The organism is Prosthecomicrobium pneumaticum (assembly GCF_014199915.1).
Lineage (GTDB): Bacteria > Pseudomonadota > Alphaproteobacteria > Rhizobiales > Kaistiaceae > Prosthecomicrobium > Prosthecomicrobium pneumaticum.
Genome location: NZ_JACHOO010000003.1, coordinates 111,704 through 167,181, shown reverse-complemented (window position 1 = coordinate 167,181; position 55,478 = coordinate 111,704). Strand labels below are relative to the sequence as shown.

Below are 55,478 nucleotides of genomic sequence, written 5' to 3'. Positions count from 1 at the left end.
CTATTACGTCGTCTGGTCGGTGACGCCGGCGCTGCACACGCCGCTGATGAGCGTGACCAACGCGATCTCCTCGGTGATCGTCGTCGGCGCCCTGCTCGCGGTCGGCGTCGAGGCGGTCGACACGATCTCCGGCTCCTCCGGCCATCTCTGGGCCCAGGGCTTCGGCTTCGTCGCGCTCGTGCTCGCGAGCGTCAACATCTTCGGCGGCTTCCTCGTGACCAACCGCATGTTGGCCATGTACAAGAAGAAGTCGGGCTAGGGTGGGGTGGCGATGTCGTTCTTATCCTCAAACTTGCCAAACGCCGCAAAGAATCCGCGACAAATATTTGTCGCGTACCCCTATAAGTTGTACGACAAAAAGGACTATCGTAAAGCATACCAAGAGGCAGAGAAGGCTTTCTCAGTACACTTTGTATTTGCCGATGAAAAGATAACAGACCTGCATATTCTACAGAAGATTCAAAATTATATTAGAGAGTCGCGGTTCTCGATATTCGATATCACCGGATGGAACGCAAACGTTACCCTTGAGCTCGGCCTGGCTCTTGGACTCACTGAAAGAACCTTCATAATTTTCAATCCGTCAAAGATTGATGTTAATGAAGTGCCTTCCGATCTAAGAGGAGTGGATCGGATGCATTACTCATCATTCACTGATCTGGGAGAGAACCTATCGAGGTTACTTGAGCAAGAGTTTCCCATCGTCCGAGAGCACCCGATGGAGTCTCAGATAGAACTCTTGGGATCGGAGATGGTAAAAATACTTGAAGCCCAAGAAGGCCTACGAATAGGCGACATTGCCCGTGGTCTTGGTATTTCCGTCGAGTTGGCAAAATTGGTTATCAAGCCTCTTGTGAACAGGCGGGTGGAGATGCGGGGCGTTAAAAAGGGTGCTAAATACTACCTTTTAGAGCAGAAGGGCTAGGGGCCGTCAGATGCTGTCTCCCAACGTCACGGCCGTCCTCTATCTGATCTCGGGCGTCCTCTTCATCATGGCGCTGCGCGGGCTGTCGAGCCCGGCGACCTCGCGCCGCGGCAATCTGCTCGGCATGGTCGGCATGGCGATCGCCATCCTGACCACGCTCGCCTATGCCGCGCCGCGCGCCGGCGCCGCCTGGACGCTGATCATCCTCGGCCTCGCCATCGGCGGCATCGTCGGCGCGGTGATCGCCCGGCGCATCGCCATGACGGCGATGCCGCAGCTCGTCGCCGCCTTCCACTCGCTCGTCGGCCTCGCCGCGGTGATGGTGGCGGCCGCCGCGCTCTATGCGCCGGAGGCCTTCGGCATCGGCGCGGTCGGCCTCATCCACGGCCAGGCGCTCGTCGAGATGAGCCTCGGCGTGGCGATCGGCGCGATCACCTTCACCGGCTCGGTCATCGCCTTTGCGAAGCTCAACGGCAACATGTCGGGCCGGCCGATCCTCCTGCCGGGCCGGCACTTCATCAATGCCGGCCTCGCCATCCTGCTCGTCGTGCTGATCATCGCGCTCGTCCGCACCGAGAGCCACGCCGTGTTCTGGCTGATTGTGCTCGTCAGCCTCGTGCTCGGCGGCCTGATCATCGTGCCGATCGGCGGCGCCGACATGCCGGTCGTCGTCTCGATGCTGAACTCCTATTCCGGCTGGGCGGCGGCGGGCATCGGCTTCACGCTCGGCAACACCGCGCTGATCATCACCGGCGCGCTGGTCGGCTCGTCGGGCGCCATCCTCTCCTACATCATGTGCAAGGGGATGAACCGCTCCTTCATCTCGGTCATTCTCGGCGGCTTCGGCGGCGAGACGGCCGGGCCTTCGGGCGGCGCGGTCGAGCAGCGGCCGGTCAAGCAGGGCTCGGCCGAGGACGCCGCCTTCATCATGAAGAACGCCTCGAAGGTCATCATCGTGCCGGGCTACGGCATGGCGGTCGCCCAGGCGCAGCATGCGCTGCGTGAAATGGCCGACAAGCTGAAGGCCGAGGGCGTCGAGGTGAAATATGCGATCCACCCCGTCGCGGGCCGCATGCCGGGCCACATGAACGTTCTCCTCGCCGAGGCGAACGTGCCCTATGACGAGGTGTTCGAGCTCGAGGACATCAATTCCGAGTTCGCGCAGGCCGATGTCGCCTTCGTCATCGGCGCCAACGACGTCACCAATCCGGCGGCGAAGACCGACCCGAAATCGCCGATCTTCGGCATGCCGATCCTCGACGTCGAGAAGGCCGGCACCGTGCTCTTCGTCAAGCGCGGCATGGGTTCGGGCTATGCCGGCGTCGAGAACGAGCTGTTCTTCAAGGACAACACCATGATGCTCTTCGCCGACGCGAAGAAGATGGTCGAGAGCATCGTCAAGTCGCTCGGCTGAGCGCGACGAAGCTCTGAACGGAAAGGCCGGGCCGACGCCCGGCCTTTTTCTTTGGCCGAACATCCCGCGCGATCGGCAGCCTGCCCCGGCCTCCCTCGGCCGATCCGCGGCCGCGGCGCCCGCCGCAGCCCGCGAGGGGCATCATCGGACGGGTCCCTACTTCCGAATCCGCCCTCGTTCGATCGAGGCCGTCGCGCCCGCCGCACAGGGCCGGCCCCCCGTCCGATCACCGGCCGGACCGCGCCCGCGATCTCCCCCGGGGCCTCCGAACGGGCCGTAGCGCCGCAGTGCCGCCGGGCTCACTCCACCGCGGGCGCGGCGACCGCCGCCGTGGGTGCGGGCAGCAGCACGATGCCGTCGAGCCGCACCCGGTTCGCCGGGTCCCCCTCGTCCTTCGGCGCCGGCCGCCAGGTGAAATCGTCGACCCGGCCCGCCGGCGGCGGCGGCGGCGCGCCTTCGACGACGAGCTTGTATTGGGCGCTGTCGGCCGGCGGCGGGGCGGCGGGCACGGCGCCGGCGAGCGGACTATCGGCGGCGCCGGGCGGCGGGTCGGTCAGCGAGACGACGGGGCCCAGACGGCGCTCCTTGCCGTCCGGGCCGATCTCGATCACCTCGTTCGGATTGACCGCGCTGATCAGGCTCGAGCCCGGCGTCAGAACGCCGCCGTCGCGGCGGATCTCGGTCTCGACATAGAAGGCGAGCTTGCGCCGGCCGGGCCGGGTGAAGCCGATCCCGTCGGAGGTGCGCAGCGCCTTCACCTGCCCGTCCATGTCCGGCCCGCGGGCGACGAACTTGCCGTCCTCGTCGGAGAAGCCGTCCCAGACATCGATGAAGGAGCCGCCGACCGCCTTCACCCGCGCCTCGAACAGCGAATTGAGGAAGGTCATGTCGGCCGAGGCGTCCTCGGGCCCGAGCGGCGGCGCGCCGATCCAGTAGAAGGGCCGGCCATAGGCCTGCAGGCCGAGCAGCAGGGAATCGAGCCGCTGCTCGTAGACCTTCTGCCATTCCGGCGTGCGGGGCGCGAGCCGGTCCTCGCCGGCGCGGATCACCTGCCGGTCATTGGCGCCGATCAGCACGACGACCATGTCCGGCTTCTGCGCGTCGAGGATCGCCGGCAGTTCGGCGTTCCAGTCGTAATAGTCGCTGCGCACGAAGCCCGACGCCCCGTTCGAGGCGTCGACGATGCGGATCCGCGGCTCGGCGGCGAAGGCCTGGTCGAGGCCCCAGGCGAGCGCCCCGGCGACGAAATCGCCGATCACCAGAACCTTGCGGGCATCCTCCGCCTTCGGCTCGATCGCCGCGACCGCATAGTCCGGCTCGGCGGGCGCCGCGGCCGGCCTCTTCTTGCGCGGCTGCTGCGCCTGCTGGGGTGCCGGCCGCTCGTCGATCGCCGGCGGCGCCTGCCGGCGGCGGCCGAAGATCGCGCCGAGGCCGCGCCGCGGCGGCTCGTCGTCATAGATCGGCGCGTCGGGCGGCAACGGCGCGCCGCGGCGGCGGCGGAGCGGCTCCCCGGCGGGCGCGCCGACATCGCCCGGCGGCGCCGCGACCTCGCGGCCGCCGAACAACCGTTCGAGAAAGGCGACCTGCCGGGTACCGGGACCCGTCTGCGGAGCGGGGCTCTCCTGGGCGTGGACAGGCGACAACCCGCCGGCCGCAACGACCAGCGCGACGCAGAGCGCCATCGGCCCGAAGGCCGCCATCACGAACCGCCGCATCATTGAACGAGAGTCCTTCGGGGCCCCGTGGACCCCCAGCCCTCGCCATTCTACCGTGTGGCGCGGATTTCGCCAGCCGCAGCGCGCGCCCCGGTCAGCTTTCGCCCCGCATCCGGGCGAGCAGCGCCGCCGAGGCCCAGCCGTCCGGCACGAGACCGGCGCGCGCCTGATAGGCGCGGATCGCCGCGCGGGTGCCCGGCCCGATCTTGCCGTCGATCGCGCCGCTATAATGACCTCGGCGCGCCAGCGCCCGCTGCAGATCGCCGCGCTCGTCGGGCGTCAGCGGCCGGTCGCCCTGCGGCCAGCCGGCGACGAAGGCGCCATAGCCGGCGAGCCGGTCGGCGAGATGGCCGACGGCGAGCGCATAGGCGTCGGCATTGTTGTAGCGCTTGATCGCCTGGAAATTGCGGATCAGCAGGAAGACAGGCCCGTGTGCGCCGGCCGGCGCATAGAGCCGCGCCGGCTCGTCGGCGCGGGAGAAGGCACGGCCGGCCACCCGCCTTATGCCGAGCTTCGCCCAGGCCGAGACCGGCCGTGTCTCGTCGCGGTCGGCGTGGCGCCAGTCGAAGCCCGCCGGAATCTCGACCTCATAGCCCCAGCTCTCGCCGGCCCGCCAGCCGGAGACGCGCAGATAGTTCGCGGTCGAGGCGAGCGCGTCGAGCGGGTTGGTCCAGATGTCGCGCTTGCCGTCGCCGTCGAAATCCGCCGCATAGGCCCGATAGGTGGTCGGGATGAACTGGGTGTGGCCCATCGCGCCGGCCCAGGAGCCGACCATCCGGCCGGGCGTGATGTCGCCGTGCTCGAGGATCTTCAGCGCCGCGATGAGCTGGGTGCGACCGTATCTGGCGCGCCGCCCACCCTTATAGGCGAGGGTCGCGAGCGACCGGATGGTGTTCTTGACGATCTGGTCGTTCTCGAGCACCTGGCCGTAGGACGATTCCATGCCCCAGATCGCCACCACGGCATAGCGGCTGACGCCATAGCGCCGCTCGATCTCGTCGAGGCCGCGCTCGTAGCGGCGCAGCGCCGCCCGCCCGTCGGCGATGCGCCGCTCGGAGACGGCGCTGTCGAGATACTCCCAGAGCGGCTTGACGAATTCGGCCTGCGCGCTCGCCCGCCGCAGCACGTCGGGGTCGGGCGTGAAGCGGCCGAGCGCGGCGTCATAGGTGCGCCGCGAGACGCCGGCGGCCCGCGCCTCGCGCCAGAAGCGCTCCACCCAGGCCTTGGCGGCGGCATCGGCCTGCGCCTGCGGGGGCGGAAGGGAAACGCCGAAGACGAGCAGTGCGAGCGTCAGCCCCGCGAGCCTTCGTGCGGCCGCACATGCGACCCTCCTCGTCCGTTCGAGCAGCAACAAGCCGGCCTCCTTCCCGTTTCTTCGCAGCGCCCCCAGCCGATTCCCTTCAGCCTCGCCCGCTCAGGCGACGAAATTGCGTCGCGTCAGATGATCCTCCCAGGCGAGCGCGCTGTCGACGATGCCATCGAGATCGTCGCGCCGCGGCCGCCAGCCGAGCACCGCCATCGCACGGGCCGGATCGGCGACGATCGCCTCGGCATCGCCCGGCCGGCGCGGCCCGTCGACGACCGGAAAATCCCGGCCCGACACCCGCCGCACCGCCTCGATCACCTGCCGCACCGAATAGCCGTGGCCATAGCCGCAATTGGCGACGAGGCTGTCGCCGCCGCGGCGCAGATGGAGAAGCGCGTCGTAATGCGCGTCGACCAGATCGGAGACGTGGATGTAGTCGCGCAGGCAGGTGCCGTCCGGCGTCGCGTAGTCGCTGCCGTGCACGGTGAGCGCCGCGCGCTTGCCGAGCGCGGCCTCGGCCGCGACCTTGATGAGATGCGTCGCGCCGCGGGTCGACTGCCCGGTGCGGCCGGCCGGATCGGCGCCGGCGACATTGAAATAGCGCAGCGCCGCATAGCGGAACTCATGCGCCGCCGCGGTGTCGGCGAGCATCATCTCGGTCATCAGCTTGGAACGGCCATAGGGCGAGGCGGGGGCGAGCGGCGCATCCTCGCGGATCGGCTCCGCGCCGCCGCTGCCATAGACCGCGGCGGTCGACGAGAAGATGAAATGCGATACGCCGGCGGCGACGGCCGCGGCGATCACGCTGCGCGATTTGACGGTGTTGTTGAGATAATAGCCGAGCGGATCGGCGACCGAGTCGGGCACCACCACCGAGCCGGCGAAGTGGATCACGGCGTCGACCCCCTGCGCCTCGATCGTCGAGCGGACGAGATCCTCGTCCCCGACATCGCCGAACACGGCCGCCGCCTCGGGCGCGATCGCGAACCGGAAGCCGGTGGCGAGGCTGTCGATCACCACGACCCGCTCGCCCGCGTCGAGCAGGCGCCAGACCATGTGACTGCCGATATAGCCGGCGCCGCCGGTGACCAGGACCGTCATGGGGGAACCTCTCGCCTCGCCGTGGTTAAGAAAGCATGAAGAGCGCAGGCTTTCGACCCCGTTCACCCTGTCGCCACGCCGGCCGGCGCGCCGCCTTGCTTCGCATGGCGATCGCGCTATCGTGCGGCGCTCCCCCGCAAAGGTTCAGTCCGGTGAGGTCCCTATGAACCGTCCGATCCGCAAGGCCGTGTTTCCCGTCGCCGGCCTCGGCACACGCTTCCTTCCCGCAACCAAGGCGATGCCGAAGGAGATGCTGCCGGTCGTCGACCGGCCCGTCATCCAGCATGCGGTCGACGAGGCGCGCGAGGCGGGCATCGAGCACTTCATCTTCGTGACGGGCCGCAACAAGGGCGTCATCGAGGATCATTTCGACATCCAGTACGAGCTCGAGGCGACGCTCGCCGGCCGCGGCAAGGACAAGGTGCTCGACCAGCTGCGCAGCGAGCTGCCGAAGCCCGGCACGACGAGCTTCACCCGCCAGCAGGAGCCGCTCGGTCTCGGCCATGCGATCTGGTGCGCGCGCGAGCTGGTCGGCGACGAGCCCTTCGCCGTGCTCCTCCCGGACATGGTGACGAAGGGCCAGCCGAGCTGCCTCGCCCAGATGGTCGACGTCTATCGCGAGACCGGCGGTAATGTGATCTCGGTCGAGGAATGCGACCCGAAGATGACCGACCAGTACGGCATCGTCGGCATCGGCTCGACGCTGAGCGAGCGCGCCTTCCGCATCGACCGCATGGTCGAGAAGCCGAAGCCGGACATCGCCCCGTCCAACCTCTACATCAACGGCCGCTACATCCTGCAGCCGCAGATCTTCGAGTTCCTGTCGCGCCAGCAGCGCGGCGCGGGCAATGAGATCCAGCTGACCGACGCCATGCTGGCGCTGATGCAGCGGCAGTATTTCTATGGCTGCCGCTTCGACGGGCGCACCTTCGACTGCGGCCACAAGGTCGGCTTCCTGATCGCCAATGTCGCCTTCGCGCTCGACCGGCCGGACCTCTCGGGCGAATTCCGCCGCGAGCTCGAGGCCCTCATCGCGACCCTGCCGGAGGCGGAGCGCCAGGCGATCGCTAGCGCTGCAGCCTGAGCCCGACGAGCACGCGGCTGTCCCGATAGTCGGCGGCCGCGGCCGCCGACTCGAACCAGGTCTGCGTGAACCGGCCGGTCACCCAGAGCGAGCGGTTGAGCTTCCAGCGCGCCCCGACCCCGGCCGTCCAGGTGGTGGTGTCGGCGCCCGCGCCGCCGAACTCCTCCGCGCGCCAGCCGCCGAACAGCTCCGCCGTCAGATTGCGGCGGAGCGCGCGCTCGATCGACAGCGTCGTGTCGTAGACGACCGCCCCCGACGTCCCCGGATCGGTCGAGGGTTCGATCGCGGTCGAGCCGGCGAGACGGACCGTGGTCAGCCGCGTCGGCGACCAGACGATCGAGCCGTCGATGGTGAACGCCTCGAGCGAGGACAGCGCGTCGTCGTCGAAATCCTCCCGCCGCCAGCCGAGCGCGATCTCGGCCGTCGTCACCGGCGCGGCGTCATAGGCGAGACCGGCGCGCAGCGCGACGCCGCGCGAGGCCCGCGCGATGCCGTCCGCATCGCGCCGCTCGGCATAGATCCGGCGCGACGCCTCCGCCTCGACGAAGGGAACGAGGCCGGGGACGACCGCATAGCCGAGCCGCAGCGTGCCGGAGACGGCGGCGTTGTCGCGGTCCTTCTGCGAGACCGCGACGCCGCCGATCTCGGCATCCTCATAGAGCCGCCCGTCGACCGCGCTGCGCAGGCCGAGCACGACGCGGCCGATCCGCCCGTCGAGCGCCGCCCCGGCGGCGAGGCGGTGCACGCCCGGCGGCCGGTCGGCACCGTCCGGATAATCCGCGCTCGACAGGTCCTCGCGCGCATAGTCGTAGCCGGCGCGCAGCGCCAGCGTCCATTCCGCCGGCAGGTCGATCCTGCCTCCCGCCTCGATCGAGACGGTCGGCCGGTCCCCGGTCCCGCCGTCGAGCGCATGCAGAACCCCACCGCGCAGCGAAAGCGTCGCCGCGTGGCGCGCCCATTGCGAGCGGAACACCACCTCCGGCGCGACCTCGAGAAGGCCGGACGCGCCGCCCCCCGCCGCACCGGCGGCGTTGCTCGCATAGCCGCCGCGCAGTTCGACCGCCGGGAACATCAGGAAGGATCCGACCCGGAGGCCGAGCGGATCATAGGCCGTCTCGTCCGCCGCCCGCCGGCCGCCTCGCCCGATCGCCGCGGCAGGCCCTTCGGGCGCCACCGCACCGGCCCGTCCGGCCGGCCCCTCGGCCCTCCCGAGCGGCCCGTCGTCCGCCTCGGCCGGCGGCGGCGCGGGATCCTCCGCCTCCGCCGCGACCGTCGCGTCGGACGGCGCAGTGTCGCCCGTAGCCGACGCGAGCGCAGCCGCGTCGTCCGTCACCGCACCGCGCAGCGGCCAGGCGGGCACGGCCGTTTCCGCCCGCAGGCCGGCGGCCGGCGCGGCGGCGAGAAGAAGGGCGAGCGCGGTCATTCGGAAGGGGACGGCCATCGCGCCCGGCGGTCTCTCACGCGAAACTATGCTTTCCGAATCGTAAAGCGGCTTGGTTAACCTTGCGTTTCGGTGCCGGCAGGTGCGCGCCGCGGGGAAGCCGTGCTAGAAGCGGCACGTCGAACAGCGTGAGGTGAACATGGCCATCGTCGCGATCCGCCCCGCCGATGACGGTGCCGTCGCGTCGGCGCTGCGCACCATCGAACGCGAACGTGCCGGGCTCGACGCCATCGCCGAGGCGCTCGCCGGGCCGCTCGGCCGCGCGCTCGCCGAAGCCGTCGGCCTGATCCGGGCGGCGACCGGCCGCGTCGTCGTCACCGGCATCGGCAAGAGCGGCCATATCGGCGCGAAGGTCGCCGCCACCCTCGCCTCGACCGGGACGCCCGCCTTCTTCCTCCATGCCGCCGAGGCGAGCCATGGCGATCTCGGCATGGTCGCCGCCGGCGATGTCGTGCTCGCCCTCTCCTTCTCCGGCGAATCGGCGGAGCTGCGCGCCGTCGTCGAATATGCCCGCCGCTTCCGCCTGCCGCTCGTCGCGATGACGAGCGCGCCGGGAAGCGCGCTCGGCCGGGCCGCCGATCTGGTGCTCGCCCTGCCGCAAGCCGCCGAGGCCTGTCCGCACGGCCTCGCGCCGACCACATCCACCGTCATGCAGCTCGCGCTCGGCGACGCGCTCGCCGTCGCCCTGCTCGAGAGCCGCGGCTTCACGGCGCAGGAATTCCGCGTCTTCCACCCCGGCGGCAAGCTCGGCGCGAACCTCAACTATGTCCGCGACATCATGCATGCCGGCGAGGCCGTGCCGCTGCTGCCGCTCGCCGCTTCGGTGAGCGAGGCGATCCTCGTGATGACCGCGAAGGGCTTCGGCTGCGTCGGCATCGTCGATGGCGAGGGCGCGCTCGCCGGCATCATCACCGATGGCGATCTGCGCCGCCATCTCGGGCCCGCCCTGCTCGAGGCGCCGGTCGAGCGGGTGATGACCCGCGCGCCGCGCACCATCGCGCCCGACACGCTCGTCGCCGCCGCGGTCGAGCAGTTGAACCGCGCCGCGATCACCGCACTTTTCGTCGTCGAGGAGCGGCGGCCGGTCGGCATCGTCCACATGCACGACCTGCTGCGCATCGGCGTCGCCTGAGCGACGCCGCGCATCGGGACATGGTCGGCGGAGGCGGGCGGACGCCCTGCCCGCCCTTCCCTATTGCGCCGGCGCGCCGAAATCGGGCGGCGGGATCTCGCCCGGCGCGGCGGGCGCTGCGCCGCCCCCCGGGGCCTCGCCGCCGAACGGATTGCCCGGATCGCCGAACGGGTTGCCCGGGTCTCCGAACGGGTTGCCGCCCTCGTCGCCCGGCATCGGCACGTTGATGTCGATCGTCGACGGGTCGACCTCGACGCGCCCGGCCTTGTAATGCGTCACGAGGCTCGGAAAGCCGAGCACGATGCCGACCATGATGATCTGGATGATCACATAGGGGATCGCGCCGAGATAGATCTGGCCCGAAGTCACGGGCGCGATCGTCCTCCCCGTCACCTTGTCGGCATAGGCCCGGGTGGGCGCCACCGAGCGCAGGAAGAACAGCGAGAAGCCGAAGGGCGGGTGCATGAACGAGGTCTGCATGTTGACCGCGAGCAGCACGCCGAACCAGACGAGATCGATGCCGAGCGCATCCGCCGCCGGCGCGAGCAGCGGCACGATGATGAAGGCGAGCTCGAAGAAGTCGAGGAAGAAGGCGAGCAGGAAGACGAGGATGTTGACGACGATCAGGAAGCCGAGCTCGCCGCCGGGCACGCTCGTCAGCAGATGCTCGACCCAGACATGGCCGTCGACACCATAGAAGGTGAGCGAGAAGACACGCGCCCCGAGCAGGATGAACAGCACGAAGGCGGAGAGCTTGACGGTCGAATCGAGCGCCTGAACGATCATCCGGAAGGTCAGCTTGCGGTTGATCGCGGCGAGCACGAGCGCGCCGACGGCGCCCATCGCGCCGCCCTCGGTCGGCGTGGCGAGGCCGATGAAGATCGTGCCGAGCACGAGGAAGATCAGCACGAGCGGCGGCACGAGGCTCGTCACGACGCGGGACGCGAGCGCGAAGCCGCGCAGCGTGCGCGCCTCCGGCGGCAGGGCCGGCGCCCAGTCGGGACGGAAGAGGGTGACGAGCAGCACGAAGCCGGCATACATCGCCGTCAGCACGAGGCCAGGCAGCAGCGCGCCCTCATACATGTCGCCGACCGAGCGGCCGAGCTGGTCGGCGAGCACGATCAGCACCAGCGAGGGCGGGATGATCTGGGCGAGCGTGCCCGAGGCGGCGATCGTGCCGCTGGCGAGCCGCCGGTCATAGCCGTAGCGCAGCATGATCGGCAGCGAGATCAGGCCCATCGAGATGACGGAGGCCGCGACGACGCCGGTGGTCGCGGCGAGCAGCGCGCCGACGAAGATCACGGCATAGGCGAGCCCGCCGCGGATCGGCCCGAACAGCTGGCCGATCGTGTCGAGCAGGTCCTCCGCCATGCCGGATCGTTCGAGGATCAGGCCCATGAAGGTGAAGAACGGGATCGCCAAGAGCGTCTCGTTCGACATGGTGCCGAAGATGCGGTCGGGGATCGCCTGGAAGAGGTTCGGCGACAGAAGCCCGAACTCGATGCCCACCACGCCGTAGAAGAGGCCGATCGCGGCGAGCGCGAAGGCGACCGGATAGCCGAGCAGCAGCACGACCACCAGCGAGGCGAACATGATCGGGGCGAGGTTCTCGGCGATGAACGCGGCCATGGCGAGCCCTCCCTCAATGCGCCGTGGCGATGTCGGCAGTCGCCTCGTCGGCTTCGGCGCCCGGATCGGGACCGGCGCCGGCCAGGAAGGCGAGCCGCTTGACGAGTTCGGAGAGGCCCTGGAGGCCGAGCAGGATGAAGCCGATCGGGATCAGGATCCAGACGGGCCACATCAGCAGGCCGCCCGGATTGGGCGAGTGCTCACCCGACAGGATCTTCGATTCGACCACCGGCCAGACGAGCAGGATGGTGACGAGGCAATAGGGAAGCAGGAAGACGAGCGTGCCGAACACTTCGATCCAGACCTGCGTGCGGCGGGTGAAGCGGCCGTAGACGAGGTCGATCTTGACGTGCTCGCCCTTGAAGAGCGTGTAGGCCGCGGCGAGCAGGAAGCCGCCCGAGAACAGATACCACTGCAGTTCGAGCCAGGCGTTCGACGTATAGGCCGGCGCGATCTTGCGGATGATCGCATTGCCGGCGCTGACGAAGATCGCGGCGAGCAGAAGCCAGGACACCGCCCGGCCGACGAAGACGTTGACGCGGTCGACGAGCCGGCAAAGGCCGAGCAGCGGCTTCATGTCCGATCCCCCTGGTTCCTCGCAGCGCCGGCTCTTCTTCGGCCGGTCGCCCGCTGGTCCAATGCGCACGCAAGCGGCGGTTTTGCGCGCTTCCGGGCTCTCTCTCCTTAGCCGGAACGGGGCGGCGAGGCCACCGGCAAGCGCTTAAGACGAAAGTCGGGGGCGGCGCGGCGCCGCCCCCGGAAAACGGACGATCAACGCAGCACGAGCCGGCCCTCGACCGCCGGCGCGACCGTCTTCTTCGCCTCGACATAGGCGATCACCTGGCTGGCGAGGAGCTGCGCGTCGACCGGGCTGATCAGCCGCGCCGCATCGGCGAGCACGGTGTAGCCGTCGCCGCCATCGGCGACGAAGTCGTTGGTGGCGAGCGTGTAGGTCTTCGCCGGATCGAGCGGCGCGCCGTCGACCGTGATGCTCTCGACGCGCGATCCGGGCAGCTTCGACAGATCGGCCGTGACGACCATGCCGGACACCTGCGGGAAGCGGCCGGCCTTCGCCTCGACGAGGCTCAGGCCGTTCTCGATCGCCGCCTTGAGCTTCTCGCCCGTCACGGCGATCTTCACCGTCTTGTTGCCGAAGGGCAGTTCCGCGAAGACGTCGGCGCGGGTGAGCGTGGTGCCGGGCGCGTATTCGCGGTCGGCCCGGATGCCGCCGCCATTCATCAGCCCGACATCGGCGCCGACCGTCTCGCGCATCGCATCGGCGATCAGATTGCCGATCGCCGCCTCCGTCGCGCGGACGGTGGCGCGGCGACTGTCGAGCGCCGTCTGCGTGGTGCCGATCGCCACCTTCAGCTCCTTGTCGAGCTTGCCGAGATAGCCGTCGACCTTCGCCTTGATCGCCGGGTCGGGCTCGACGCTCGCGCTGTCGACGATCTCGAAATCGGGCCGGAAGGTGACGGTGGTCTTGCCGTCCTTGGTCTCCTTGTCGACCGTCAGGCGCGTGACGACGACGCTGTCGGCCTGCGAGCCCGACTCGGTGAGCGCCGTCGCGCCGTCGAAGAAGACGAGCAGGTGCTCGTCATGGCCGGAGAAGATGAGATCCGCCGCCTTGTCGCGGACGAGCGCCATGTCGACCGAGAGGGGCGTGTGGACGACGGCGACGACGATGTCGGCGCCGGCCGCACGCAGCGCCGCGGCCTTCTTCTTCGCCGTCTCCACCGAGGGCGCGAAGCTCATGTCGCCGGGCGATGCGACCTGCGGCGTGTCTTCCGTGGTCAGGCCGTAGAAGGCGAAGCGCACGCCCTCGACCTCGACGATCCGGTCGTCGACCGCGTTCGGCACCGAGGCGCCGTCCTTTTCGCGGACGTTCGAGGTGATCACCGGGAATTTCGCCTCGCGCATCCGCTCGCGGAACACGTCGGGGCCGAAATCGAACTCGTGATTGCCGGGCGTGAAGGCGTCAACGCCCATGGCGTTCAGGATATCGATGATGTGCGCGCCGTGATCGATGCCGGACAGCAGCGAGGGCGACAGCGTGTCGCCGGCATGGACGAAGAAGGTCGGTCCCTCGGCGCGCACCTCGTCGAGCACGCCGGCGAGCCGGGCGAAGCCGCCGCGGCCGTGATGCTCCTCCATCCGGTCGATGTCGTTGGTCTGGACGAAATTGACGGTGACGGTCTCCGCGGCGAGCGGCAGGGCGGTACCGAAGAGAAGCGCAGCGGCGAGGGAGACGGCGGATAATCGCATCATGTCGTGCCTCCGGTCTGATGGGTCCCGCGGGCGGCTGCCCGCGGGCCGATCCTCGCCGCCGATCTTCACAGCGCGACGACGGCCTGTCACGCGGCAATCGCCCTCGGCGGGCGGGGGAAGCCCCTGTGGCCGAAAGGCGCGATGGACTCGGGCGTCCGCGCCCCTATCTTCGCGGCGGACCGATGCGGCACGAGAGGGGCGAACGATGAGCGGGACGGGCGAGTATCGGGCGATCCGGCTGCCGGCCGGGCACCCGCCGGTGAAGGCCGGCCGGATCGGCGTGCTGCTCGTCAATCTCGGCACGCCGGACGGGACCGACTATTGGTCGATGCGCCGCTATCTGAAGGAGTTCCTCTCCGATCGCCGGGTCATCGAGGTCAACCGGCTGATCTGGTGGCCCCTCCTCAACCTCGTCATCCTGTCGACACGGCCACAGCGTTCCGGCGAGGCCTACCGGTCGATCTGGAACGAGGAACGCAACGAATCGCCGCTGCGCACCATCACCCGCGCGCAGGCCGAGAAGCTCGCGGCGCGATTCGGCGGGGAGACGTCCGTCGTCGTCGACTGGGCGATGCGCTACGGCAATCCCTCGATCGCCAGCCGCCTCGCCGCGCTGAAGGCCGAGGGCTGCGAGCGCATCCTGATCGTCCCGCTCTATCCGCAATACTCGGCCGCGACGACGGCGACGGTGAACGACAAGGCCTTCGAGGCGCTGATGGCGATGCGCTGGCAGCCGGCGGTCCGTACCCTGCCGCCCTATCACGACGATCCCGCCTATATCGATGCGCTCGCCCGCGAGACCGAGGCGGCGCTCGGCCGGCTCGATTTCGAACCGGAGGTCATCCTCGCCTCGTTCCATGGCCTGCCGCGGGAATATCTCGACAAGGGCGATCCCTATCACTGCCAGTGCCACAAGACGGTGCGGCTCCTGAAGGCGCGGCTCGGGCCGCTCGGCGACAAGGTGCGTCTCACCTTCCAGTCGCGCTTCGGCCGCGCGGAATGGCTGCAGCCCTATACCGACGAGACGGTGAAGACGCTCGCCGACCAGGGCATCAAGCGGCTCGCTGTGATCACGCCCGGCTTCGCGGCCGACTGCGTCGAGACGCTCGAGGAGATCGCGGGGCAGAACGCCGAGTTCTTCCACGAGCATGGCGGCGAGAAGTTCGCGGCCCTGCCCTGCCTCAATGACGGCGCGCCGGGCATGGCGATGCTCGAATCCCTCGTCCGGCGGGAGCTCGCCGGCTGGCTGTGAGGGCGGCGCCGGGTGATGCCGGTCGATTGCCGCGGCGGATGCGAGCGCTTACTTTGCGGAACGGGTCCGGAATCGGACGGCCACGGGAGACGGGATGATGGGCTTGTTCGGTTTCGACATCGTCGTTCTGATCATCGTCGTGCTGGCGATCCTCGTTCTGGTCGCCGGCGTGAAGACCATTCCGCAGGGCTTCAACTATACCGTCGAGCGCTTCGGCCGCTACACCAAGACCCTCTCGCCCGGCCTCAACCTGATCGTCCCGTTCATCGACCGCATCGGCGCGAAGATGAACATGATGGAACAGGTGCTCGACGTGCCGACGCAGGAGGTGATCACCCGCGACAACGCCACCGTCTCGGTCGACGGCGTCACCTTCTACCAGGTGGTCGACGCGGCGCGCGCCGCCTATGAGGTGCGCGGGCTCGAGAACGCCCTCCTCAATCTCACCATGACGAACATCCGCACCGTCATGGGCTCGATGGATCTCGACCAGCTGCTGTCGCACCGCGACGACATCAATGAGCGCCTGTTGCGCGTCGTCGATGCGGCGGCCGCGCCCTGGGGCCTCAAGATCACCCGCATCGAGATCAAGGACATCGTGCCGCCGGCCGATCTCGTCGATTCGATGGCCCGCCAGATGAAGGCGGAGCGCGAGAAGCGCGCCCAGGTGCTGGAGGCCGAGGGCCAGCGCCAGGCGCAGATCCTGCGCGCCGAAGGCCAGAAGCAGGCGCAGATTCTGGAGGCCGAGGGCCGCCGCGAGGCCGCCTTCCGCGACGCCGAGGCACGCGAGCGCTCCGCCGAGGCGGAGGCGAAGGCGACGCAGATGGTGTCGGAGGCGATCGCCGCCGGCGACGTGCAGGCGATCAACTATTTCATCGCGCAGGGCTATACCCGGGCGATCGAGCGGCTGGCGAGCGCCCCGAACCAGAAGGTGCTGATGCTGCCGGTCGAGGCGACCGCGCTGATCGGCTCGCTCGGCGGCATCGCCGAGATCGCCCGCGAGGCCTTCGGCGGCGCGCCGGCGGAGTCCGCCCGGCGCCACGGCCGCAGCGCCGTGCCCCCGGCCGGCAGCCCGGACCGCACGCCGTGATCCTTCAGGCGATCGCCGCGCTCGGTGCCTGGAGCTGGGTGGTTCTCGGCCTCGTCCTGCTCGGCCTCGAGATCCTGGTGCCGGGCACCTTCTTCCTGTGGTTCGGCGTCGCCGCGGCGCTCGTCGGCGTCGCCGCCCTGCTCGTCGATTTCGCCTGGCAGGCGCAGGCGATCGCCTTCGTCGTGCTCGCCGTCGCGCTCGTTCTCCTCGGCCGGCGCTTCTTCGCGGGAGCCGGCCAGCGCGGGGCGCAGCCGCTCCTCAACGACCGGCCGACCCGGCTGATCGGGCGCACCTATCCCCTCGCCGAGGCGATCGAGAACGGCACCGGGCGGGTCCGGATCGACGATTCGGTCTGGCGTGTACGCGGTCCGGACCTGCCGGCGGGCACCCGCGTGCGGATCACTGGCCATGACGGCGCGGTGCTCACGGTCGAGCCGGCGCCGTAGCGGGGGGCGCGGCGGCTGGCGTCCGGCCGGACGCGCGGGAAGAGAGAGGCCGGCGGACCGGCCTCTCGATCGTGCAGCGCCTCGGCCGTTCGCCGGCCGTCAGCCCTTCGCCTGCATGGTGTAGCCGAAGGAGTCGAAGGTGTATTCCGCGACGCGGAACCACTGATAGGCCTCCTCGCGGTATTTCTTCCAGGGCTCGTAGACCTTCTTCCAGTTGGCGTTCTCGGCGGCGAGTTCGTCATAGAGCTCGAAGGTCGCCTTGTAGGCCGCCTCGAGCACGTCGTTCGGATAGCGCCGGAGCTGCACGCCGCTGCCGACCAGGCTGCGGATCGCGGTGACGTTCTTCACGTCGTACTTGGCCATCATCACGTCGTTGGCGAGTGCGGACGCCGCCTTCAGCGCCGCCTTGTAGGAGTCCGGCAGCGCCTCGTATTTCGCCTTGTTGACGAACAGGTGGATCGCCGGGCCGCCCTCCCAGAAGCCGGGATAATAGTAATATTTGGCGACCTGGGCGAAGCCGAGCTTCTCGTCGTCATAGGGACCGACCCATTCCGCCGCGTCGATCGTGCCCTTTTCGAGCGCCGGATAGATGTCCGAGCCCGGGATCTGCTGCGGCGCCGCGCCGAGCTTCGCCATCACCCGGCCGCCGAGGCCGGCGATGCGGAACTTGACGCCCGACAGGTCGGCGACCGACTTGATCTCCTTGCGCCACCAGCCGCCCATCTGCGTGCCGGTATTGCCGGCGACGAAGGAGACGACGCCGTACTGGCCGTAGAATTCGTCGAGCAGCTGCTGCCCGCCGCCCTCGGTGATCCAGGCGTTCTGCTGCCGGGCGTTGAGCCCGAAGGGGATCGCCGTGCCGATCGCGAAGGTCGGATCCTTGCCGACATAGTAGTACGAGCAGGTGTGCGTCGCCTCGACGGTGTCGTTCTGCACCGCGTCGAGTGCCTGCGGCGTCGGGATCAGCTCACCCGACGGGAAGACCTGGATCTGGAACTTGCCGTCGGTGATGTCCGACACGGCCTTCGAGATCGTCTCGGCGCCGCCATAGATCGTGTCGAGCGACTTCGGGAAACCCGAGGTCAGGCGCCATTTGATCTCCGGCGCGGATTGCGCGATTGCCGGCGCGGCGAGCGCCGCCGTGCCGACGCCGGCGAGGCCGGCCGATTTGATGAAAGAACGACGGTCCATCATGTCCTCCCCTGAGCGGATGCTTCTCGTCATCCGGATGCTCGAACACCGGCTGCAGCCGACGATATGGCCCCTGCCTTGTCAATCCGCCTTTCGGCCATAGGCATGCCCGATTTCGCGCCAACGGTCGGCGCTTCGCAACCGGTCGGGCCGGGCCTATATAGCTCCCGACCGATCCCCTCCTCGCCGGATGCCCGTCCGATGATCCACGCGCCCTTCGTCCCCCTCGTCGCCGTCACCGCGGATGTCCGCCCGGCCGACGGCTATGACTGGCACGCCGCCGCCGAGAGCTATCTGCGCGGTGTCACGGCGGGCCTCGGCGGCGTGCCGGTGATCGTCCCCTCGCTCGGCGACGCGATCGATCTCGACGCGCTGCTCGCCCGGGTCGACGGCGTGCTCGTCACCGGCAGCCGCTCGAACGTCCATCCCGCGCTCTACGGCGCCGAACCCGAGCCGCGCGCCGAGCCCTACGATCCGGCGCGCGACGCCACCACGCTGCCGCTGATCCGCAAGGCGCTCGCCCGCGGCGTGCCGCTGCTCGCCATCTGCCGCGGTTTCCAGGAACTGAACGTGGCGCTCGGCGGCTCGCTCGAGCCCGAGGTGCATCTCGTCGAGGGTCGCATCGACCATCGCGCGCCGGCGAGCGCGAGCCAGGACGAGCGCTTCGCCATCCGCCAGGACGTCGTCGTCGTCGAGGGCGGCTGTCTCGGCCGGATCGTCGCGGCGGACCGCATCCGCGTCAACTCGCTGCACCGCCAGGCGGTCGCCCGGCTCGCCGACGGCCTCGTCGTCGAGGCGACCGCCGAGGACGGCACGATCGAGGCGGTCAGCGTCGCCGGCAGCCCCGGCTTCGCCGTCGCCGTGCAATGGCATCCGGAATATTGGGTGACGAGCGACGCGCCCTCGCACCGCCTCTTCGCCGCCTTCGGCGCGGCGATGCGCGAGCGGGCCGCCCGGCCGGCGCTCGCCGCCGAATAGGCCTCAGGCGGACAGCGCCCCGCCGAGCATGGCGAGGCCGAACAGGAGGATCGCCGCGGCGGCCGCGATCTCGAGGCCGCGCAGCGCCGCGACGCCGGCACCGCCGCCGCTCGAAAAGCGCAGCGCCAGATCGCGCGCCTTGACCGCGAGCGCGGCGAGCGCCGAGACGGTGATCGCCGTGCCGAGCGCCATCACAAGGACGGAGAGGAGCCCCGCCCACCAGAGTCGCTGCGACAGGGCAAAGACGAGCACGATGATCGCGCCGGTGCAGGGCCGCACGCCGACCGCGAGGACCGCCGCCCAGGCCCGGCCGATCGTCAGCGGCCGGTCGAGCAGCGCCGGATCGGGCGCATGGGCGTGGCCGCAATCCGGCCCGTGCACATGGCCGGCCGAGGCGTCGTCGCAGGCGAAAGCGCGCGTGCCGGCCGGCCGAAGCGGCATCGGCGCGATCGCCGGTGCGGTGGCGGGCGCCGCTGCCGCCACGGGACCGGCGCGCCGGCCGAAGCCGGTGAGCTTGGTGACGAGGAGCACCGCCCCGCACAGCGCGATCAGCGCATAGCTCGTCGCCTCGAGCGCGTCGGTCGCCCGCGTCATGGTGAAGGCGGTGACGCCGAGCAACACCGTACCGAAACCGACCACCGCGATCGCCGTGACGGCCTGCGCGATCGCCGCGAGAAAGGCGATCGCCACGCCGCGGCGCAGCCGCTCGCCCGACACGAACAGCCAGCTCGCCACCACCGCCTTGCCATGGCCCGGCCCGGCGGCGTGGAAAACCCCATAGGCGAAGGAGAGCGCGACCAGCAACGCCGCGGCATGGCCGCTTTCGCCGAGCGCGGAGAGCGCCCGCGTCAACTCCCGGTAGAAGGCCGCCTGCTCGACGGCGATCCAGCCGAACAGCGGCGCCAGCGGGCCGGCCCAGGAGGCCGCGCCGCCGCCGTCCGGCGTGCCGACGCCGAAGGGCGAAGGCGCCGCCGCCGCGGGAAGCGCGGCGAGGCACAAGGCGGCGAGGGCGAGGCGCGGCGTCCTGATCATCACCGTCCGCAGCTGATCGTCACCACATTGGCGAGGCCATTGGTCAACTGCGCGAGGTCGGGCGGCAGATCGCGCTGGTCGGCCGGGATCGCGGCGAGCATCGCCGCCGACGAGGCGTCGAGCTCGCGCGGCGGATGATAGACGGCGGCGCAGCCGCGCGGCGCATGGTCGAGCGCGATCGGCCGGTCCTCGACGAAACTGAACGCGACGAAATATTCCGGATCATAGACTTCGAGCCGCGTCTCGCCCTTCACCGGCGCCGGATCGGCGACCGGCAGCGTGAAGAACAGCGTCAGCCTGCCACCGTGGAACTGCAGAAAATATTCGTCCGGCGGCTTCAGCTTGACCTCGACCCCGTCGATCGTCAGCCAGGTGAAATAGTCGTATTCCTTGAGGGAATCGACATTCACCTTGGCGAGCGGGGCGAGTTCGGAATCGTCGAGCTTGCCGTCATTGTTGGCGTCGAGCCCTTGCACGGCGAAGGCGGTGAAGGCTTCGTCGAACTGCCAGATCGCCCGCACGGAGGCGATGCGGCCATATTCGTCGAAGACGATCTCCGACTTCGCATCGACGAAGACGTGCGGGTGCGCGAGCGCGGCGCCGGGAAGGAGCATTCCCCCGAGCGCGAGGCCGGCGAGCCCGAGGCGGCGCGCGGTCGACGGCATTGCGGCTCCCGATCTGTTTCGTGTCGTCTCGATGCCGCGGCATCGCGGCCCAATTGGGGCGATCAGCACTGCCCGTCGGTGTTCTTGAAGAACTCGACCATGTGATCGACGAAGGCCCGCACCTTGCCGGAGAGGTGGCGGCGGTGCGGATAGACGGCATAGATGCCGACGCCGGCCGGCTCGAACGGCGTCAGCACCTCGATGAGCCGGCCGGCGGCGATGTCGTCGCGCACGACGAGACGGGGGACGACCGCGAAGCCGATGCCGAGCAGCGCCGCCCGCCGGGCGACGCTCGGGCTGTCGACCTCCAGCCGGCCCTTGACCGGCACAGAGAAGCGCCGGCCCTCCTCCTCGAACGGCCAGTTGGTTCGGTAGGAGACATTGGTGTCGATGATGCAGGGGATCTCGGCGAGGGCCTCCGGCCGGTTCGGCTCGCCATACTGCGCGATCATCTGCGGCGAGGCGACGATGACGACCCGGAAGGAAGCGAGCCGGCGGGCGATCAGGCTCGAATCGGGCAGCGCCGAGATGCGGATCGCGACGTCGAAGCCTTCCTCGACCAGATCGACGAAGCGGTCCTCGAGATGCAGGTCGAGCGTGATGGCGGGCTCGGCGGCGAGGAATTCGACGATCGCCTCGCCGAGTTCGCCATCGCCGAAGGTGCGCGGCGCGGAGACCTTCAGCCGGCCGCGCGGCGCGGCATGGGCGTCGCTCACCGAGGCCTGCAGATCGTCGATCCGCTGCAGGATCTCGATCGCCTCGCGGACATAGGACTGGCCGACCTCGGTCAGCGAGAGGGTCCGCGTCGTGCGGTTGAGCAGGCGGACGCCGAGCTCGTCCTCGAGCTCGCGGACATATTTGGAGATCAGCGCCTTGGACCGGCCGAGCTTGCGGGCGGCCGCCGAGAAGCCGCCGGCCTCGACCACCTCGACGAAGCTCCGCATCCGCGTCAGCGTGTCCATGCCGCTCCGTCCCTTGCCGCTCCGTCCGGGTTAAGCCGGTTCGCCGCGCCGGGCAAGGGGCGCCCCTCCCCTCGCGCGGCGGCGCGACAGGGCGGGCGTCCGTCGCGCCGTCTCTCTCGCAGCGGAGCGCTTCACCCGATCACGCCCCCAAGGAAGGCGCTCGAGGCCCGGCTACCCCATCACCCGTTCGGCGATCGCGATGAGCGCACGGTCGCGGCCGGGCGGACCGATCAGCGACACGCCGAGCGGCAGGCCGGCGACCTCGGCGAGCGGCATGGAGAGCTGCGGCAGACCGGCGAGGCCGGCGCCGCAGAGCATCGACAGGCAACGGTTGCGATAGGATTCGAGCGCCTCGCCCTGCATGCCGAGTTCCGGCGCCGGGCCGGGCACGGTCGGCACGACGAGCACGCCATCCTCGCCGAGCAGGCCGCGCATGCGGGTCCGGATCGCCGAGCGGCGCTCCCTTGCGGCGGCGATGTCGTCCTCGGTGACCCGGCTCGCCCATTCGAAGCGCTCGCGCACGCCGGGGCCGAGCAGCGGCTGGCGATCGCGGATCCAGGCGCCGTGCGCCTGCCAGGCCTCATAGGCCTGGATGGTGCGGAAGGTCATGAACCAGGAGAACAGCCCCTCCTCCGACAGCGTGACGGCGCCCTGCGGATCGAGATGCTCGGCGACGCGCGAGACGGCGGTGCGCACCACCGCATCCTCGTCGTCGCCGGAGAGGAGCGCGTGCACGTCGTCGGCCGTCATCATCCGGCGGAGCGGCGGTCCGTCGGCATCCGCGCCGAGAAGCACGTCGCCGACCTTCGCGAAGAGGTCGATCTCGCGGGTGAACCAGCCGACGGTGTCGAGCGAGGCGGCGAGCGGCTGGACGCGGGAAATGTCGATCCGGCCATGCGTCGGCCGGAGCCCGATCACGCCGCAGAACGAGGCGGGCGTGCGCACCGAGCCGCCGGTGTCGCTGCCGAGCGCGATATCGGCGAGACCGGCCGCGACGGCCGCCGCCGAGCCGGAGGACGAGCCGCCGGTGATCCGGCCGGGCGCCTTGGGATTGGTCGGCGAGCCGTAGTGAAAATTCTCGCCGGTCAGCGAATAGGCCATCTCGTCGGTATGGGTCTTGCCCACGAAACGGGCACCGGCATCGAGCAGCGCCTGGACGGCCGGCGCGTTCGCGCTCTTCACGCCGCTTTCGGCGCGGACGAGCGGATGGCCGCCGCCGGTCGGATAGCCGGCGACGTCGTAGAGGTCCTTGACGGCGAGCGTCGCCCCGGAGAGCGGACCGGAGGGGGCATTCGGCACTTCGACGGCGGGATAGTCGACGAAGGCATGGACGGGATCGTCTCTGAGCAGCATGGCGTCCACGGTTGCCGCCGATAGGCCGGCGGATAGCGACGGTCTGCCGGGAATCGAGCAGATTGCCGCGGGAAAGTGCAGGAGATCGCCTCTTTTTGCAATGCGACGCTGCGTTCCGCCGTTCAGCCGGCGACGGCCGCCCCGTCCGAGCGCGGATCGGAGGCGCCGAACAGCCGGCCGTCGGCCCGCCGCACGATCGCGCCGGCATGGCCCATCAGATCGGCATAGGGCTCGGCGAGCACCTCGACGCGATGGCCGGCCCGCTCGAGATCGCGCACCAGATCGGCGTCGAGCCGGGATTCGACCCTGAGCCCCGCGGCGTCCGCCCCCCAGGTCTTGCCCCACAGCCAGCGCGGTGCGGCGATCGCTTCCGCGAGGTCCATGCCGAAGCGGACATGGCGGGTGAACAGCGCCGCCTGGAATTGCGGCTGCCCGTCGCCGCCCATCGTGCCGTAGCTCATCACCCGCCCGTCGTCGAAGCGGGCGAGCGGCGGGTTGAGCGTGTGGAAGGGCTTGCGGCCCGGTTCGAGCGGATTGAGCGCGCGGGGATCGAGCGAGAAGCTCGCGCCGCGGTTCTGCCAGACGATGCCGGTCCGCGGCAAGGTGAGGCCGGAGCCGAACTCCCAAAAGATCGACTGGATATAGGAGACGGCGAGGCCCGAGGCGTCGATCGCGCCGAGCCAGACCGTATCGCCCTTCGCCCCGCCTCCGCCGAGCGCGGCGGCCCGGCGCATGTCGATCTGCGCCGCCTCGCGCTCGAGCGCCCGGTCGGAAAGATAGGGCGCGAGATCGCCGGCGAAGACCGGATCGGTGATCCGCGCGTCGCGGAACTGGAAGGCGCGCTTGGTCGCCTCGACGAGGCCGTGGACATGCTCGAACCCCTCGCCGCGCGCCACGCCGAGCCGCTCGAACAGGCCGAGGATCATCAGCGAGGCCGCCCCTTGGGTCGGCGGCGGGGCGTTGTAGAGCGTCGCGCCGGCTATTCTGAGCGACAGCGGCTCGCGGAAGCGCGCCTCCTGCCGTTCGAGATCGGCGCGCGTCACCGGGGCGCCCGCCTCTGCGAGATCGGCGGCGATCGTCGCGCCGACATCGCCGCGGTAGAAATCCTCGAAGCCCTCGTGCGCGAGCTGGTCGAGCGTGTCGGCGAGCCGCTCGAAGCGCATCGCGTCGCCGGTCGCCGGCGCCTTGCCGCCCGGCATGAACTGCGCGGCGAAGCCCGGCACGGGCGCGAGCTCGGCCTCGTGCTCGGCGGTCATGCGGGCCTGCGAGCGCGACACCGCGACGCCCGCCCGGGCATGGCCGATCGCCGCCTCGACGAGCGTGCGACGATCGAAGCGGCCGCCGAGGCTCGCGGCGAACTGATGGGCGAGCGCCCAGCCGGACACCGCGCCGGCGACCGTCAGCGCGGCGTCGGGTCCGCGGGTCGGCACCCGGTCATGGCCCTTCTCGCGATAGGCGCCGATCGTCGCGCCCGAGCCCGCCGCGCCGCAGGCCTCGATATAGCGCGGCGTGCGGCCGGGCTCGCGGATCAGCCAGAAGCCGTCGCCGCCGATGCCGTTCATGTGCGGATAGACGACGGCGATCGTCGCCGCCGCGGCGAGCATCGCCTCGACGGCATTGCCGCCCTCGCGCAGGATCGCCGCGCCGGCCTCGGCCGCCGCCCGGTGCGGCGCCACCACCATGCCCTTTTCGCCGACCACCGTCTCGCTCATGCGCGCTCTCCTCGAACCCCGGCCTTTTGCATAGAGGAAAGGGGCGGACGGTCCAATCCGCTAGAGCCGGGCCATCGCCTTCGCGACCTTGGCGAGATAGGCCGCTCTGCTCTTTTTCGTCGATGTGTCCATCTTGTAATGGGCGAGATAACGGGTGGAACAACGGGGGTGGCAGAGCAATCTTATGCCGCGCAGGATGATCTTGCGGCCCGGCTCGCCGACGAATTTCGACATCAGCCAGGACGCCCCGCAGGTCGTCACCACGGCGAGCCGGCGGACGTGCTGCATGTTCGGCCGGATGCCGGTCGTCTCGGTCGGCATGATGAAGGTGACGTGCGGCACCCAGACCCGTTCGAGCCAGCCCTTCAGCATGGCCGGCGGCCCGTACCACCAGGTCGGGTACACGAACACCATCGCCTCCGCCCACTGAATGAGCGCGACGTGCTCGGCGACCGGCCGGACATTGACGTCCCGCTCGTGATAGAGCCGCCGTTCCTCCGCGCTCATCACCGGATCGAAGCCCGAGGCGTAGAGATCGAGGAGCCGCACCTCGTGGCCGGCACCCGACAGGCTCTCCACCACCGTGTCGCGAACGGCGGCGTTGAAGCTCTCCGGCACAGGATGGGCGTAAACGACGAGGGTCCGCATCAGAAGGCTTCCATCCGCCGCCGGACATCGTCGAGAAAGGCGGCCCGCTCGGCGTCGCTGCGGCGGTTCATGTCGTAGAGCGCCAGATAGGAAAGCGGCGCGCCGGGCTTGATCTGGACGCGCAGCACCCGCGTGACGATCTTGCGCGGCGGGTCGCCGATCGCCAGGGCCCGCCAGCGCGTGCCGCCATAGGTGACGACGGCGGCGAGCTTGCGGATATGGCGCAGCGTCGGCTTCACCTTGCCGTTCTCGATGCGGAACGACACGCCGGGCAGGAAGACCCGGTCGAAGAAGCCCTTGAGGATGGCCGGCCAGCCGAAATTCCACACCGGCGTGACGAGCACCAGCGCCTCGGCGGCCTTCAGCTTCTCGATATAGGGCGCGACCGCCGATCGATCGGCATCGACGTCGTGATAGGCGAGCCGCTCCGCCCGCGACAGGCGCGGGTCGAAATCCTCGGCATAGAGGTCGACATCGTCCACCATGTGCCCGGCCTTTTCGAGCGCCGCGACGACGGTCCGATGCAGCGCCGCGCCGAAGGATGTCTCGACCGGATGGGCGAAGAGAACGAGCACGCGCATGGGGTTAGCGGACCCTGAAGCCCTCCCCCCTCGTGGGGGAGGGTTGGGAGGGGGGCGTGCCGGGCGCACCGCCTCGCATCATCACAGCTGCCGGAACAGCGCCGCCCCGCCGCGCGGGCCGGCCCCCCTCTCCAGCTCTCCCCCACAAGGGGGGAGAGAGCCTCGGCGTTTCTGCGCTCATCCCGCCGCCTGCAGGCCGGGGAAGAGAAACGTCTTCTTCGCGCGGTAGTCGAAGTTCGGGTCCTCCCAGGCGATCATCTTGCCCGGGTTGAGCAGGCCGTCCGGATCCGCCTCGCGCTTGAAGGCGAGCTGGACGTCGTCGGTCTGCTTCATGCCGCCTTCCTCGAGCGTATAGCGGTGGGGGTTGAAGATCGGGCAGCCCTCTTCCTCGTGGATGCGGATGATCTCGTCGAGCCGCTCCTCGGTCGAGAAGCGCACCATCGGCAGGCCCATCGGGATGACCTTGCCGTCGAAGCGGACGAATTCGAGATGGCCGGGCACCTCGTCTCCCAGCAATTCGGTCATCCGGGCGACCTTCTTCTGGTGATCCGGGAAGGGATACATGACCTGGAGATAGGTGATCGACGGGTCGACGCGCAGCGCCCGCAGCGTCGTGTGATTCCAGGCGAGCTCGAAGGCGGGCGGCAGGCCCTTCAGATCCTGCGCCGTATCGGCGCGGAAGACGATCTCGCCCTTCTCCCGGCCGGTGAAGGCGAGGAAGGCGTCGAGCGAATGCGGCGCCACCATCACGATGACGACCGACTGCTCGCGCTTCAGGAATTTCTGGTGGCGGAGGAAGTAATCGAACGGCGCCGGCGCCGCCACGGTGGCGATCTCCTTGGTCAGGATGCCGTCCTCATTGCCGAGCGCATCGGCATAGCGCACCGCATCCATCCAGTCGTCGAAGCCGACCAGCACGTCGACCCAGTCATAGGCCGGAGCGAGCGGCATCTCGACCTCGGTGATGATGCCGTTGGTGCCATAGGCGTGGCTGACCTTGTGCAGGTCGAACCGGCTCAGTTCGAGCGTGCGCGGGCTCGCCTCCATGGTGACGATGCGCAGGCGGATGACATTGCCGAGATCGCGCAGGCCCCCCCAGCGGATCGAGCCGACGCCGCCCGAGCCGCCGGCGACGAAGCCGCCGACGGAGGCGGTGTTGGCGGTCGAGGGATGCAGCCGCAATTCCTGGCCCGAATGGGCGCGCGTCTCGGCGTCGAGCTTCGCCATGATGACGCCGGGCTCGGCGACGACGCGGCCGGGCGCGATCGCGGTGACCTTGTTCATCTCGGCGAGGTTGAGCACGATGCCGCCGGCGAGCGGCATGGCCTGGCCGTAATTGCCGGTGCCGGCGCCACGCGGCGTGACGGCGACGCCGTGCGCATGAGCGGCGGCGAGGACGCGGATCACCTCCGCCTCGTCCTTCGGCGTGACGACGAGATCGCCGACGACATGGTCGAGCTGGCGCTTCAGGACCGGCGAATACCAGAAGAAATCGCGGCTCTTCTGCTTCACGATCGCCGGATTGTCCTCGATGGCGATGCCGGCGAGGTCGGCCTTGAGCTTGGCGAGATCAGCCATCGAGGTCTCCAAAGAGGTCGTCGAGTTCGCGGTGATCCGGCAGGGTGCGGTCGATCGCCCGTCCGGCCCGGATCACCGTGCGGTCGGCCTGCGGCCGGGCGAGCAGCTCGGTCCAGCGCCGGGCGCGGAAGAGAACGAGATCGGCCGGATCGCCGGCCCGGATGAGGCCGAGATCGGGCCGCCGCGCCGCGTTCGCCGCATTGCGCGTGACGAGCGCCGGCGCGGCGTCGATCGGATGGTCGAGCTGGATGATCCGCACCGCCTCGCGGAACACTTCCATCGGATCGAGATCGCCATAGGCGTAGAAGGGATCGCGCGTGTTGTCGGAGGCGACGACGGTGTTGACGCCGGCCGCGGCCATCTCCTTGAGCAGCGTGACGCCGCGCGAACGCGGCGTGCGGCCGGGCGCGCGGTCCTGCAGATAGACATTGCACATCGGCAGCGAGATCACCGTGATGCCGGCCTCCGCCACGCGCTCGATGGTGCGCGCCGCCTCGGCCTCGTCCTGGCGGGCGAGCGAGCAGCAATGGCCGACCGCGACACGCCCCTCGAACCGATGGCGGAGCGCCGCCTCGGCGATCGAGCGGAGCGAGGTCGCGGCGGGATCCTGCGTCTCGTCGACATGGAAATCGAGATCGAGGCCGCGCGCCGCGGCGGTCTCGAACAGCCGGTCGAGCGCGGCGTCGAGCTCCGGGATCATGAAGGTGACGCCGCCGAGCACGCCGCCATGCGCCGCCGTCGTGTCGACGATCGCGTCATAGGCGGCCGCGTCGAACACCATGTCGACGGGGAAGAGCGACACCGCCTGCAACTCGATCCGGCCGGCCCAGGCCGCCCGCATCTCGGCGAAAACCGGCCAGGAGATCGTCTCCTGCGGCGGCAGCGAATCGAGATGGGTGCGGATGAGGCGCGTGCCGTGGGCGCAGGCACAGCGGAGCGCAAAATCCATCCGGCGGCGGACGTCCTCGGCGGACCAGTTGGCCTCGCGGTCGGCATGGACGGCGGCGAGGGCGCCGTCGAAACTGCCGTCCGGATTGGCGGCGCGCGGCCAGATATGGCCCTTGTCGAGATGGGTGTGCAGGTCGACGAAGGCCGGCCAGACCTGGCCGCCATCGAGATCGACGACCGGCAGGCCGGTCTCGCTGTTGGGCGGCGACAGGCGGGCGATCCGGCCGTCCTCGACGACGAGATCGGCTCGCAGCAGGCCTTCCACCACCCGCGCGTCGAAGCCCTCGACGGCCGCCGCCGGCAGCCGCGCGTCGGCGAGCACATAGGCGCCCGCCTCGGGAATGGTCGCGAAGCCCTTCGTCATGAGGCCGGACCTCCCCGTCCGTCTTGGCCGTGCGGCATCAATTCTCCCGCCGGATGGCGCTCTCGTGCCACTTCCGCAGCAGGAGATGCGAGACGAGACTGGTCGCGAAGAAAATCGCGACGCCGGTGGCGCAGAGAAGAATGAGCGCGGCGAAGAGGCGCGGAATGTTGAGCCGGTATTGCGATTCGAGAATCCGGAAGGCGAGGCCCGAGCCGGCGCCGGCCGAACCGGCGGCAAATTCCGCGACCACCGCCGCGATCAGGGCGAGGCCGCCGGCGATCCGCAGGCCGACGAGGAAATAGGGCAGCGCCGCCGGCAGCTTGAGCAGGAACAGCGTCTGCCAGCGCGAGGCGCCGTAGAGCTCGAAGAGGTTGAGGAGATTGTGGTCGGTCGATTTCAGCCCCTGCGTCGTGTTCGACAGGACGGGGAAGAAGGCGACGATCCAGGCGCAGATCAGCAGCGCCGACTGGGTGGTCGGCGCATAGATGAGGATCAGCGGCGCGATCGCGACGATCGGCGTCACCTGCAGGATGACCATATAGGGATAGAGCGCGATCTCGATCCATTTCGACTGCGCGAGGAGGACCGCGATGAGGACGCCGCCGACGAGCGCGATGGCGAGCGCGGCGAAGGTGATCTTGAGCGTGACGAAGAGCGCGCCCGACAGGGTCGGCCAGTCCTCGATCATCGCCTGCGCGACCCGTTCGGGCGCCGGCAGGATGTAATGCGGCACGTTATAGGCGACGACATACCAGTGCCAGAGCGCGACCAGCGCGACGAGCATGGCGATCGGCACGATGACGCGCAGCACCTGCTCGGTCATCCTGGGGCCCGAGGGCGGGCGCGGCGCGGCGGCCGGAACGGCGGTGTCGACGGGTTCGGCGGCGCTCATAGGTGGTCGGTCGCTCCGATCGCGGCGACGAGCGAATCCGACACGCGCCGGCAGTATTCGGCATAGAGCGGCGAGGTGCGGAAGGCGCGGTCGCGCGGATAAGGGGCTTCGATCGCGATGTCGTCGATGACGCGGCCGGGCCGCGCCGCCATGACGACGATGCGGCTCGACAGGTGCACCGATTCGAAGACCGAATGGGTGACGAACAGCACGGTGAAGCCGAACTGCTTGTAGAGCTTCAGAAGATCGTCGTTGAGCTTCTGCCGCGTGATCTCGTCGAGCGCGGCGAAGGGCTCGTCCATCAGGAGGAGGCGCGGCCGCGTGACGAGGGCGCGGGCGATCGAGACGCGCATCTTCATGCCGCCCGACAGTTCGCGCGGATAGGCGGCGGAGAACTTCTCGAGGCCGACCATCTCCAGCGCCTCGGCGACCCGCGTACGGGCGGCGGCCTTCGAGACGCCCTTCAGGCGCAGGGGTAGCCAGACATTGTGGAACACCGTCGCCCAGGGCATCAGCGTCGGCTCCTGGAAGACGAAGCCGATCTCGGCCTCCGGCTTGCCGCTCGCATCATACATCGCCTTCGGCCAGGCGACGGCACCCGAGGTCGGCTCGCCGAGCCCGGCGATGATGCGCAGCGCCGTCGACTTGCCGCAGCCCGAAGGCCCGAGCAGGGAGAGGAACTCGCCCTCGGCGACGTCGAGATTGAGATCGGCGAGCGCAACCGTGCCGTTCGAGAAGGTCTTGGCGACATGCTCGAGCCGGACGATCGACCGATCGCGCGGAGAGGGGGCCGAGGCGGGGGACACGGACACGCTGCTTGCCGGTTCTTTCTGTCGTCACGAGAGGCGTTCGCGCCGGACCGAACGCCCGGCGCGAGAGGATCGAGGGGCCGGCGCGCCGGCCCCGAGGTCGCCCTACTTCTTCAGCTCCTTGCCGACGCCCTTGCAGACGAACTGCGTCGTATAGGTCTTCGAGATGTCGAGCCCGGCCTTGACGACGCCGGCCGTCACCATCTTGTAGTAGAAGGACTTGATGCGCGCATCCGTCATGCAGCCGATGCCGCCGGTCTCCGCATCGCCCGAATCGACGATGCCATATTCCTTCATCTGGGCGATCGAGAAGGCGATCTGACCGTCGGTCATCTCGGGATTGTCCTTCTTGATCAGGTCGTTGGCGGCTTTGTTGTCGCCGTAGAGATAGGTGTACCAGCCGACGATCGAGGCATCGACGAAGCGCTGGACGATGTCCGGGTTGGCGGCGACATAGTCCTGCTTCGCCTCGATCATCGTCGAATAGGTGTCGAAGCCGGAATCGGCGAGCAGGAAGAGCTTCGGCTTGAAGCCGCCCTGGCGCTCGATCTCATAGGGCTCGGAGGTGATGTAGCCCTGCTGGGCCGACTGCTTGTCGGCGAGGAAGGGCGCCGGGTTGAAGGTGTAGGGCTTGTACTGCTCGTCGCGGAAACCGGGGAAGGCCGACTTCATCCACTGGAAGCCGGACGCATAGAGGTCCTTGCCCATGAAGATCGTCGGCAGCTTGGCGAGATCCTCGAACTTCTCGATGCCGCTGTCGGGATGGACGATGAAGACCTGCGGCTCCTTCTGGAAGATCGCGGCGACCTCGACGAGCGGGATGTCCTGCTCGACCGAGGAGAAGGGCTCGAGGAAATTGCCGGCCATGAAGAAGGTCGCCTTGCCGGCGAGCATCAGGGCGCGGTTCGCCGCCTGCGGTCCGCCCTGCAGGATGGTGACCTTCAGGCCATATTTCTCATAGGTGCCGTCGGCGACGGCCTGGTAGAAGCCGCCATGCTCGGCCTGGGCGAGCCAGTTGGTGCCGAACGACACTTCGTCGAGCGCCTGCGCCTCGCCCGCCATTCCCGCCGCGAAGAGGCCCGCCGTCAGCGCGAGCAGGCCGGACCGGATCGTCTTCATCTGTCGTCTCCCTCGGGCGCTGCCCCCCGGGGCCATGCGCGCCACAAACGTTCGAGCTTCGCAAGACATGTGCCAGATACGATACGGGCATGCCGCGGACCATGCCCCTGCGCCCGCGAGGGCGTGCCACCGCGCCGCGCCGCGGGATGCCCCGACTCCGCCACCCGAGTTTAGGCGAGGTCGCATGCACAAGAAAGCGGCAGGATGCGATCTCCAACACGTCTTGCGGTCCGTCGGCGCCCTGCCTAGCGTTGCGCCATGAACCAGCCGCTCCTGCCGGCGTCGATCGCCGCGCCTTTCGCCCGCTACAGTCACGGCGTCGCCGTTCCGGTCGGCAGCCGTCTCGTCTTCTGCTCGGGCCAGCTCGGCATTGCGGCGGACGGGACGATCCCGGAGGGCGTCGAGGCGCAGGCCGAGCTCTGCTTCGCCAATCTCGCGGCGATTCTCGGCGCGGCCGGCATGACGCTCGCCGATATCGTCCGGCTCAACGCCTTCGTCACGGGACGCGAGCACATGGCCGGCTATATGCGGGTGCGCGATCGCCATGTCGCCGATCCGCCGCCCGCCTCGACGCTGATGATCGTCGGCGGGTTCACCCGGCCCGAATTCGTCGTCGAGGTCGAGGCCGTCGCGGCGCGGGCCGATTGACGGAGACCTTCCTTTGCCGCGTCATGAAGGCGACACGAAATCCGGTTATCCGGCGGACATGGCCTTCAACCATCGCAAGACCATCACGCATCGTTTGACGCAGACGGCACGCGCCGCGCGGGTGCGGTCGGGCGGGCATCTGTCGCGGATCGGCCTCCATCCCGGCCAGGAGAGCGTCCTGAAGGCGCTCGCCGAGGAGGACGGCCTGTCGATGAGCGGCCTTGCCAACACACTCGCCGTGCAGCCGCCGACCGTCACCAAAATGGTGAGCCGGCTCGCCGCGCAGGGCTATGTCGAGCGCCGCGCCTCGGCGGGCGACGGCCGCCAGGCGCACGTCTTCCTGACCCAACTCGGCCGCGACACGATCGGCGAGGTCGACCGCAGCTGGAAGCGGCTCGAGAAGGAGGCGCTCGCCGGCATCGACGAGAAGGACGTCAAGCGCCTGCGCAAGCTCCTGCGGCAGATCGAGCGGAACCTTTCCGTCTCCCCCGAGCCGGAGGGGCCGGCCGAGCCCGAGGATGCGGACGAGACGCCGCCGCTCGTCGGCGAGCCGGCGTAGCGGAACCTGAGGCGGCGCGCTTCCGTTTCCGGACTTGCGGGGAGTCGGGCGACGCGAGAAGGCTGGCCGGGTCCGCCGCGACTCTGCTAAGACCCGATCATTCCCCCCGCTTCTCCCCGGAGCGCCGATGTCTCCCCCTGCCGACGACGCGGCGCAGCGCTTGCGCGGCGTCGTCCTGATCTGCCTCGCCTTCTTCCTGTTCTGCTTTCTCGATACGTCCGCGAAGTTCGCCGGGCGCGAAATTCCCGCGCTCGAGGTGGCCTGGTTCCGCTTCGCCATCCATGCCGTCCTCGCCTTCGCGGTGATGCGGCCCTGGCGCGACTGGTCGATGCTCGCCGCCCGCCATCCGCTCCTGCAGACGCTGCGGGCGCTCGGCCTGCTCGGCTCGACGGTCTTCAACTTCTTTGCCCTGCACGAATTGCAGCTCGCCGACACGACCTCGATCGGGCTGTCGACGCCGTTTTTCATCGCGGCGATCGCCGGGCCGCTGCTCGGGGAATGGGCCGGCCCGCGCCGCTGGGCGGCGATCGTGGTCGGCTTCGTCGGCGTCATCGTCGTCATGGCGCCGGGCACGGACGGCTTCCGGCCGGCGATGCTGTTCACGCTCGGCAGCGTACTCTCCTACACCTCCTATGCCCTGCTGACCCGCATGCTGTCGGCCCGCGAAACGGCGTCGAGCCTGCTTTTCTGGTCGGCGCTCGGCCCGGCGCTCGCGCTCACGCCCGCCGTGGCGCCGATCTTCGTCGTGCCGCCGGCCGATCCGGGCCTGTGGCTCGCGCTTCTGATCACCGGCGTCGCCGGCATGGTCGGCCATTCCTTCGTGATCCGTGCGCACACCATCGCGCCGGCGCCGGTGCTCGCCCCCTTCGCCTATACGCAGCTCGTCTGGATGATCCTCGCCGGCTGGCTGGTTTTCGGCGACGTACCGCACACCCGCACCCTCGCCGGGGCGGCGATCATCGTCGCATCGGGCCTTTACCTGCTCTATCGCGAGCGGGTGCGAAAGGTCGGCCTCTGAACCGCGCGAGGGGGCCGGAGCGCACGAGCGCGCCGGCCCGCACGGCCTCAGTCGAGCTTGGTGCCGTTCGCCGCGGCGATGAAATCGGCGAGCATGGGCACGAACTTCTCCGCGCCACCGGCAGCCGCGAAGGCGGCGAAGCTGTTCTTCGAGGCCGCGCCGAGCGGATTGGCGATGCCGGCGGCATCGGCCATCGCGCCGAGATAGCGCAGGTCCTTGTAGGCGTTCGAGACGGTGAAGCGGTGGGCGTTCTCGTCCCGCTCCATCACCCATTTCATGAAGGTGTCGTAGAAGCCGGAGCGCATCCGGCCCTGGCCGATGACCGAATGGAAGACGTCCTTGGAGATGCCGACCTTGGCCGAGAGGGCGAGCGCCTCGGCATAGAGCGCGGCATAGCCGAGCGAGATGAAATTGTTGATCAGCTTCATCCGGTGGCCGGTGCCGACCGGCCCGACATGGACGATGGTCGCGGCCCAGCAGGCGATCAGCGGCTCGACCGCGGCGAAGGTCTCGTCATCGGCCCCGACGAGCGCCTGCAGCGTGCCCGCCATCGCACCGGCCGGCGTGCCGCCGAGCGGGGCGTCGACGAAGCGGCCACCGGCCGCCTCGATCTCCCTGGCGAGCACGTCGGTCGAGGTGGGCTCGGCGGTCGAGCAGTCGATCACCACGAGGCCGGGCTTCATGCCGGCGAGGATGCCGTCGGCGCCGCGCACCAGCGCCTCGATCTGCGGCGAGCCGGTGACACAGAGGAAGATCGCATCGCAGCGGCCGGCCATTTCGGCCGCCGTCTTCGCCTCGCCGGCGCCGAGCGCGATCAGCCGCTCGAGCGGCTCGCGGTTGCGATGCGCCATGCCGATCAGCGCATTGCCCTTCTTCAGGAGGTTCGTCGCCATGCCTTCGCCCATATAGCCGAGGCCGATGAATCCAACCGTCTTTCCGCTCATGCCGTTCTCCTCCTCGGGGGGCTTTTCGGTTTTGCGGGACGATAGATTGGTCTATGGGGAAAGGACAGGGTGAGCCGGACACGGATGGCGGAAACCGACGAAAAGCGGCGCGTGGCCGACGCGGAGGCGGAGCGTCTCACCGCGGCGCCCGGCCGTGCGCTGACCTTGCGGGCGCTCGCCGACCGGCTCGGGGTCTCGACCGCAACAGTGTCGCTCGCGCTGCGCGGCTCGGATGTCGTTGCCGAATCGACGCGCAAGCGCGTCCAGGCGCTCGCCGACGAGCTCGGCTACATCGCCAACCGCTCCGCGGCGAGCCTGCGCACCGCGCGCACCGACATGGTCGGCATCGTCGTCCACGACGTGCTCAACCCCTATTTCGCCGAGATCTTCCGCGCGCTCGAGGCGGAGCTCAACGCGCAGTCGCTGTCGATCATGATCTGCAATCACGGCGACGACATCGAGCGGCAGCGCACTTTCGTCGAGACGCTGCGCCAGCACCGCGCCGACGGTCTCGTGATCTGCCCGGCGGTCGGCACGACGGTGGAGGAGCTCGACCGCATCGCCCGGAGCGGCATGCCGGTCGTCTCCGTCTGCCGCGAGGTCGGCGGCGCGGCGATTCCGACGGTGCGCGGCGACGATCTCGCCGGCGCCTTCATGCTGACCGATCACCTGATCGAGGAGGGGCACCAGCGGATCGCCTTCGTCGGTGGCCGGCGCGCCTCTTCCGCGGGTCGCGAGCGGCACGAGGGCTGGATCGCGGCGCAGCGCGACGCCGGCATCGAACCGGATCCGGCGCTCGACATCGCCGAGGCGATGACCCAGCCGGGCGGCCGCGACGCCGTACCGAAGCTCCTGTCCCGCCGCGAGCGGCCGACGGCGGTGTTCGGCTTCAATGACAGCGTTGCGCTCGGCCTAATGGCGGCGTTGCGGCGGGCCGGTGTCGAGCCGGGCCGCGACATCGCCGTCGGCGGCTATGACGACACCGACGCCGCCGCCTGGGCGACGCCCTCGCTCACCTCGGTGTGGAACGCTCCGGAGCCGATCGGCGCCGCGGCCGCCGACCTGTTGCGCCGCCAGATCGGCGGCGAGCGGGTCGGCGCCGAACGCCTGCTCATCGAGCCCGAACTGCGCATCCGCGAATCGACCCGGCCGCCGCGCGGCTGAGACCCCTCGAAGAACCCCGAAAGAAGGACACCATGTCGAAGCCGGAAATCCTCGTGCTCGGCCGCCTGCGGCCTCCCGCCATTGCTGCGCTCGAGGCGCATTTCACGCTCGTCCAGCCGGATCCGGGCATCGCGCCGGGCGAGGCCGTCGCCGCGACCGGCGACCGCTTCCGCGCAATCGCCTGCAACGGCGCGCGCATCGACGAGGCGGTGTTCTCGAAGCTGCCCCATCTCGCCATCGTGGCGAGCTTCGGCGTCGGCTACGACAATGTCGACGCGGCCGAGGCCGGCCGGCGCGGCGTGATCGTCACCAACACGCCGGACGTGCTGACCGAAGAGGTCGCCGACACGACGCTCGGCCTGCTCCTCATGACGGTGCGCGAACTCTCCGCCGCCGAGCGCCACCTGCGCGCCGGCAAGTGGCTCGAGGGTCCCTACCCGCTGACCAAGGGCACGCTGCGCGACCGCAAGGCCGGCATTGCCGGGCTCGGCCGCATCGGCAAGGCGATCGCCCGCCGGCTCGAGGCGTTCGGCGTGCCCGTCGTCTATCACAGCCGCCGTCCCGTCGAGGGCGTCGCCTACCCGCATTATCCCGATCTCGTCGCGATGGCACGCGACGTCGACACGCTGATCAGCGTCATGCCGGGCGGACCGGCGACCGAAAAGAAGATCGGCAAGGCGGTGCTCGAGGCGCTCGGCCCGCGCGGCGTGCTGATCAATATCGGCCGCGGCACGGTGGTCGACGAGGCGGCGCTCGCCGAGGCGCTCGCCAGCCGCACCATCCATGCCGCCGGCCTCGACGTGTTCGCCCGCGAGCCGCACGTTCCCGAGGCACTGCTCGCCGCCGACAATGCCGTCCTCCTGCCGCATGTCGGCTCGGGCTCCGAGCACACCCGCGACGCCATGGGCCAGCTCCTCGTCGACAATCTCGTCGCCTGGTCGGAAGGCCGGCCGCCGGTGACCCCGGTCGCCGAGACGCCCTTCACCGCCTGGCGCGGCTAGCGCAGACTCCCGTCGCATCCTCCTTCCGCCCTTTGCGAGAGCGAACATGCCGCAGAACCTCGACCGCCTGACGCCGATCCTCAAAGCCGCCCCGGTCGTCCCGGTGCTGATCATCGAAGACTTCCACACCGCGGTGCCGCTCGCCCGCGCGCTGGTCGCCGGCGGGCTGACGGCGATCGAGGTGACGCTGCGCACGCCCGCCGCGCTCGACTGCATCAAGGCGATCGCCGCCGAGGTGGAAGGCGCCCATGTCGGCGCCGGCACGATCCTCGACGCGCGCCAGATGGAAGCCGCGGTGGCGGCGGGCTCGACCTTCATGGTCAGCCCCGGCGCCGGCCCCCGCCTGATCGAGGCGGCGGCGGACTGCCCGGTGCCGCTGCTGCCGGGCATCGCCACCGCCGGCGAAGCGATGACGCTCCTCGAAGCGGGCTATCGGGCGATGAAGTTCTTCCCGGCCGAGCCGGCGGGCGGCGCGCCCTATCTGAAGGCGCTCGCCTCGCCGCTCCCCGAAGTGATGTTCTGCCCGACCGGCGGAGTGAGCCCGAAGAACGCTGCGGCCTATCTGGCGCTTTCGAACGTGGTCTGCGTCGGCGGCTCGTGGGTCGCTCCGGCCGAGGCGGTGCGGGCCGGCGATTGGGACGGCATCACCGCGCTCGCCCGCGCGGCGGCGGCGCTGCGCTCCGCCTGACGCATCCTTGATCGGGCCGCCCTTGTCGCGGTCGGTGTCGCTGCCTACCTCCGGCATCGACCATCCGACCAGGAGAGCCCGATGATCGACGCCAAGAAGCTCCTCGACCAGTTCCTCGGCTCCGGCAATGCAGCCGGACCGTGGGGCGGACAGGACCGCCGGCCGTCCGGCGGAGCGGCCGAAGGCGCCGGCGGCCTCGGCGGCATGCTCGGCGGGCTCGGCTCCGGCCTCGGCGGCGTTCTCGGCCAGAGCGGCGGCGTCGGCGGCACGATCGGCAAGGTGCAGGATTACGCGCGGCAGAACCCCCTTCTCGCGGGCGCGCTCGCCGGCGGGCTCGCCTCGGTTCTGCTCGGCTCGAAGGGGGGCCGCAAGCTCGCCGGCGGCGCACTCAAATATGGCGGCATCGCCGCCGTCGCCGGCCTCGCCTACAAGGCCTATCGCGACTACCAGGCCGGCCAGCAGGCCGAGGCCCGGCCGGCGCCGGCGAATGCTGCGACCGCCAGCGAGCCCTTGCTCCTGCCGCCGCCCTCCGATTCGCCCTTCGCGACAGCCAATGCGCCGCAGGGCGAGGCGAACTTCGCGCTCGCGCTCGTCTCGGCAATGGTGGCGGCAGCGAAGGCCGACGGCCATGTCGACGAGGCGGAACGGCAGGCCATCCTCGGCCGGCTGTCGGAAGGCGGCCTCGACGCGGAGGAACAGGCCTTCCTCGCGCGCGAACTGTCGGGGCCGGCCGACATCGACAAGATCGTCGCCGCGGCGCGCACCCGGGAGCAGGCGGTCGAACTCTATGCTGCGGCGCTGATGGCGATCGTGCCCGACCATCCGGCGGAGCGCGCCTGGCTCGCCATGCTCGCCGCCCGGCTCGGCCTCGAGCCGGACCTCGCCGCGACGATCGAACGGACCGTCGCGCAGGCGGCAGCCTGACGGAGCGGCGCAGAGCGCCGCTTCAAAACGGGCGCCGCGGCGCTCCTTGACCGGCCTCCCCCTTCCCTCGGACGGGCGAAGGGCGAGGCCGGAAACGGTCTTCGAAGGGCCTACTCTTCCGCGGCGACCTCGACCGCGCCTTCGGGCGTCTCGCCCTCGGCATCGGCCTTGCGGCCGCGGCCCCGGCCGGCGCGCCGGCGGCGCGGACGGATGCCGGTCTCTTCATCCTCAGCGGCGGCGACGGCCGGAACCTCCGGCTGCGCCGGACCGAGATCGAGCTGAGGCTGAGGCGCGGGGGCTTCGGACGCGAAGGCCGCCGCCGGGGCGGCCGCGACGGGCTCAGGGGGAGCAGCGGCGGCGGGCGCGGACGGCGCCGGGTCGCCCGTCACGAAGCGGGGCAGCTGCGCGACGTCCTCGGGCGCCGGCTGGGCGGTGCGCTCGCGCGGCTCCTGCCGCTCGCCGCCCTGTCGCTCGCCGCGCGGCTCGCTGAAGCGGGCCGGGCGTTCGCCCTGCGGCCGGTCGCCGCCCGAGCGGCCCTCGGCGCCATAGCCGCGGTCGTTCTGGTTGCGGTCGCGGTTGCGGCCCTCACGGTTGCGATCGAAATTGCGCCGGTCCTCGCGAGGGGCGCGGTCCTCGCGAGGCCCGCGGTCCTCGCGCGCCGGACGCTCGGCGCGTTCGGACTGGTCGCGCCAGCCGGACGCCATCTGCGGCTGCGGGCCGCCGCCGGGATGGCCGCCATTACCGTTGACATAGCCCTGCGGTTCGGCCGCCACGTCCGGCTCGGGCCGGCCGAAGCGATCGGAGAAGCGGTCGTCCTCCTCGCCGATGTCGTCGTCCTCGTCCTCATAGGGACGATAGCCGGGCTGCGGGTTCTGCGCCTGCTGCAACGCCGCCTGCGCGGCCGAGATCATGCGGAAATAGTGTTCGGCGTGCTGGAGATAGCTCTCGGCCATCACCCGGTCGCCCGACGCCTGCGCATCGCGCGCCAGCGTCACGTATTTCTCGGCGATATGGAGCGCCGTTCCCCGGATCTTGACGTCAGGCCCGTTGCTTTCATAGCTGCGGGTCAGCGGATTCGGTCCCTTGCCGCGGTTTCGGCCGCGCATCCGCTTGTTCTGCTGTCCTGGCCTCATCGATATACTCTTGTCTGAGGCGGCGGGGGGTTGATGGTGATCCCCACGGTCGCCCGAACGCCGGCCAAGCCGGCACCTTCGCTCATCGGCGAATCGCCGAGTCCGCGCGAATGATTCGCCCGCTTCCTGCAGGAACCGCACCGGCTCGAAGGCCGCCGGGCTCGACTGCCCGTCAGGCGGGACTGTTTTCAGCCCCACGCTGCACCGAGAAGACTCAGGCGAGAAACCGCAGGATCCATCCCGGCCCCGGGACGCATCGACCTCTTACGGTGATCCCTTGCCGCGCCGACCCCCCAATTCCGGCTCACGACGCATCGTATCGGCCTGCGGCGAAGCGGAAACTAGCGGGTTCGCCGGCCTTTTCCAAGCGTCAATTTCAGTCTGCGGCAAGGTTTCGGCCGCGCTGCAGCACCACCACCCGGTCGTGCCCCGCAAGGTCGCGCCGCACCGCAGCGGTGAAGCCGAGCCCGCCGGCGATGCGCCGGAGACCTTCGGCCTGATCGGCTCCGATCTCGAAGAAGGCCACGCCTTCGGGAGCCAGAAGCCGATCGAGCGTCGGAATGATCCGCCTGTAGGGGGCGAATCCGTCCGATCCGCCGTCGAGGGCCGCCGCCGGATCGTGCTCCCGCACCTCTCGCGGCAGCGCAGCGATCTCGTCGGACCTTATATAGGGCGGATTGGAGAGAATGTAATCGAAGGAACCGCCGAGCGCCTCCGTCCAGTCGCCGCAGATGAAGAATGCGCGGGATCCGACGCCGTTCCGCCGCGCATTCGCCGCGGCGATGCGGGCCGCGCCCTCCGACCGGTCGACGCCGAGACCGATGGCGTCGGGCAGTTCCGACAACAGGGCGACGAGGATGGCGCCGGACCCGGTGCCGAGATCGGCGAGCCGGAGCGGCGCCGTCCGGCCCGGCCCGGAATCGATCCGCGCGAGGGCCGCCTCGACGAGGGTCTCGGTATCGGGGCGCGGCTCGAGCGTGTCCGGCCCGAGGCCGAAATCGAGCCCCCAGAACTCGCGCCGGCCGAGAATCCGCCCGACCGGCGCCCCCGCGACCCGGCGCGCGACGACCGTCGCGACCTTCTCGCGCTCGGCGATGCCGACCGGCCGCCACTCCTCGGCGACCAGTTCGGTCGCGGAAAGCCCGAGCGCCTCGGCGACCAGGAGCCGCGCGTCGAGCGCGGCGGGGACGATGCCCGCCTCGGCGAGCCGCCGTGCCGCGACGCGGCGCAGCGCCCCGAGCGTCGCCGCCGCAGCGTAGGCGTCCGCCTCGGGTCCACTCATCGCGCCGGCCCTCACCCGCCCTCGTCGAGCGCGGCGAGCAGGCTCGCCTGATGCTCGGTGATCAGCGGGTCGATGACGTCGTCGAGCGCGCCGCCCTCGAGGATCTCGGGCAGCCGGTAGAGGGTGAGGTTGATGCGGTGGTCGGTGACGCGCCCCTGCGGGAAATTATAGGTGCGGATCCGCTCCGATCGGTCGCCCGATCCCACCTGGCCGCGCCGGTCGGCCGCGCGGGTGGCGGCGAGGCGCTCGCGCTCGAGCTCATAGAGGCGGGCGCGCAGGATCTGCATCGCCTGGGCGCGGTTCTGGTGCTGCGAGCGCGAGGCGGCGACGATCACGATGCCGGTCGGCAGATGGGTGACGCGCACCGCCGTATCGGTGGTGTTGGCGTGCTGGCCGCCCGCCGAGGAGGCCCGCGTCGTATCGACGCGGATGTCCTCGGGGCGGATCTGGAAGTCCACCTCTTCCGCCTCGGGGAGCACGGCGACGGTCGCCGCCGAGGTGTGGATGCGGCCGCCCGATTCGGTCGCCGGCACGCGCTGCACGCGATGCACGCCCGATTCGAACTTCAGCCGGGCGAAGGCGCCGACGCCCTTCACCTCGGCGACGACTTCCTTGTAGCCGCCGGCCTCACCCTCGCTCTCGGACATCACCTCGAGCCTCCAGCCTTTCAGCGCCGCATAGCGCTGATACATGCGGAAGAGATCGCCGGCGAACAGCGCCGCCTCGTCGCCGCCGGTACCGGCACGGATCTCGAGGATGGCGCTCTTCTCGTCGGCCGCATCCTTCGGCAGCAGGAGGAGCCGCACCTCACGGGTGAGCCGCTCGATCGTCTCGTCGAGCGCCGCCCGCTCGCTGCGGGCGAGTGCGGCCATCTCGGCGTCATCGCCCTCGATCAGCTCGGCGAGCGCGGCGCGCTCGTCGATCGCGGCGCGCAGTGCGGCGATCGCCTCGACCACGGGCGCGAGTTCGGCGCGCTCCTTCGACAGCTTGATGAGGTTGTCGGGATCGGTCGTCGCCCCGAGCTTGGCGTCGACCAGAGCCGCGCGCGCGACGAGCGCGTCGATCTTGTCGGAAGGCAGGCCGGCAGGCAGCATGGCGTTCGCGCCGCTCAGAGCGGCACGCCCTCCGTTTCGGCGAAGGCGGCGAGCGCCCCCCGCAACACATCGTCGCCCTCGTGCGAATCGAGGGCGGCGTCGACCCGGGTCTTCAGCCGCCCGAGATCGAGCGCCAGCAGCATCTGCTTCACCGGACCGACGGAGGCCGGCGACATCGACAGCGAGCGATAGCCGAGCGCGGCGAGCACCATCGCCCCGATCGGCCGGCCGGCCATCTCGCCGCACAGCGTGATCGGCTTGCCGGCCTTGTCGGCGGCGCGCGCGACGAGGCGAAGCGCCCGCAGGAACGGCCGCGACAGGATGTCGAAGCGGCCGGCGACATTGGTATTGCCGCGGTCGCTCGCCGTCATGAACTGCAGCAGATCGTTCGAGCCGACCGAGACGAAATCGGTCTCGGCCATCAGTTCGTCGAGCTGGAACAAGAGCTGCGGCACTTCGACCATCGAGCCGAGCAGGACCCGCGTCGGCTCTTCATGGCCGTGCCGGCGCAGATGCTCGATCTCGCGGTCGAGCAAAGCGCGGGCCCGGCGCAACTCGTCGACCTCGGTCACCATCGGCAGCATGACGCGCAGCTCGCGGCCGGCCGCGGCACCGAGCAGGGCGCGCAACTGCATGCGCAGCAGGCCCGGGCGGTCGAGACCGAGCCGGATCGCCCGCCAGCCGAGCGCCGGGTTCTCCTCCGTGAAGGTGCGCATATAGGGCAGCACCTTGTCGCCGCCGATGTCGAGCGTGCGGAAGGTCACCGGCCGGTCGCCGGCGGCATCGAGGACGGAGGCGTAGAAGGCGCGCTGGTCCTTCATCCGCGGCATGGTCGATGCGACCATGAACTGCAGTTCGGTGCGGAAGAGGCCGATCCCTTCCGCGCCCGATTCGGTGAGATGCGGCAGATCGACCATCAGGCCGGCATTCATCAAGAGGCGGACCTCGACGCCGTCCCTGGTGACCGCCTGCTTGTCGCGCAGCAACCGGTACTGCGCCTGCCGGCGGGCGCGGAAGCGCACCTTCTCGGCATAGGCCGCCTCGACATCGACGGGCGGACGCAGATGCGCCTCGCCGGTGTCGCCGTCGATGATGATCGCATCGCCGTTCTCGACCAGCGAGACGACGTTCTCCGCCCGGCCGATCGTGGCGATGCCGAGCGCCCGCGCAACGATCGTCACATGGCTGGTCGGGCCGCCTTCCTCGAGCACGAGGCCGCGCAGATGGTCGCGGTCATAGTCGAGCAGCTCCGCGGCACCCATGTTGCGGGCGACGAGGATGCTGTCCTTGCGCATCTGCCGCCGCTCGCCGCCGGCCTCCTTGCCGATCAGCTCGCGCAGCAGCCGGTTGGCGAGGTCGTCGAAATCGTGCAGCCGCTCGCGCAGATAGGGATCGGTCTGACGCTGCAGGCGGGCGCGCGTATCGCTCTGCACCTTCTCGACCGCCGCCTCGGCGGAGAGGCCGTTGCCGATCGCCTCCTCCATCCGCCGCACCCAGCCGCGGTCATAGGCGAACATGCGATAGGCCTCGAGGATATCGCGGTGCTCGCCGGCGAGCGCGATGTCGTCGCGGGACAGCATGTCGTCGACCGACAGCCGGAGCGAGGCGATCGCCGCCTCGAGCCGGCGGATCTCGCGCTCGGAGTCCTCGGCGATGAGCGCGGTGACGACGACACGCGGCTCGTGCAGCACGACATGGCCGAGGCCGATGCCCTCGCAGAGCGGCACGCCCTTCAAGGTGATCGGCCGCTTGAGGTCGAGCGAGGTGCCGGGCCGGGCGAGTCCCTCCAGCTCGCCGACGGCGAGCATTTCGGCGAGCACCATCGCCGTCGTCTGCAGCGCCTCGACCTCCTCGTCGAAATAGGTGCGGTGCGAGCGGTTCTGGACGACGAGCACGCCGAGCGTGCGCCCGGCGCGCAGGATCGGCACGCCGAGGAAGGAGTGATAGATTTCTTCGCCGGTCTCCGGCAGGTAGGCGAAGGCGGGATGCGACTGGGCGTCCGGCAGGTTGAGCGGCCGGGCGTCGGCCGCGATCAGGCCGACGAGACCCTGGCCGACCCGAAGGCCCGCCTTGTGCACGGCCGAGCGGTTGAGGCCCTCGGTTGCATAGAGCTCCAGCACCTCGTCCGACCGCAGCACATAGACCGAGCACACCTCGGCGACCATGTTCGCCGCGATCTGCGCCACGATCTTGTCGAGCCGGTCCTGGGCGCTGATCGGCTCCGCCATGATCTCGCGGAGGCGACGGAGCAGAACGCGCGGGCCGGCAAGGGAACCCCGCATGACCATAATCCTCGGACGCTCCGAATCGGTGCGGCCTTGCTGTCCTCAACTCGTGGCATGAGTCGGGGCGATGGGGAACGGCCGGCTCGCGCCGCCGGCCGTAACGTCCACTCGGCGACTAGGCCGCGTCGAGCCCGTATAGGGAATGCAAGGTGCGGACCGCAAGCTCGGTGTAGGCCGAATCGATCAGGATAGAAATCTTGATCTCCGACGTCGTGATCGCGCGGATGTTGATCCCCTTTGCGGCGAGGCCACGGAAGGCCATGGCCGCGACGCCGGCATGGCTCCTCATGCCCATGCCGATCACCGACACCTTCACGAGGTCCTTCGAGCCCTGCAGGATGCGGTATCCGATCGCATCCTTGGCGCCCTCGAGCACCTTCAAGGCGCGGTCGTAATCGGCGACCGGCAGGGTGAAGGTCATGTCGGTTGTCGAGCCGTCCTCGGAGACGTTCTGGACGATCATGTCGACATTGACGCCCGCTTCGGCGAGCGGCCCGAACACCGCGGCGGCGACGCCCGGCTTGTCGAGCACCTGGCGAAGCGAGATCTGCGCCTCGTCCTTCGAATAGGCGATGCCGGTGACGACCTGCTTCTCCACGATCTCGTCCTCGTCGCAAATGAGCGTTCCGGGCGGCAGATTGCCGACCCCGATCTGCGGCGCATCCGGCGGATCGAAGCTCGACCGCACGAAGACCCGCACATTCCTTACCATGGCGAGCTCGACCGAGCGCACCTGCAGCACCTTGGCGCCGAGCGAGGCCATTTCGAGCATCTCCTCGAAGGAGACGCGGTCGAGCCGCCTCGCTTTCCCGACGATGCGCGGGTCCGTCGTGTAGACGCCGTCGACGTCGGTATAGATGTCGCAGCGGTCTGCGCCGATCGCCGCGGCGATCGCCACCGCGCTGGTGTCCGAGCCGCCGCGGCCGAGCGTTGCGATGCGATTGTCGGGGCCGAGGCCCTGGAAGCCGGCGATCACCGCGACCTGGCCCTGCTTCAGCCGCTCGACGAGCAGCGAGCCGTCGATGTCGACGATGCGAGCCGCGCCGTGCGCCGCATCGGTGCGGATCGGGATCTGCCAGCCCTGCCAGGAGCGGGCGTTGACGCCCATCTCCTGCAGCGCGATGGCGAGGAGGCCGGAGGTCACCTGTTCGCCCGACGCGACGACGGCGTCATATTCGCGCGCATCGTGCATCGGCGCCGCGGCGCGGGTCCAGGCGACGAGTTCGTTCGTCTTGCCGGCCATCGCGGAGACGACGACGGCCACCTCGTGCCCCGCATCGGTCTCGCGTTTGACGTGACGCGCCACGTTCCGGATGCGGTCGATGTCGGCGACGGAAGTGCCGCCGAATTTCATCACCAGACGGGCCATGATCGTCCTTCGGAGGGGCAGTCGGCAGGAGTTTTCGCCGGCGCCATCCGCCGGCGGGGCGCATCAATAGCGGCTCGCCCGTTTCGGGGCAATCGGCGGCTTCGCGGCGCCTTGACTTCGCCGCATGCCGACCCGACCCTCTCGTCAAACAGGAGCGCCCATGCCCGGGATGGCGGAACAGACGACGGTCGACGCGGCCGAGATCGCGCATTTTTCGGCGATGGCCGCCGACTGGTGGAATCCCGACGGCAAATTCGCGCCGCTGCACCGGCTCGGACCTCTGCGGCTCGGATTCATCAAGGAGGAGGTCGCGACCGTTTTCGGCCGCAGCGCGACCGCCGCCGATGCGCTCGAGGGACTCCGCGTGCTCGACATCGGCTGCGGCGGCGGCCTCGTCGCCGAGCCGCTCACACGGATGGGCGCGACCGTGGTCGGCGCCGACGCCTCGCCGGAGAATATCGGCATCGCCCGGGCTCACGCCGCGGAGAGCGGTCTTTCGATCGACTACCGCGCGACGACGGCGGAGGCCCTCGCCGCGGAAGGCGAGCGCTTCGACGTGGTGCTCGCGCTCGAGATCGTCGAGCACGTCGCCGACGTCCCGCTCTTCGTCTCGGCCTGCGGCGCGCTCGTGAAGCCGGGCGGGCTCGCGGTGTTCTCGACGATCAACCGGACGACGAAGGCCTATCTGCTCGCCATCCTCGGGGCCGAGCGGGTACTGCGCTGGCTGCCGCCGGGCACCCACAGCTACGACAAGCTCGTCCGCCCTGCCGAACTCGCCGCTGCGATGGCCTCGGCCGGCCTGACGCCGCGGGCCGAGACCGGCGTCGTCTTCGATCCGCTCCGCAGCGCATGGAAGCGCTCGGCGGACATGGACGTCAACTACATGATGGCGGCGGTGAAGGGCTGAGCGGTCGGACCGGGCCAGTCCGTCTTCGTCCGCCTGCGGCCGGCTGCGCAGAGCATCGACCACAATCGTAACCGTAGCCCCCGCTCGTCGACGGTCGAGTCAATCCACGGCCCCGTGATCGTCGATCGCGCGACGACTGGCGAACAAGCCCCAGCTCATGCCTGCCGGCCGGTACTCCGCGACGGCGCGCCTTCGTTCCGCGATCGTCAGGCCGTTCAGCTCGCTGTAGTCGAAATGAAGCGCCTTCTGCAGATCTTCGAGCGCGACTGTCTCTGAAAAAACGTGCGTTTCGTGAAAGAGAGCGGCGAGCCGCCTCGATACTCCAAAATGAACGAAATCATGAAACTCGATGATCAGATCATGATTTTCGAGCTTCCGAACGACCTCGGCATCGAAAATCTCCTGCTCATGCCCCTCGGCGTCGCAAACGATCAGACAGCGGCCATCGAGATCGAGATCCATGAGCGCCTGGGCGTCGCAAAGCCCGCGAATCTCGATTCGCTCGGCGACACCGTTCAGCGCTGCCATGGCCGCCAGGCGCTCTCGAGCGAACGGCTCGACTTCAAATGCGATTATCTTTGCGGTTGGAAATCTTAGAGCCAGCCCGACGGCATAATATCCCTCGGCGGCACCAATATCGATGATGGCATCATAGTTTAGATTGGAGATCTGGTCTATCCAAGGATGAATCTCCTTTTCGTAGCTGCCCACGAGCTTCGGGATAAGAGTGCTGCCCCAAGCGGTCTCATTGGGATAGATCAACCCCTTGAAGGGTCCATGCAGCACCGAAAGCAAGGGCGAGATACGACGGGCCAAGAGCTTATAGGCCTGCTGATCGCCTTCTGCAGTCAGGCTTCTACGCCCGATTTCCGCCAATGCGACCACCTTGCCAGCCCGTCGCCAGAAAAGATCATAGGCCTTTGGCGATCGCCCCGACCGTATGATCGCGTCCCGCAGATACCCTCGTAAAGAACCCGGCATCCCTCGCCCCGCGAAGCCCTCATGCGACCCATGATCCTTGGAGGAGCAGCGGGAGTCGACCAGATTCGGAAGAACCGGCGCGACCAGTCGGCCTATGTTGCGCGGACGGTCAAGCCATTGCCGAAACGAGGGGCCGAAGACGCAAGGCCCGGCGTGGTGGTCGATCCGACTACCCCGCCTGCGCCTGCACGTCCGCCACCGTACGGCGGTTGGCGGAGACCAGCTTGCGGGCGAGCGCCTCGCCGATCACCTCGTGGATCACCGCCGAGACCTCGGCATTGTCGCGGCAGGCCTGCGCGAGCCGGTCGCGGTTGAGCGCGATCAGGCGGACCGGGCCGTCGGCGACCACCGTCGCCGTCGCCGAGATGCCGGTGAGGAAAGAGATCTCGCCGACGAATTCGCCGCGGCCGATCGCCCCGACGCGCACACCGTCGACCTCGACCCGCGTGCGCCCCTCCATGATCAGGAAGAAGGCCTCGGCCGGCTCACCCTGCCGGGTGAGCGCCTCACCCTCGCCGAGCGTCCATTCCTCGCCGAGCGCGACGAGCTGGGCGAGGCCCTCGTCCTTCATGTTGGGCAGCGCGGTGCGCAGGAGATGGCCGCCGCTCGCCAGATTGACCATGCGGCGGGCGCGCAGAAGGTCGGCGAGCCGGTAGAGATTGATCGCGACGAAGACGAGATCCCAGGCGATGCCCGACCACAGATAGCTCGTCAGCATCGAGAAATAGACGATCTCGAACAGAAAGGAGACGATGACGAGGATGCGCAGCCAGTAGATGTTGGTGACGAAGAAGGAGATCGCGAGGATCAGATAGGAGAGATGGGCCGGCAGGTCGTACCAGCCGCCGAAGGTCGCCAGAATGTCGAGCATGAGGCCTCCCCGCCGCGGCGCCCGCGCCGCCTCGGGATGAAGCGTGGACCGGAGGAAGGCGGCTGGCAAGCGGCGGCGGTCACACCTCCTCGAGCCGCTCCGCGAGGAAGCCGCGCACCGCCTCGGGCGGGACGTCGCGCGCGATGAAGGCCTCGCCGACGCCGCGGGTGAGGATGAAGGTGAGCGTGCCGCGCGTCACCTTCTTGTCCTGCGCGATCAGCGCCATCAGCCGGTCGGCATCCGGCAGGCCGCCGGCGATCTCGCCGAGCGTGGTGGGGAGGCCGACCGCGGCGAGATGCGCCTTCACCCGCCTTCCGTCGTCCGGCGAGCAGAGGTTCATACGGGCCGAGAAATCATGCGCGAGCACCATGCCGATCGCCACGCCCTCGCCGTGGACGAGCCGGTCCGAATAGCCGGTCGCCGCTTCGAGCGCGTGGCCGAAGGTGTGGCCGAGATTGAGGAGGGCGCGGTCGCCCGTCTCCTTCTCGTCGCGGGCGACGACGGCGGCCTTCGCCCGGCAGCTCACCGCGACCGCGTGCTCGCGCTCCGGCCCGCCGGCGAAGATGCCGCGCCAGTTCTCCTCGAGCCAGGCGAAGAAGGCGGGATCGTCGATCAGCCCGTATTTCGCGACCTCGGCATAGCCGGCACGGAATTCGCGCGGCGACAGCGTGTCGAGGAGGCCGGTATCGGCGAGCACCAGGTCGGGCTGATGAAAGGCGCCGACGAGGTTCTTGCCCTCCGGCGTGTTGATGCCGGTCTTGCCGCCGACCGAGGAATCGACCTGGGCGAGCAGGCTGGTCGGCAGCTGGACGAAGCGCATGCCGCGCCGCGCTACGGCCGCCGCGAAGCCGGCGAGGTCGCCGACCACGCCACCGCCGAGCGCCAGCACGAGATCGCCGCGCTCGAGCCGGCCGGCGAGGATCGCCCGCACGACGGCCTCGAAATGGGAAAAGCTCTTGGTCGATTCGCCGGGCGGCACGACGACCGGCACATGGCCGATGCCGGCCGCATCGAGGCTCGCGGCGAGCGTGGGCAGATGCAGGCGGGCGAGGTTCTCGTCGGTGACGATGGCGACCCGCGCCTTCGGCATGCGGGACGCGATCTCGGCGCCGGCGGCGGCGAGAAGGCCGCGGCCGATCAGGATGTCGTAGCTGCGGTCGCCGAGCGCGACCGGAACGGTGATCGGGGCGGCGAACGTCATGACCCGGTTCCGGCAGCTTCGGCTTCGAGGAAGGCGATGATGCCGGCGATCACCTGGTCGGCGACGAGATCATGGGCGATCTCGCGCGATTCGATCGTCACGTCGGCCTGCGCATAAACGGGATAGCGCTCGTCCATCAGGCGCTTCATCGTCGCCTCCGGGTCGTCGGTCTGCAGGAGCGGCCGGTTCGAGCGGCGGCGCACCCGCGCCATCAGAACCGGCAGTTCGGCCCGCAGCCAGACCGACACGCCCCCTTCGGCGATCGCGATCCGCGTCTCCTCGCTCATGAAGGCGCCACCACCGGTCGCGATCACCTTCGGGTGGCCGTCGAGCAGACGGCGGATCACCCGGCGCTCGCCGTCGCGGAAATAGGCCTCGCCATGCGTGGCGAAGATCTCGGGAATGGTCTGCTGGGCGGCGCGCTCGATCTCGGCGTCGGCGTCGGCGAATGCGAGGCCGAGCTTCACCGCGATGCGCTTGCCCACCGATGTCTTGCCGGCCCCCATCAGGCCGACCAGCACGATCGCCCGCGGCCCCAAGAGCCGCAGCAGGGTCGCGGCCTGTGCCCCGTCCTCCGTCGCCGCCGCCTGTCCTTCGCTCACGCCGTCGCCTCTCCTCGCTCGGGCGGAGCTTGAGCCGAAGACGGCATTCGAAGTCAAGCGTATGACAGAGACGCGCCGGGCAGCCATGCACCGGCGGGCCCTTGCCTTGGCGGCGCGGCTCGGGGACAAGCGGAGACACGAGGCCCTGCACGAGATCCGGATGCCGACGCTCTTCCGCTTCCTGTCGATCTGCGCCGTTCTCACGGTGAGCGGCTTCGCGCTCGTCTTTTCGCTCGCCCATTTCGTCCGGCCGAACGAGCGGGAGATGACCGTGCGGGTCTCGACCGAACGCCTGCTGCAGGCCCCGACGCAGGAGTGATCATGGCGCGCAAGAAGACGGGGCGTGCGATCGCCGGGCTGCATCATCTCGAGGCTTTCCTCGAGATGATGAGCGCCGAGCGCGGCGCGAGCGAGAACACGCTCGCCGCCTATCGCCGCGACCTCGAGGATTTCGGCGCCTTCCTCGCCGGGATCGGCAGCGATTTCGAGAGCGCATCGGCCGCCGAGGTGCGCGGCTATCTCGGCGATCTCGAAGCGCGCGGATTCGCCGCCTCCTCCGCCGGCCGGCGCTTGTCGGCCATCCGCCAGATGCAGCGCTTCCTGTTCGCCGAGAACGTTCGCGGCGACGATCCGACCGGCGTGATCGACGGCCCGAAGAAGCAGGTGCCACTCCCCAGGATCCTCTCCGAGGCGGAGGTCGACCGTCTGCTCGAGACCGCCGAGGCGCAGATCGACCGGGCAGAGCGGCCGCTCGCCACGCTGCGGGCGGCACGCCTCCACGCCCTCCTCGAGACGCTCTATGCGACCGGCCTGCGGGTCTCCGAGCTCGTCGCGCTGCCGGCCGCCGCGGCGCGGCCGGACCTGCGCGCCCTCACGGTGCGCGGCAAGGGCGGCAAGGAACGTCTCGTACCGCTCGGCGAGCGGGCGCGGGCGGCGATCGGCCGCTATGTGAGCCTGCGCTCCGCGATCCGCGACCCAGGCGCGGGCGATCCGCGCCATCTCTTCCCCTCCTTCGGGGAGAGCGGCACGATCACCCGGCAGGCCTTCGCCCGCGATCTCAAGGACCTCGCCGGAGCGGCGGGCATCGCGCCACGCCGCGTCTCGCCGCACGTGCTGCGCCACGCCTTTGCGAGCCATCTGCTGCAGAACGGCGCCGACCTGCGCATCGTCCAGCAATTGCTCGGCCATGCCGACATCTCGACGACGCAGATCTACACCCATGTCCTCGAGGAGCGGCTGAAGGCGCTGGTCGCCGAACGTCATCCGCTCGCCCGGGAGAGCCGGGCGGAGGCCGAGCCCGGCTGAGCCACCGTGCGCCGCCTCGCTTGACTTCCCGGAACCTTGTCGCCAGTGTGCGGCCGCTTCCGAGGGGGCTCAAGGGCGCGCGCGCCCGCGCCGTTTCCTCCCTGATCCGCGCACAAGGTCCGGATGCGAACCTATCTCGAATTCGAAAAGCCCGTCGCCGAACTGCAGGCGAAGGTGCAGGAACTGAAGGCGATGGGCGAGAGCGGCGACGCCGTCGCGATCGGCGACGAGATCGCCCGCCTCGAAAGCCGCGCCAGCCAGGCGCTCGCCGACATCTATTCGAAGCTGACCCCCTGGCAGAAGACCCAGGTGGCCCGCCATCCCGACCGGCCGCATTTCGTCGACTACCAGCGGGCGCTGTTCGACGAGTTCACGCCGCTCGCCGGCGACCGCAAGTTCGGCGACGATCAGGCGGTGGTCGCCGGCTTCGCCCGCTTCCGCGGCCGGCCCGTCGCGGTGATCGGCCAGGAGAAGGGCAACGACACCGAAAGCCGCATCCGGCACAATTTCGGCATGGCGCGGCCGGAGGGCTATCGCAAGGCCGTCCGCATCATGGAGCTCGCGGACCGGTTCGGCCTGCCGGTCGTCGCGCTCGTCGATACGGCGGGCGCCTATCCCGGCATCGACGCCGAGGAGCGCGGCCAGGCCGAGGCGATCGCCCGGTCGACCGAGGCCTGCCTGAAGCTCGGCGTCGGCAATGTCGCGGTGGTGATCGGTGAAGGCGGCTCGGGCGGCGCGATCGCGCTCGCCACCGCGAGCCGGGTGATGATGCTCGAGCATGCGATCTACAGCGTCATCTCGCCGGAGGGCGCGGCCTCGATCCTGTGGCGCGACAAGAGCCGCGCGCAAGACGCGGCGACCAATATGCGCATCACGGCGCAGGACCTCGTCCGCTTCGGCGTGGTGGACACGGTGATACCCGAGCCGCTCGGCGGCGCGCATCGGGACCCCGACGCCGTTCTCACCGCCACCGGCGACGCGATCGCGGCCTCGCTCGCCGCGCTCGACGGCCTGCCGGCCGACGAGATCCGCCGGCAGAGGCGGGAGAAATTCCTCGCGATCGGGCGTAATCTCTAGCGCGTCACGATTCCGCCCGGCTTCGGCAGAAGAAGAGAGGCGCGCCGAGGCCGGCCGGTTGAGGAAATGTTAACCATGGGGCCGCACCGTCGGCGCAGGACCGCGACCATGACCGCCCGACGCCCGAACACACTGCTGCGCGCCGCTGCGCTGCTCCTCGCCGCCACTCTGCTCGCCGGCTGTCAGGACGATGGCGGCGGGCCGAAGGCGCTCGCTCCCGTGCCGCCGAAGCTCGTCGCTAAGATGGACAAGCTCGGGATGAGCGAGACCTCGCCCGTCTACATGCGGGTGTTCAAGGAGGAATCCGAGCTCGAGGTGTGGAAGCAGCGCAAGGACGGGCAATATGCGCTGCTCGTCAGCTACCCGATCTGCAAATGGTCGGGCAAGCTCGGACCGAAGATCAAGGAAGGCGACCGCCAGGCGCCGGAAGGGTTCTACACGGTCACGCCCGGCCAGATGAACCCGAACTCCAGCTATTATCTCTCCTTCAACATCGGCTATCCGAACGCCTACGACCGGGCCTATGGCCGCACCGGCTCCAATCTGATGGTGCACGGAGCCTGTTCTTCGGCCGGCTGCTATTCGATGACAGACCAGGCGGCCGGTGAGATCTATTCCCTGGCGCGTGACGCCCTCCGCGGCGGTCAGCGCGCCTTCGAGGTGCACGCCTTCCCGTTCAAGATGACGGCCGAGAACCTCGCGCGCCATGCCGACGACCCGAACATGCCGTTCTGGCAGCGGCTGCGGGAGGGTTACAACCATTTCGAGGTGACGCGGAAGGTGCCGGCCGTCAGCGTCTGCGGCAAGGATTACAAGTTCGACGCCGATTTCGCCGGCAAGACGCCGAGCGCCGCAGCGCCCTGCCCCGCCTATACGGTCCCGGAATGGATCGAGGCCGGCGTGAAGCAGAAGCAGGCCGCGGAAGACATCGAGATCGCCGCCCTCGTCGAGAAGGCGAAGGAGAAGGCGGTCGCCGATGCGAAGAAGGCCGCCGAGGAGGCGGAGCGCGCGCAGGCTTCGGCGCCTGCGCCCGGACCGGAGCTCGCCGTCGTCAAGGGCGAGCCGGCGCCGGGCGTGCCGCTGCCAGCCCCCTCCCCGGTGCGCGCCACGGCCCCGGTGCAGGCCTACCAGCCCGCCGCGCCGCAGGAGCCGGGTCTCCTCGAACGTCTGAAGCGCCGCCTGCCCTGGGGGTGACCCCTTCCGGGTTCCGGATGCTTCTCGACAGTGCACGCCGACGATATACATGGGGCACTGTGTCTATCCAGGGTGAGCGACGTGCAGGTCTCGAAATGGGGTAATAGCCTCGCCGTCCGTCTTCCGGCCGCCGTGGTCGAGGCGCTCGACCTCAAGGAGGGCGACGAGATCGAGATCCACGTCGCCGACGATCGCACCTTTGGCATAGCCCGGAAGCCGGGGCGCGCCGCGCTCCTCGAGCGCCTCCGGGCGTTCCGCGGCCGCCTTCCGAACGACTTCAAGTTCGACCGGGACGAGGCGAATGCCCGTTAGCTTCGTCGACAGCAATGTCCTCCTTTATCTGACATCGGGCGATGCCGCGAAGGCGAACAGGGCTGAGTCCGTCGTTGCGGCGGGCGGAGCCATCAGCGTGCAAGTTCTCAACGAGGTCGCCAATGTGGCGCGCCGCAAGATGCACATGCAATGGGCCGAGGTGCGGGCGATGCTCGCCCTCCTGCGCGGACTCCTCGACGTCCATCCTCTGACCGTCGAAACGCACGATGCCGCACTGGCTATCGCCGAGCGCTACGGCTTGTCGACCTATGATGCGATGATCGTCGCATCCGCGCTCCTTTGCGGCTGCGATACACTGTGGTCCGAAGACATGCAGAACGGCCTGATCATCGAGGGTCGGCTGCGCATCGTCGATCCCTTTGTTGCAGCCGGCTGAACCGTGCCTGCCGCGGAGCACCGGTCGGAGAGGGTTGCTCGGGGTTGACGAGACGGGGAGGCGCCGGCAGCCCATCCTCATGCGCCGGCCCGCTCCAAGATGGAGTGAGCACGTCCCGAAGCGCCCCCTCCCTTCGCCGTGCGGCCGCCTTGTGAAATCTCTTCGGCGGGCGCAAAAAATCCCTTGAATGCGACGGCGAATATGCATACGTCTCGCCTCGCCCAATTTCGCACGTGCCTGTGGTTGCGTGCCGACCGGTGGGACTTCGGACAAGAGGCCGAGGTGACGCCCAGGGCCGAAAGGCCTCAGGAGTTCGGGAGCGATCCCGAAAAGGTCGGCAGCCGGAAAGCGAACCGGTGAACCCCGTCTCCGCGGGGGACGCGACTTGAAGCAACGACGTAGCGGGCCTTTCTGGTCTCTGCCGGCTCTCCAAAGGCCGGGGTCACTGAAGAGGCACTACATCCTTGCCGGGCGCGTGGAAGGGTCTCCCTCCCAGGCGAAGGCAGCGAAGCAGGGACGCCGATGCGTCCTGCTGGCGACTGTCCACCCGCGAACCAAACCGCCGGCCTCACCCGCCGGCAAAATCCGTCGCAGCCGCGACGCGCTCGGCCGTCTCCACATCGGCCGCCGCGTCACGGACAGATGGCTCGTCTGGATCGCAATTCGTTCGCCGGCCCTCGCTGCCGGCACGGGAGACTGCCATGACCGCGAAGATCATCGATTTCCTGCGTGAGCGACGTCCCGAGGGTCCCTGCCTCGTTGTCGATCTCGACGTGGTGCGCGAGAACTATCTCGCCTTCGCCCATGCGCTGCCCGACACCCGCATCTTCTATGCCGTGAAGGCCAATCCGGCGCCCGAAGTGCTGGCGCTGCTCGCCTCGCTCGGC

53 protein-coding genes and 1 pseudogene (2 of these 54 running past the window's edge) are annotated in these 55,478 nt (G+C 69.6%); 24 read left to right on the top strand and 30 right to left on the bottom strand.

The window, feature by feature from the left end; genetic code table 11:
• The 3 genes in view from GGQ63_RS07855 to GGQ63_RS07845 are tightly spaced (at most 13 nt apart) and all read left to right on the top strand, a layout consistent with a single transcriptional unit that may run on beyond the window.
• A protein-coding gene (locus GGQ63_RS07855) for a proton-translocating transhydrogenase family protein (RefSeq protein WP_183854417.1) crosses the window boundary here: on the top strand, positions 1-259 show its 3' portion. It extends 221 nt beyond the left edge of the window; the window shows 259 of its 480 coding nt (coding positions 222-480); its start codon lies beyond the left edge, outside the window; it ends in the stop codon at positions 257-259.
• Between the two features lie 12 nt (positions 260-271).
• Positions 272-925 (top strand): hypothetical protein, encoded by a 654-nt coding sequence (locus GGQ63_RS07850; RefSeq protein WP_183854415.1) that lies wholly within the window; start codon positions 272-274, stop codon positions 923-925.
• Between the two features lie 13 nt (positions 926-938).
• Positions 939-2,339, top strand: coding sequence for an NAD(P)(+) transhydrogenase (Re/Si-specific) subunit beta (locus GGQ63_RS07845; protein WP_183855372.1), 1,401 nt, complete (start codon positions 939-941; stop codon positions 2,337-2,339).
• A 299-nt stretch (positions 2,340-2,638) separates the two neighbouring features.
• On the opposite strand, the gene GGQ63_RS07840 is transcribed toward GGQ63_RS07845, so the two are convergent.
• The 3 genes from GGQ63_RS07840 to galE all read right to left on the bottom strand — a co-directional run bounded on the left by GGQ63_RS07840 (position 2,639) and on the right by galE (position 6,461).
• Complete coding sequence (locus tag GGQ63_RS07840) at positions 2,639-4,057, bottom strand: SGNH/GDSL hydrolase family protein (RefSeq protein WP_183854414.1); 1,419 nt, start codon at positions 4,055-4,057, stop codon at positions 2,639-2,641.
• 91 nt (positions 4,058-4,148) lie between these two features.
• Positions 4,149-5,408: a lytic murein transglycosylase gene (locus tag GGQ63_RS07835; RefSeq protein ID WP_246429682.1), complete on the bottom strand. Its 1,260-nt coding sequence runs from the start codon at positions 5,406-5,408 to the stop codon at positions 4,149-4,151.
• Between the two features lie 60 nt (positions 5,409-5,468).
• Positions 5,469-6,461, bottom strand: coding sequence for a UDP-glucose 4-epimerase GalE (gene galE / locus GGQ63_RS07830; RefSeq protein ID WP_183854412.1), 993 nt, complete (start codon positions 6,459-6,461; stop codon positions 5,469-5,471).
• A 163-nt stretch (positions 6,462-6,624) separates the two neighbouring features.
• Here galE and galU point away from each other — a divergent pair, with 163 nt between their 5' ends.
• Complete coding sequence (gene galU, locus GGQ63_RS07825) at positions 6,625-7,545, top strand: UTP--glucose-1-phosphate uridylyltransferase GalU (RefSeq protein ID WP_183854410.1); 921 nt, start codon at positions 6,625-6,627, stop codon at positions 7,543-7,545.
• Here the strand turns inward: galU and GGQ63_RS07820 are convergent.
• Entirely contained in the window at positions 7,529-8,986 is a 1,458-nt protein-coding gene (locus GGQ63_RS07820; protein WP_183854408.1) for an outer membrane beta-barrel protein, read from the bottom strand. The two genes, galU and GGQ63_RS07820, sit on opposite strands and share 17 nt — an antisense overlap.
• Positions 8,987-9,125: 139 nt before the next feature.
• Here GGQ63_RS07820 and GGQ63_RS07815 point away from each other — a divergent pair, with 139 nt between their 5' ends.
• Complete coding sequence (locus GGQ63_RS07815) at positions 9,126-10,118, top strand: KpsF/GutQ family sugar-phosphate isomerase (protein ID WP_183854406.1); 993 nt, start codon at positions 9,126-9,128, stop codon at positions 10,116-10,118.
• A 60-nt stretch (positions 10,119-10,178) separates the two neighbouring features.
• Here the strand turns inward: GGQ63_RS07815 and GGQ63_RS07810 are convergent, their stop codons facing one another.
• The 3 genes from GGQ63_RS07810 to GGQ63_RS07800 all read right to left on the bottom strand — a co-directional run bounded on the left by GGQ63_RS07810 (position 10,179) and on the right by GGQ63_RS07800 (position 14,015).
• On the bottom strand, positions 10,179-11,747 hold the full coding sequence (locus GGQ63_RS07810) for a TRAP transporter large permease (protein ID WP_183854404.1): 1,569 nt from the start codon (positions 11,745-11,747) through the stop codon (positions 10,179-10,181).
• 13 nt (positions 11,748-11,760) lie between these two features.
• Positions 11,761-12,324: a TRAP transporter small permease subunit gene (locus GGQ63_RS07805; protein ID WP_183854402.1), complete on the bottom strand. Its 564-nt coding sequence runs from the start codon at positions 12,322-12,324 to the stop codon at positions 11,761-11,763.
• 194 nt (positions 12,325-12,518) lie between these two features.
• Positions 12,519-14,015, bottom strand: coding sequence for a bifunctional metallophosphatase/5'-nucleotidase (locus GGQ63_RS07800; RefSeq protein ID WP_183854400.1), 1,497 nt, complete (start codon positions 14,013-14,015; stop codon positions 12,519-12,521).
• A 205-nt stretch (positions 14,016-14,220) separates the two neighbouring features.
• Between GGQ63_RS07800 and hemH the strand changes: the two genes are divergently transcribed.
• The 3 genes from hemH (at position 14,221) to GGQ63_RS07785 (ending at position 16,803) form a co-directional block, all read left to right on the top strand.
• Positions 14,221-15,267, top strand: a complete 1,047-nt coding sequence (gene hemH / locus GGQ63_RS07795) for a ferrochelatase (protein ID WP_183854398.1) — start codon at positions 14,221-14,223, stop codon at positions 15,265-15,267.
• A gap of 97 nt (positions 15,268-15,364) precedes the next feature.
• Positions 15,365-16,357, top strand: a complete 993-nt coding sequence (locus GGQ63_RS07790; protein WP_425502071.1) for an SPFH domain-containing protein — start codon at positions 15,365-15,367, stop codon at positions 16,355-16,357.
• On the top strand, positions 16,354-16,803 hold the full coding sequence (locus tag GGQ63_RS07785; protein WP_183854396.1) for an NfeD family protein: 450 nt from the start codon (positions 16,354-16,356) through the stop codon (positions 16,801-16,803). The genes GGQ63_RS07790 and GGQ63_RS07785 overlap by 4 nt, the downstream gene beginning before the upstream one ends.
• A gap of 99 nt (positions 16,804-16,902) precedes the next feature.
• Here the strand turns inward: GGQ63_RS07785 and GGQ63_RS07780 are convergent, their stop codons facing one another.
• Positions 16,903-17,994 carry a TRAP transporter substrate-binding protein gene (locus tag GGQ63_RS07780; RefSeq protein ID WP_183854394.1) on the bottom strand — a complete coding sequence of 364 codons (1,092 nt, stop codon included), beginning with the start codon at positions 17,992-17,994 and terminating at the stop codon, positions 16,903-16,905.
• 201 nt (positions 17,995-18,195) lie between these two features.
• Between GGQ63_RS07780 and GGQ63_RS07775 the strand changes: the two genes are divergently transcribed.
• Positions 18,196-18,972 (top strand): gamma-glutamyl-gamma-aminobutyrate hydrolase family protein, encoded by a 777-nt coding sequence (locus GGQ63_RS07775; RefSeq protein WP_183854392.1) that lies wholly within the window; start codon positions 18,196-18,198, stop codon positions 18,970-18,972.
• Between the two features lie 3 nt (positions 18,973-18,975).
• On the opposite strand, the gene GGQ63_RS07770 is transcribed toward GGQ63_RS07775, so the two are convergent.
• The 12 genes from GGQ63_RS07770 to GGQ63_RS07715 form a co-directional block, all read right to left on the bottom strand.
• Positions 18,976-20,004 (bottom strand): nickel/cobalt transporter, encoded by a 1,029-nt coding sequence (locus GGQ63_RS07770; protein ID WP_183854389.1) that lies wholly within the window; start codon positions 20,002-20,004, stop codon positions 18,976-18,978.
• Positions 20,004-20,669, bottom strand: a complete 666-nt coding sequence (locus GGQ63_RS07765; RefSeq protein ID WP_183854387.1) for a DUF1007 family protein — start codon at positions 20,667-20,669, stop codon at positions 20,004-20,006. Before GGQ63_RS07765 ends, GGQ63_RS07770 begins: the two co-directional genes overlap by 1 nt.
• Before the next feature lie 62 nt (positions 20,670-20,731).
• Complete coding sequence (locus tag GGQ63_RS07760) at positions 20,732-21,631, bottom strand: LysR family transcriptional regulator (protein ID WP_183854385.1); 900 nt, start codon at positions 21,629-21,631, stop codon at positions 20,732-20,734.
• A 171-nt stretch (positions 21,632-21,802) separates the two neighbouring features.
• Entirely contained in the window at positions 21,803-22,984 is a 1,182-nt protein-coding gene (locus tag GGQ63_RS07755) for an amidase (RefSeq protein ID WP_210308433.1), read from the bottom strand.
• Positions 22,985-23,106: 122 nt separating this feature from the next.
• Positions 23,107-24,696, bottom strand: a complete 1,590-nt coding sequence (locus GGQ63_RS07750) for a gamma-glutamyltransferase family protein (RefSeq protein WP_183854383.1) — start codon at positions 24,694-24,696, stop codon at positions 23,107-23,109.
• 60 nt (positions 24,697-24,756) lie between these two features.
• Positions 24,757-25,344 carry an NAD(P)H-dependent oxidoreductase gene (locus GGQ63_RS07745; protein WP_183854381.1) on the bottom strand — a complete coding sequence of 196 codons (588 nt, stop codon included), beginning with the start codon at positions 25,342-25,344 and terminating at the stop codon, positions 24,757-24,759.
• Positions 25,344-25,925 carry an NAD(P)H-dependent oxidoreductase gene (locus GGQ63_RS07740; protein WP_183854379.1) on the bottom strand — a complete coding sequence of 194 codons (582 nt, stop codon included), beginning with the start codon at positions 25,923-25,925 and terminating at the stop codon, positions 25,344-25,346. The genes GGQ63_RS07745 and GGQ63_RS07740 overlap by 1 nt, the downstream gene beginning before the upstream one ends.
• Positions 25,926-26,102: 177 nt before the next feature.
• Entirely contained in the window at positions 26,103-27,503 is a 1,401-nt protein-coding gene (locus tag GGQ63_RS07735) for an FAD-binding oxidoreductase (protein WP_183854377.1), read from the bottom strand.
• Positions 27,496-28,815: a cytosine deaminase gene (locus tag GGQ63_RS07730; RefSeq protein ID WP_183854375.1), complete on the bottom strand. Its 1,320-nt coding sequence runs from the start codon at positions 28,813-28,815 to the stop codon at positions 27,496-27,498. The genes GGQ63_RS07735 and GGQ63_RS07730 overlap by 8 nt, the downstream gene beginning before the upstream one ends.
• Positions 28,816-28,852: 37 nt before the next feature.
• The gene (locus GGQ63_RS07725) at positions 28,853-29,707 is read right to left on the bottom strand and encodes an ABC transporter permease (RefSeq protein WP_183854373.1); all 855 of its coding nucleotides are present in this window, start codon (positions 29,705-29,707) and stop codon (positions 28,853-28,855) included.
• Complete coding sequence (locus GGQ63_RS07720) at positions 29,704-30,519, bottom strand: ATP-binding cassette domain-containing protein (RefSeq protein WP_183854364.1); 816 nt, start codon at positions 30,517-30,519, stop codon at positions 29,704-29,706. Before GGQ63_RS07720 ends, GGQ63_RS07725 begins: the two co-directional genes overlap by 4 nt.
• A 102-nt stretch (positions 30,520-30,621) precedes the next feature.
• A complete protein-coding gene (locus GGQ63_RS07715) occupies positions 30,622-31,635 on the bottom strand; it encodes an ABC transporter substrate-binding protein (protein ID WP_183854362.1) in 1,014 nt (337 codons plus the stop codon).
• Positions 31,636-31,893: 258 nt separating this feature from the next.
• Between GGQ63_RS07715 and GGQ63_RS07710 the strand changes: the two genes are divergently transcribed.
• The 3 genes from GGQ63_RS07710 to GGQ63_RS07700 all read left to right on the top strand — a co-directional run bounded on the left by GGQ63_RS07710 (position 31,894) and on the right by GGQ63_RS07700 (position 33,860).
• Positions 31,894-32,283 (top strand): RidA family protein, encoded by a 390-nt coding sequence (locus GGQ63_RS07710; RefSeq protein WP_183854359.1) that lies wholly within the window; start codon positions 31,894-31,896, stop codon positions 32,281-32,283.
• 58 nt (positions 32,284-32,341) lie between these two features.
• On the top strand, positions 32,342-32,842 hold the full coding sequence (locus tag GGQ63_RS07705; protein WP_183855362.1) for a MarR family winged helix-turn-helix transcriptional regulator: 501 nt from the start codon (positions 32,342-32,344) through the stop codon (positions 32,840-32,842).
• A gap of 127 nt (positions 32,843-32,969) precedes the next feature.
• The gene (locus GGQ63_RS07700) at positions 32,970-33,860 is read left to right on the top strand and encodes a DMT family transporter (protein ID WP_183854357.1); all 891 of its coding nucleotides are present in this window, start codon (positions 32,970-32,972) and stop codon (positions 33,858-33,860) included.
• 47 nt (positions 33,861-33,907) lie between these two features.
• Here the strand turns inward: GGQ63_RS07700 and GGQ63_RS07695 are convergent.
• A pseudogene (locus GGQ63_RS07695) lies at positions 33,908-34,807 on the bottom strand (NAD(P)-dependent oxidoreductase); the annotation flags it as partial.
• Positions 34,808-34,888: 81 nt separating this feature from the next.
• Here GGQ63_RS07695 and GGQ63_RS07690 point away from each other — a divergent pair.
• The 4 genes from GGQ63_RS07690 to GGQ63_RS07675 all read left to right on the top strand — a co-directional run bounded on the left by GGQ63_RS07690 (position 34,889) and on the right by GGQ63_RS07675 (position 38,581).
• Entirely contained in the window at positions 34,889-35,968 is a 1,080-nt protein-coding gene (locus GGQ63_RS07690) for a LacI family DNA-binding transcriptional regulator (protein WP_183854353.1), read from the top strand.
• Between the two features lie 32 nt (positions 35,969-36,000).
• Positions 36,001-36,969, top strand: coding sequence for a 2-hydroxyacid dehydrogenase (locus GGQ63_RS07685; protein WP_183854351.1), 969 nt, complete (start codon positions 36,001-36,003; stop codon positions 36,967-36,969).
• A 46-nt stretch (positions 36,970-37,015) separates the two neighbouring features.
• Positions 37,016-37,657: a 2-dehydro-3-deoxy-phosphogluconate aldolase gene (locus GGQ63_RS07680; RefSeq protein ID WP_183854349.1), complete on the top strand. Its 642-nt coding sequence runs from the start codon at positions 37,016-37,018 to the stop codon at positions 37,655-37,657.
• Between the two features lie 81 nt (positions 37,658-37,738).
• Positions 37,739-38,581, top strand: a complete 843-nt coding sequence (locus GGQ63_RS07675) for a tellurite resistance TerB family protein (protein WP_183854347.1) — start codon at positions 37,739-37,741, stop codon at positions 38,579-38,581.
• Positions 38,582-38,691: 110 nt separating this feature from the next.
• Here the strand turns inward: GGQ63_RS07675 and GGQ63_RS07670 are convergent, their stop codons facing one another.
• The 5 genes from GGQ63_RS07670 to GGQ63_RS07650 form a co-directional block, all read right to left on the bottom strand.
• Positions 38,692-39,714, bottom strand: coding sequence for a DUF4167 domain-containing protein (locus tag GGQ63_RS07670; protein ID WP_183854345.1), 1,023 nt, complete (start codon positions 39,712-39,714; stop codon positions 38,692-38,694).
• 376 nt (positions 39,715-40,090) lie between these two features.
• On the bottom strand, positions 40,091-40,996 hold the full coding sequence (prmC, locus tag GGQ63_RS07665; RefSeq protein WP_183854343.1) for a peptide chain release factor N(5)-glutamine methyltransferase: 906 nt from the start codon (positions 40,994-40,996) through the stop codon (positions 40,091-40,093).
• An 11-nt stretch (positions 40,997-41,007) separates the two neighbouring features.
• Positions 41,008-42,090 carry a peptide chain release factor 1 gene (gene prfA, locus GGQ63_RS07660; protein WP_183854341.1) on the bottom strand — a complete coding sequence of 361 codons (1,083 nt, stop codon included), beginning with the start codon at positions 42,088-42,090 and terminating at the stop codon, positions 41,008-41,010.
• Between the two features lie 14 nt (positions 42,091-42,104).
• Entirely contained in the window at positions 42,105-44,372 is a 2,268-nt protein-coding gene (ptsP, locus tag GGQ63_RS07655; RefSeq protein WP_183854339.1) for a phosphoenolpyruvate--protein phosphotransferase, read from the bottom strand.
• 118 nt (positions 44,373-44,490) lie between these two features.
• Positions 44,491-45,744 (bottom strand): aspartate kinase, encoded by a 1,254-nt coding sequence (locus tag GGQ63_RS07650; RefSeq protein ID WP_183854337.1) that lies wholly within the window; start codon positions 45,742-45,744, stop codon positions 44,491-44,493.
• A gap of 169 nt (positions 45,745-45,913) precedes the next feature.
• On the opposite strand from GGQ63_RS07650, the gene ubiG reads away from it, so the two are divergent.
• Positions 45,914-46,651, top strand: a complete 738-nt coding sequence (gene ubiG, locus GGQ63_RS07645; RefSeq protein ID WP_183854335.1) for a bifunctional 2-polyprenyl-6-hydroxyphenol methylase/3-demethylubiquinol 3-O-methyltransferase UbiG — start codon at positions 45,914-45,916, stop codon at positions 46,649-46,651.
• 99 nt (positions 46,652-46,750) lie between these two features.
• On the opposite strand, the gene GGQ63_RS07640 is transcribed toward ubiG, so the two are convergent.
• The 4 genes from GGQ63_RS07640 to GGQ63_RS07625 form a co-directional block, all read right to left on the bottom strand.
• Entirely contained in the window at positions 46,751-47,527 is a 777-nt protein-coding gene (locus GGQ63_RS07640) for a class I SAM-dependent methyltransferase (protein ID WP_183854333.1), read from the bottom strand.
• Between the two features lie 274 nt (positions 47,528-47,801).
• Positions 47,802-48,503, bottom strand: a complete 702-nt coding sequence (locus GGQ63_RS07635; protein WP_183854331.1) for a Crp/Fnr family transcriptional regulator — start codon at positions 48,501-48,503, stop codon at positions 47,802-47,804.
• 79 nt (positions 48,504-48,582) lie between these two features.
• Positions 48,583-49,704 (bottom strand): 3-dehydroquinate synthase, encoded by a 1,122-nt coding sequence (gene aroB, locus GGQ63_RS07630; RefSeq protein ID WP_183854329.1) that lies wholly within the window; start codon positions 49,702-49,704, stop codon positions 48,583-48,585.
• A complete protein-coding gene (locus GGQ63_RS07625; RefSeq protein WP_343061112.1) occupies positions 49,701-50,306 on the bottom strand; it encodes a shikimate kinase in 606 nt (201 codons plus the stop codon). Before GGQ63_RS07625 ends, aroB begins: the two co-directional genes overlap by 4 nt.
• Before the next feature lie 160 nt (positions 50,307-50,466).
• Between GGQ63_RS07625 and GGQ63_RS07620 the strand changes: the two genes are divergently transcribed.
• From GGQ63_RS07620 to GGQ63_RS07590, 7 genes are all read left to right on the top strand, one after another.
• On the top strand, positions 50,467-50,625 hold the full coding sequence (locus GGQ63_RS07620) for a histidine kinase (RefSeq protein WP_183854325.1): 159 nt from the start codon (positions 50,467-50,469) through the stop codon (positions 50,623-50,625).
• A 2-nt stretch (positions 50,626-50,627) separates the two neighbouring features.
• A complete protein-coding gene (locus GGQ63_RS07615) occupies positions 50,628-51,611 on the top strand; it encodes a site-specific tyrosine recombinase XerD (protein WP_183854323.1) in 984 nt (327 codons plus the stop codon).
• A 123-nt stretch (positions 51,612-51,734) separates the two neighbouring features.
• Positions 51,735-52,688 (top strand): acetyl-CoA carboxylase carboxyltransferase subunit alpha, encoded by a 954-nt coding sequence (locus tag GGQ63_RS07610; protein WP_183854321.1) that lies wholly within the window; start codon positions 51,735-51,737, stop codon positions 52,686-52,688.
• Between the two features lie 108 nt (positions 52,689-52,796).
• Positions 52,797-53,882, top strand: a complete 1,086-nt coding sequence (locus GGQ63_RS07605; protein WP_246429681.1) for a L,D-transpeptidase family protein — start codon at positions 52,797-52,799, stop codon at positions 53,880-53,882.
• Between the two features lie 81 nt (positions 53,883-53,963).
• Positions 53,964-54,194, top strand: coding sequence for an AbrB/MazE/SpoVT family DNA-binding domain-containing protein (locus tag GGQ63_RS07600; protein WP_183855358.1), 231 nt, complete (start codon positions 53,964-53,966; stop codon positions 54,192-54,194).
• On the top strand, positions 54,184-54,591 hold the full coding sequence (locus GGQ63_RS07595) for a PIN domain-containing protein (protein ID WP_183854319.1): 408 nt from the start codon (positions 54,184-54,186) through the stop codon (positions 54,589-54,591). The genes GGQ63_RS07600 and GGQ63_RS07595 overlap by 11 nt, the downstream gene beginning before the upstream one ends.
• Positions 54,592-55,292: 701 nt before the next feature.
• Positions 55,293-55,478: the start of a type III PLP-dependent enzyme gene (locus GGQ63_RS07590; protein WP_183854317.1), read on the top strand. It continues 945 nt past the right edge of the window; 186 of the gene's 1,131 nt are visible here — the first part of the coding sequence; the start codon lies at positions 55,293-55,295; the stop codon falls past the right edge of the window.

Bases quoted from the DNA above. Each gene is read 5' to 3' on its own strand.
- GGQ63_RS07850 (WP_183854415.1), top strand. From the start codon at position 272: ATGTCGTTCTTATCCTCAAACTTGCCAAACGCCGCAAAGAATCCGCGA.
- GGQ63_RS07840 (WP_183854414.1), bottom strand. From the start codon at position 4,057: ATGATGCGGCGGTTCGTGATGGCGGCCTTCGGGCCGATGGCGCTCTGC.
- galE (WP_183854412.1), bottom strand. From the start codon at position 6,461: ATGACGGTCCTGGTCACCGGCGGCGCCGGCTATATCGGCAGTCACATG.
- galU (WP_183854410.1), top strand. From the start codon at position 6,625: ATGAACCGTCCGATCCGCAAGGCCGTGTTTCCCGTCGCCGGCCTCGGC.
- GGQ63_RS07820 (WP_183854408.1), bottom strand. From the start codon at position 8,986: ATGGCCGTCCCCTTCCGAATGACCGCGCTCGCCCTTCTTCTCGCCGCC.
- GGQ63_RS07815 (WP_183854406.1), top strand. From the start codon at position 9,126: ATGGCCATCGTCGCGATCCGCCCCGCCGATGACGGTGCCGTCGCGTCG.
- GGQ63_RS07810 (WP_183854404.1), bottom strand. From the start codon at position 11,747: ATGGCCGCGTTCATCGCCGAGAACCTCGCCCCGATCATGTTCGCCTCG.
- GGQ63_RS07805 (WP_183854402.1), bottom strand. From the start codon at position 12,324: ATGAAGCCGCTGCTCGGCCTTTGCCGGCTCGTCGACCGCGTCAACGTC.
- GGQ63_RS07800 (WP_183854400.1), bottom strand. From the start codon at position 14,015: ATGATGCGATTATCCGCCGTCTCCCTCGCCGCTGCGCTTCTCTTCGGT.
- hemH (WP_183854398.1), top strand. From the start codon at position 14,221: ATGAGCGGGACGGGCGAGTATCGGGCGATCCGGCTGCCGGCCGGGCAC.
- GGQ63_RS07790 (WP_425502071.1), top strand. From the start codon at position 15,365: ATGGGCTTGTTCGGTTTCGACATCGTCGTTCTGATCATCGTCGTGCTG.
- GGQ63_RS07780 (WP_183854394.1), bottom strand. From the start codon at position 17,994: ATGGACCGTCGTTCTTTCATCAAATCGGCCGGCCTCGCCGGCGTCGGC.
- GGQ63_RS07775 (WP_183854392.1), top strand. From the start codon at position 18,196: ATGATCCACGCGCCCTTCGTCCCCCTCGTCGCCGTCACCGCGGATGTC.
- GGQ63_RS07770 (WP_183854389.1), bottom strand. From the start codon at position 20,004: ATGATCAGGACGCCGCGCCTCGCCCTCGCCGCCTTGTGCCTCGCCGCG.
- GGQ63_RS07765 (WP_183854387.1), bottom strand. From the start codon at position 20,669: ATGCCGTCGACCGCGCGCCGCCTCGGGCTCGCCGGCCTCGCGCTCGGG.
- GGQ63_RS07760 (WP_183854385.1), bottom strand. From the start codon at position 21,631: ATGGACACGCTGACGCGGATGCGGAGCTTCGTCGAGGTGGTCGAGGCC.
- GGQ63_RS07755 (WP_210308433.1), bottom strand. From the start codon at position 22,984: ATGCTGCTCAGAGACGATCCCGTCCATGCCTTCGTCGACTATCCCGCC.
- GGQ63_RS07750 (WP_183854383.1), bottom strand. From the start codon at position 24,696: ATGAGCGAGACGGTGGTCGGCGAAAAGGGCATGGTGGTGGCGCCGCAC.
- GGQ63_RS07745 (WP_183854381.1), bottom strand. From the start codon at position 25,344: ATGCGGACCCTCGTCGTTTACGCCCATCCTGTGCCGGAGAGCTTCAAC.
- GGQ63_RS07740 (WP_183854379.1), bottom strand. From the start codon at position 25,925: ATGCGCGTGCTCGTTCTCTTCGCCCATCCGGTCGAGACATCCTTCGGC.
- GGQ63_RS07735 (WP_183854377.1), bottom strand. From the start codon at position 27,503: ATGGCTGATCTCGCCAAGCTCAAGGCCGACCTCGCCGGCATCGCCATC.
- GGQ63_RS07730 (WP_183854375.1), bottom strand. From the start codon at position 28,815: ATGACGAAGGGCTTCGCGACCATTCCCGAGGCGGGCGCCTATGTGCTC.
- GGQ63_RS07725 (WP_183854373.1), bottom strand. From the start codon at position 29,707: ATGAGCGCCGCCGAACCCGTCGACACCGCCGTTCCGGCCGCCGCGCCG.
- GGQ63_RS07715 (WP_183854362.1), bottom strand. From the start codon at position 31,635: ATGAAGACGATCCGGTCCGGCCTGCTCGCGCTGACGGCGGGCCTCTTC.
- GGQ63_RS07710 (WP_183854359.1), top strand. From the start codon at position 31,894: ATGAACCAGCCGCTCCTGCCGGCGTCGATCGCCGCGCCTTTCGCCCGC.
- GGQ63_RS07705 (WP_183855362.1), top strand. From the start codon at position 32,342: ATGGCCTTCAACCATCGCAAGACCATCACGCATCGTTTGACGCAGACG.
- GGQ63_RS07700 (WP_183854357.1), top strand. From the start codon at position 32,970: ATGTCTCCCCCTGCCGACGACGCGGCGCAGCGCTTGCGCGGCGTCGTC.
- GGQ63_RS07690 (WP_183854353.1), top strand. From the start codon at position 34,889: ATGGCGGAAACCGACGAAAAGCGGCGCGTGGCCGACGCGGAGGCGGAG.
- GGQ63_RS07685 (WP_183854351.1), top strand. From the start codon at position 36,001: ATGTCGAAGCCGGAAATCCTCGTGCTCGGCCGCCTGCGGCCTCCCGCC.
- GGQ63_RS07680 (WP_183854349.1), top strand. From the start codon at position 37,016: ATGCCGCAGAACCTCGACCGCCTGACGCCGATCCTCAAAGCCGCCCCG.
- GGQ63_RS07675 (WP_183854347.1), top strand. From the start codon at position 37,739: ATGATCGACGCCAAGAAGCTCCTCGACCAGTTCCTCGGCTCCGGCAAT.
- GGQ63_RS07670 (WP_183854345.1), bottom strand. From the start codon at position 39,714: ATGAGGCCAGGACAGCAGAACAAGCGGATGCGCGGCCGAAACCGCGGC.
- prmC (WP_183854343.1), bottom strand. From the start codon at position 40,996: ATGAGTGGACCCGAGGCGGACGCCTACGCTGCGGCGGCGACGCTCGGG.
- prfA (WP_183854341.1), bottom strand. From the start codon at position 42,090: ATGCTGCCTGCCGGCCTGCCTTCCGACAAGATCGACGCGCTCGTCGCG.
- ptsP (WP_183854339.1), bottom strand. From the start codon at position 44,372: ATGCGGGGTTCCCTTGCCGGCCCGCGCGTTCTGCTCCGTCGCCTCCGC.
- GGQ63_RS07650 (WP_183854337.1), bottom strand. From the start codon at position 45,744: ATGGCCCGTCTGGTGATGAAATTCGGCGGCACTTCCGTCGCCGACATC.
- ubiG (WP_183854335.1), top strand. From the start codon at position 45,914: ATGGCGGAACAGACGACGGTCGACGCGGCCGAGATCGCGCATTTTTCG.
- GGQ63_RS07635 (WP_183854331.1), bottom strand. From the start codon at position 48,503: ATGCTCGACATTCTGGCGACCTTCGGCGGCTGGTACGACCTGCCGGCC.
- aroB (WP_183854329.1), bottom strand. From the start codon at position 49,704: ATGACGTTCGCCGCCCCGATCACCGTTCCGGTCGCGCTCGGCGACCGC.
- GGQ63_RS07620 (WP_183854325.1), top strand. From the start codon at position 50,467: ATGCCGACGCTCTTCCGCTTCCTGTCGATCTGCGCCGTTCTCACGGTG.
- GGQ63_RS07615 (WP_183854323.1), top strand. From the start codon at position 50,628: ATGGCGCGCAAGAAGACGGGGCGTGCGATCGCCGGGCTGCATCATCTC.
- GGQ63_RS07610 (WP_183854321.1), top strand. From the start codon at position 51,735: ATGCGAACCTATCTCGAATTCGAAAAGCCCGTCGCCGAACTGCAGGCG.
- GGQ63_RS07605 (WP_246429681.1), top strand. From the start codon at position 52,797: ATGACCGCCCGACGCCCGAACACACTGCTGCGCGCCGCTGCGCTGCTC.
- GGQ63_RS07595 (WP_183854319.1), top strand. From the start codon at position 54,184: ATGCCCGTTAGCTTCGTCGACAGCAATGTCCTCCTTTATCTGACATCG.